Source organism: Ralstonia condita (genome assembly GCF_958405655.1).
Lineage (GTDB): Bacteria > Pseudomonadota > Gammaproteobacteria > Burkholderiales > Burkholderiaceae > Ralstonia > Ralstonia condita.
The window spans coordinates 57672-114644 of the sequence record NZ_CATYWO010000003.1; the positions used below are offsets into that span (position 1 = coordinate 57672).

A 56973-nucleotide genomic window follows, 5' to 3' on the forward strand; every position below is an offset into this window, starting at 1 on the left:
AACCCGGCGCCGCTTCGCGCACGGCGTGCTCGGCACCGGCTGCGGGAATCGGCGCTTCCACATGCAGGCTCGTCGCCTCATCCACGCCCAGGTGCACGTTCATGCATTGCACCGCAGCGCCGGCTGCGCCCTTGCCCAGGTTGTCCAGACGCGCGGTGACGACCATGCGCTCGTCCGAGCCGAACACGAACAGGTCGGCACGGTTGGTGTCGTTGGCACCCTGCACATCGAAGAAGCCATTGTCGAGCGTCGCAACGTTGTCGGCCGGCGCCACGCGGATGAACTGCTCGCCCTGGTAGTAATCGGCCAGCACGCGGGCGATGTCGGCGGGGCTCACCTTACGCGCCAGGTGCTGCGGGTGCAGACCGATCGTCACGGCCAGGCCCTTGAGGAAGTTGCCGACCACCGGCGTGAAGATCGGCGCGAGGCTCAGCCGGCTCTGCACGCGCATCTCCGGCAGGTGCTTGTGCGCCAGCGCCAGCGCATACGGGCGCGGACTGTCGAGCTTCGGGTTATTGGCTGCCAAGTAATCGGCGATCATCTGCTTGCCGCCGCCGCTGTAGCCGGTGAGCGAGAACGCGGTGACCGGGTAGTCGGCCGGGACGATGCCCGCATCCACCAGCGGGCGCATCAGCAGCACGAAGGCGCTGGCATGGCAGCCCGGCACGGCGATCCGCTTGGTGTTGCGCAGGCGCTCGCGCTGGCCCTGGGCCAGTTCCGGCAGACCGTAGACCCAGTCGTCCGACGTGCGGAACGCGGTGCTGGCGTCGATGATGCAGGTGTTCGGGTTATTGACCAGCGAGACGGCCTCGCGCGAGGCGACGTCCGGCAGGCACAGGAATGCGACATCGGCGGCATTCAGGAATTTGGCGCGCTCGGCTGAATCCTTGCGCTTGTCGTCGGCGATACGCATCAGCTCGATATCGTCGCGCTGCGACAGATAGTCGAGCAGGCGAAGGCCGGTGGTGCCTTCCTGACCGTCGACGAAAACCTTGAATGCCATGGTGATCTCGCTAAAAAACTGGGGGCCAAAGACAACGCCGGCAAGCGGTGCCGGCGCGTAAGTTTTGCATTGTAGCGGCTGACGGAGAATTTTCTGCGGCAGCGCAATAAAGTGATTTACTTACCGCTTACCAATGCACTTTGGCGTCGTAATCGATCGTCAGCGGCGCGTGGTCGCTGAACTTGATGTCCTTGAAGATCGACGTACGGCGCGCTGTGGCGGCAATGCCCGGGGTGGCGATCTGGTAATCGATACGCCACCCGACGTTCTTTGCGTAGGCCTGGCCGCGGTTGCTCCACCACGTGTACTGCTCGGGGCGCGGATCGAGCGTGCGGAAGACATCCACGTAGCCGACCTCGTCGAACAGCTTGGTCAGCCACGCGCGCTCTTCGGGCAGGCAGCCGGAGTTCTTCTGGTTGCCCTTCCAGTTCTTGATGTCGATTTCCTTGTGGACGATGTTGACGTCGCCGCACAGCACGACCTCGCGGCCCTTTTCGTGGCGCAGGTCGACAAGGTGCTGCATGAACAAGTCCATGAAGCGGAACTTGGCCTGCTGGCGCTCTTCGCCGCTGGAGCCCGAGGGCACATAGACCGAGATGATCGACAGCTTGCCGTAGCGGGCCTCGACGTAACGGCCTTCGGCGTCGAACTCGCCACCGTCAAAGCCGATGATTACGTCGTCCGGCTTGTGGCGTGTGTAGAGACCGGCACCGCTGTAGCCCTTCTTGACGGCATGCTGGAACACGCCGTGGTAGCCGTGCGGCGCCAGGAATTCGGGCGTCATGTCGTCTTGTGCACACTTGAGTTCCTGCACGCAGACGAAATCGGCATCCTGCTTGCCCATCCACTCGAAGAAGCCCTTGCTGGCGGCGGAGCGGACGCCGTTGAGGTTGGCGGAAATGATGCGTAACATGGCGGGACTTTTTTGCAGACCAGAGAAAAAAGATGAGCCAAAACAGCGAGTTGCGCCAATCCTTCATCCGCTTTGCGGTGCAAGCCGGCGTGCTGTCGTTCGGGGAATTCGTGACCAAGGCGGGGCGGACATCGCCCTATTTCTTCAACGCCGGCAAGTTCAATGACGGCGCGCTGCTGGGCCAAGTCGCGCAATTCTATGCGAAAACCCTGCTGGACTCGGGTGTCGAGTTCGACATGCTGTTTGGGCCGGCCTACAAGGGGATCACGCTGGCGTCGGCCACCGCAGTCGCGCTGGCGGGCCTGGGCCGCAATGTGGGTTTTGCGTACAACCGCAAGGAAGCCAAGGACCACGGCGAAGGCGGCAGCCTGGTCGGCGCGAAGCTGCAGGGGCGCGTGGTGATCGTCGATGACGTGATCTCTGCCGGCACCTCGGTGCGCGAGTCGGTTGAGCTGATTCGCGCTGCCGGTGCGACGCCGGCCGCCGTGCTGATCCTGATGGATCGGATGGAGCGCAGCGGCAACGCAGTGGATATCGGCGAGCGCTCTGCGGTGCAGGAAGTGCAGGCTCAGTACGGGATGCCGGTTGTGTCGATTGCCAATCTGGATGACCTGCTGGGATACCTGGATGGAGCGGGTGATCCCGCGTTGGCTGGCTATCGGGACAAGGCCGCCGCCTACCGTGACAAGTACGGCGTCAGCGCGATCTGACCTGTTCTGGAGTTGAAGTCACGGCGCCCCGGCGGACGGTATCTGCCGGGGTTTGTTTTTTTGGCGGGGGCACCATCGGTTTGACGCCCGGCCGCCTTATTCCACCTTCAAGCCATTGAAAGCCGGGTTCCCTGCCGGATACTCCGGCTTCAATCGCTCCATCACACCAAGCAGGATCTCAGCCACCATCAGGCTCCGATGCGACTTCGAGTTCGCCGGGATGATGTGCCACGGTGCGTGCGGAGTGGCGGTGGCGTTGATGGCCTCTTCGTAGGCCGTCATGTACGCCTCCCAGTGACCGCGCTCCTCGATGTCGGCCATGCCGAGCTTCCAGTGCTTGTGCGGATCGTCGACACGCTCCTGCAGGCGGTCGCGCTGCTCGTCCTTGGAGATGTGCAGAAAGCACTTGATGAGGGTGGTACCGGTTTCCGCCAGCATCCGTTCGAATGCATTGATATGTGCGTAGCGGCGCTTGCACTCGGCCGCGTCGATGTCGTCGTGCACGCGGGTGACGAGCACGTCTTCGTAATGGCTGCGATTGAAGATCACGATCTCACCGGCGCCGGGTACCTGAGCGTGTACGCGCCACAGAAAATCATGCGCCAGCTCCAGCGGCGTCGGCGTCTTGAACCCGACCACCCGCAGGCCCAGCGGATCGAGCGCGCGGAACACCGTGCGCACGGTTCCGTCCTTGCCTGCGGTGTCCATCCCCTGCAGCACCACCAGGAGCTTGCGCCGATGCTCGGCATAGAAGATGTCCTGCAGCGTCTCGATGCGCGCCGACAGGGCGGCCAGGCGCTCCAGATCGCTCGCCTTGCTGCCGGTGGTGCATGGCTTGGCGGCCGGATCGAACTTGGCGATCCTGAACTTGGTGCTGCCGTCGAAATACCACTCGTCTAGCGCAGACTTGCCGTTGGATGCCACGAGCCCTCCTTCCTGTGGTGCTGAGCGGGGGCACACAGCCCACGCGTTGGTCAATGCGTCGCCGTCAGCGTCAGCGCATCCAGATCCAGGGTACCTTCGAAGACGGTCGTGGCCGGGCCGGTCATCAAGACCGGCTCACCCACGCCTGCCCAGGCGATGGTCAGATCGCCGCCATGCGTGGCCACCTTGACGGGCGAATCCAGCAGACACCGCCGGATGCCGGCCACCACGGCAGCGCAAGCTCCCGTCCCACAGGCAAGCGTCTCGCCAGCACCGCGTTCATACACGCGCAGCCGGATCGCGTGGCGATCGACGACCTGCATGAAGCCGGCATTCACACGCCGCGGGAACACCGTATGTGACTCGATCAGCGGGCCGTCTTCCAGCACGGGGAAAGCCTCGGTGTCGTCCACCACCTGCACGGCGTGCGGATTGCCCATCGACACGGTGGAGACCCATGCCGTACGGCCGTTGATCTGCAGCGCGTGCTGCGTGTCGTCGCCTTCGACGCGGGTGGGCAGGCCGTCGGGCAGGAACGGCAGGCGCGCGGCCTCGAACACGGGCGCGCCCATGTCGACTGTGACTTGGCCGTCGTCCTGCATCGTGAGCGTGGCAATGCCATTCATGACTTCCACGCGCACGGTGCGCTTGGTCGTCAGACCGCGGTCGGTGACGAACTTGACGAAGCAGCGCGCGCCGTTGCCGCAGTGCTCCACCTCGCTGCCGTCATGGTTGAAGATGCGGTAGCGGAAATCGACGTCGGGGCGCGTCGAGCGTTCGACCAGCAGCAGTTGATCCGCGCCCACGCCGAAGTGGCGATCGGCAATGGCACGCCATTGCTCGGGCGTGAAATCGATCGGGGTCTGGATGCCGTCGAGCACGACAAAGTCGTTGCCCGCGCCATGCATCTTGGTGAAGTGCAGTTTCACGGTGGCAGGCCGCGCGTTGGCGGCGAGAGAAGCTCGGAAAGCACTCATTGTAGAGCGAGCGGTGCCGGCCCGCCCCACCCGTCAATAGAGACCGGGCAAGCCTTCCGGGCGATGCTTGAAGCGCTTGTGCACCCAGTAATACTCGCTGATGCGCGGACGGATCGCGTCTTCAAAGAAGGCGTTCATGCGGCGCGTGTCGGCGGTAAGGTCGCCGGTGGGGTAGTTCTCCCACGCCGGCAGGATGCGCAGCGCGTAGCCCTCGTAATTGGGCAGGATCTCGGTGTACATCGGGATGACCTTGGCGCCCGTCATCGACGCCATGCGCGGAATGGCATTGAGCGTCAGCGCCGGCACACCGAAGAACGGCACGAACTCCGAGTCGCGCTCGCCGAAATCCATGTCGGAAATCAGCTGCAGCGCCTCGCCGCGCTTGATGGTGCGCATGATCTGGCGGATGTTTTCATTGCGCGACACCATGGTCGCGCCAAAGCGGCTGCGCAGCGCCTTGATCGCATCGTCCAGCACCGGATTGGCCATGCGCGTGTACAGCGAACAGCCAGCGTTGCCGACGTGCTTGCGCAGGTAGTCCGTCAGCGCCAGCGCGCCGATTTCCACGCCCGACAGGTGCAGCGTGACGAGGATGTGCGGCTTGCCATGCAATGCCGGCAGATTGGCCTGATCGTCGATCCTGACCACGCGGTTCAGGCGCTTCTCCGAAGCAAACCACGCGAACGAGCGCTCGGCAAAGCTGCGGAACACCTTGCGGAATACCTCATGCGCAATGGCCTCGCGCTCGGCGTCGGACTTCTCGGGGAAGCACGCCTTGAGGTTGGCCAGCACCACGCGGCGGCGGCTGTTCGGAATGCGGTACAGCAGCCCGCCCAGTCCCTCGCCGAAGCGCGCGACGAAGCCGTAGGGGAAAAAGGACAGCAGCCGCAGAAAGCCGAGTCCGAGGTAGGCAGAAAATCGTTCCATAAAGTCCAGCGTCAGGCTCCAGCGGGCGGGGCAACCGCGCCCTCGGGATGCTTGTAACGGTTGTAGCCCCACAGATATTGCGTGGGGGCCAGGGCAATCAATTGTTCGATGTCGGCGTTGATCCGGCCGGCGGCGGCGGCCACGTCCCCGGGCAACGTTTCAATCACGCGCATGTGGGCACGATAGCCGCGACCGCGCGGCAGGCGCTCGCCAAACATCAGCACGATCGGTGCGCCGGTCAGGCGATGCAGCCGGTGCACCAGCGTCATCGTATAGGCGGGCTTGCCGAAGAACGGCGCCCACACGCCCTCGCCGGCGGTGGGCGTCTGGTCGGGCAGGATACCGACGGCCTCGCCGCGCTTGAGCGCGCGCACCACCATCCGCACACCGCGCGGATCGGCCGGCGCCATGTGCATGTTCGGCCGCGTGCGCATGGCCTCGATCCAGTTGCGCAGCCGCGCCTGATGCGGCGGCTTGAACATCGCCGTGATCGGGCGGCGCTGGGCATAGGCCTGCGGCAGCACCTCGAAGCAGCCCAGGTGCGGGGTCAGGAAAATGATGCCGCGGCCGTTCTCGAGCAGGCGTTCGTACGTCGGCCAGCAGTCGTCCAGCAGGCCGGGGGCGATCTTCAAGGCATTCTTGCGCACCCAGAAGTACGGCATCTCGAAGACCATGCGGCCGGCGGAACGGGCTGCCTCGTCGAGCATGGCGGGGGTGACGTCCGGATAGGCGTGGCGGAAGTTGGCGATGAGCCGGTCGTGATAGCGGCCCGGCACCTTCGCGGCCAGCGCCCCCAACCAGCCGCCCAGCGCCTGCAGCCACGCAAGGGGCCAGCGTGAAAACAGCCAGAACAGGAAGGTCATGCGTGCTTGCGCAGCCGTATGTGTTGGTCGCGGTCGACAGGGGAACAGGGTCTTGACAGGCCGTGCTGCACCCCCGAAAAGTGCCGCGTATAATAGCGCGATTCGCCGAGTTAACTGACAACTTGCGGGGCGAATCCTTGTCCGGCCACAAACCTGGGCAAGGTTGCTAAATACCGCTAAAGCGTCGCCGGCCGTGGCACAAACGGATTGGCAACGTGATAGCCAATCTGGAGCTAACAGCCGTGTCAAACGACTTCCTCTTCACCTCGGAGTCGGTCTCCGAGGGCCATCCCGACAAGGTCGCCGACCAGATTTCCGACGCCATCCTCGACGCCATCCTGACCGAGGACAAATACGCGCGCGTCGCGGCAGAAACGCTGTGCAACACCGGCCTGGTGGTGCTCGCCGGTGAAATCACCACGACGGCCAACGTCGACTACATCCACGTTGCGCGCGAAACCATCAAGCGCATCGGCTACGACAATACCGAATACGGCATCGACTACAAGGGCTGTGCCGTTCTCGTCGCTTACGACAAGCAATCGCCGGACATCGCCCAGGGCGTCGACCGCGCGTCGGACGACTACCTGAATCAGGGCGCCGGCGACCAGGGCCTGATGTTCGGCTACGCGTGCGATGAAACGCCCGAGCTGATGCCCTTCCCGATCTACTACGCGCACCGCCTGGTCGAGCGCCAGTCGCAACTGCGCCGCGACGGCCGTCTGCCCTGGCTGCGCCCGGACGCCAAGTCGCAGGTGACGGTGCGTTATGTGGACGGCAAGCCGCACAGCGTCGATACCGTGGTGCTGTCCACCCAGCACGCGCCGGAGATGTCGCAAGAGGCCATCCGCGAAGCCGTGATCGAAGAGATCATCAAGCCGGTTCTCCCGTCGCACATGCTGGCTGACACCAAGTACCTGGTGAACCCGACCGGCCGCTTCGTCATCGGCGGCCCGCAAGGCGACTGCGGCCTGACCGGCCGCAAGATCATCGTCGACACGTACGGTGGCGCGGCCCCGCACGGCGGCGGCGCGTTCTCGGGCAAGGACCCGTCGAAGGTCGACCGCTCGGCGGCCTATGCCGCGCGCTACGTGGCCAAGAACGTGGTGGCCGCCGGCCTGGCGCGCCAGTGCCAGGTGCAGGTGAGCTACGCGATTGGCGTGGCACGCCCGATCAACATCACGGTGTACACGGAAGGCACGGGCGTGATCCCGGACGAGCAGATCGCCAAGCTCGTGCAGGAGCATTTCGACCTGCGCCCGAAGGGCATCGTGCAGATGCTGGACCTGCTGCGCCCGATCTACGAAAAGACCGCCGCGTACGGCCACTTCGGCCGCGAAGAGCCGGAGTTCAGCTGGGAAGCCACCGACAAGGCCCTGCTGCTGCGCGAAGCGGCAGGCCTGGCCGGCGAGCCAACCAAGGCGTTCGCCTGAACCTGCGCTGCCGCACGGAAGAAACCGCCCCTCGGGGCGGTTTTTTTATGCCATCGAGCCATTGCGATCAGGCACGCGCGCCAGTGCCCCGGTACCGTATCGCCACCCGGGAGCCCAGCTTGACCCACGCCACCGCCACAGATCGCTACCTCGCCCGCATGCGCGCCGTGCTCGCGCACATCGACGCGCATCTCGACAGGGCGCTCGATGTGGCGTGGCGGGCCGAGGTAGCCGCGTTTTCGAAGTCCCACTTTCATCGGCAGTTCGCGCTGCTGTTCGGCATGAACGCCGGGCGCCATGTGCAGCTGTTGCGTTTGAAAGGCGCGGCGTGCCAACGTCCGGGTACACCACGGCACCCAACCCGTTGGCCAGCCTTTGCGCCCCCGATTGGAGCTGAGATGGCCGACATGGGGGCGCCACGCGGTTATGTCACAGCGTGATAGAATCCGCGCCACATTTTTTTGACTTTGGTGAAGCCTGGTCCGGGCAATCGCCGTCCGTCGACCATGTCCGCCTCACCGCTCCAACGCTCCGCCCTGCGCCGCTGGCTCCACAGCTTCGTCCCCGCTCCCGTCACGGTCCGCTGGCGCGAGCGTGTCCGCTCGGCTGTCGGCGCGCTCGTCGGCATCCTCTTTACGGGCACGATCATGAAGATGGTGCCGGGCGCGTCGACGCTGATTCCGCTGCTGGTGGCACCCATGGGCGCGTCCGCCGTGCTGCTGTTTGCCGTGCCAGCCAGTCCACTGGCGCAGCCGTGGTCGATCATCGGCGGCAACCTGGTGGCGGCCACGGTGGGCGTGACCTTCGCGCTATTGGTGGACGACCCCGTCATCGCCTCCGCGCTGGCGATTTCCGCCGCCATCGCAGGCATGTTTGCGCTGCGCTGCGTGCACCCGCCCTCGGGCGCGGTGGCCCTCACCGCCGTGATCGGCGGCCCCGCCGTGCATGCACTCGGGTATCGCTTCGTCTGCGAGCCGATCCTGATCCAGTCGGCGCTGCTGCTGGTGGGCGCGCTGGTCTACCACGCCGCCACGGGCCATCGCTACCCGCACGCCCAGCGGCTGCCTGCTGCCGAGCGGACGCCCGCCACCGCGGGCTTCACCCGCGCCGACATCGTCGCCGCGCTGCGCCGCCAGAGCGAGCTGCTCGACATCGACCCCGAAGACATCGAGGCCGTGCTGCGCGAGATGCAGCTCCAGGCCTACACGCGCACGTTCCAGGCGCTCACCTGCGCCGACATCATGTCGCAGCCGGTGGTTGCCGCCACACCCGGCACGTCGATACCGCGTGCGCTGCAACTGCTGCGCCAGCACAGCATCAAGGCGTTGCCCGTGATCGACGGAGGACAACGCGTGATCGGCATCGTCACGCGTGCCGACCTGCTGGGCCTGAGCCCGCGTGACCTGCGGCAGACGCTGCGTCACTGGTTCAGCATCGGCACCCTCACGCCGCCGCGCGTGGCCGACCACATGAAGACGCACGTGCAGACCATTCCGGCCAGCGCGCCCATGTCGGAGCTGGTGCCGCTGTTTGCCAGCGCGGGACACCACCACATCCCCGTGATCGATACCGCCAGCCGGCTGGTCGGCATCATCACCGAGTCGGATCTGGTGGGCGGGCTGTATCGCCAGGCCAACATCGAGCCACGGGTGGCCTGAGCCGCGCGCGCCATCAAGCCGCGTCGATCGGCAAGGCGCGGAATACGTCAAGCTGCTCCGCAGCCGCCGCATACGCCACCAGCCGCGGATAGTCCGCCGCCGGCACGCGGTCGGGCACCATCAACTGGATGAAGCCCCACGCCACGGCCACCGTCACGCCAGCCTGCGTCAGTTCGCTTGCCGTCACCGGCAGCGGGGTCGCTTTCCATTCGGCCTCCAGCGCCTCCACTGCGGCCAGCAGCTGGCTGTGCACGCGCTCCACCCACGGGGCGTGCACCTTCTCGGTCGGGCGCAGCTTGTGTTCGTAGACGATCTGCACCGCCTTCTCGCAGGCGGCCAATGCCAGGCCGATCACACGCAGCGCATGCTGGCGCGCGGCAATCGGGGCCGGCATCAGGCTGCGCCCGGCCAGCGCCTCGGCGTAATCGATGATGAGCGTCGAATCGATCAGCACCGTGCCGTCGTCGCAGACCAGCGTGGGCGCCTTCACCACGGGGTTGATGGCGCGGAACTGCTCGAAATGCCGGAAGACCGAGACCGACGCGTGCTCGAACGGCAGCCCGAGCAGCTTGAGCGAAATGGCCGTGCGACGCACGTAGGGGGAATCAAGCATGCCGATCAGCTTCATGGAATCTCCTGCGGGTTGAGCTGGTGGGTGGGAAGACAGACGCCACATGATAAGCAGCCCGGGTGGCACGGTTAAGCGGTTTCCATCCAAAATCGGGGGCTTGCGCCGATGAATCATCGGCCACATTGCAACAGCTAACGGAAGCCCGATGACACTGGACAACAAGGATTGGCTCATCCTCGAAGCCCTGCAGACCGATGCCAGACAGAGTCTGGCTGCGCTGGGCAAGCGCATCGGCCTGTCGCAGCCGGCGATGAGCGAACGCGTGCGCAAGCTGGAAGACGCCGGCGTCATCGAAGGCTACGGCGCGCGCGTCAACCTGCGCAGCGTCGGCGTCGGGCTGCAGGCCTACATCCACATCGAGACGACCCACGCGCATATCCGCCCATACCTGAAGCTGTTTGAAAACATGCCCGAGGTGCTGGAAGCCAGCCGCGTGACGGGTCAGCACTGCTTTATCGTGCGCTGCGCGCTTGCCGAGCCGGCCGACCTCGAACGCGTGGTGGACAGTCTTGCCGTACACGGTGCGGTGACGACCTCGCTGGTGCTCTCCGCGCCTGTGGCCAAGGCGGTGACGATTGGCGCGGCCAAGGCGCAACGCCATCGCAAACCCGCCCGCTAGCGCCGCACGCCCACCGCGCGGTTGCCTTGCCCTGGGCACGTTTCATGCGGTGACGCGCACGGCACCAACACCGTCGCGCTGTCACAAACGTGGCCAGCCGTCCGTCTGGGGAATACATTCCCCAGGCAACCCACGCGCACGGCCCCACGTCATGACCACACCGCCCCGTACCCACACCGCTGGCACCACAGGCATCACCCGCGCCACCGGCATGCAGGACACCGCGTTCACCGCCGCGCGCCCGCGCCTGTTTGCGATCGCCTACCGCATGCTCGGCTCCCGCGCAGATGCCGAAGACGTGCTGCAAGACGCATGGATGCGCTGGCACCAGACCGACCCGTCGACACTGCAATCGGCCGAAGCGTGGCTGGTGACGGTGGTCACGCGCCTGTCGATCGACCGCCTGCGCGCGGCCAAGACCGAGCGCGAAGCCTATGTCGGCTGGTGGCTGCCCGAACCCCTGGTCGAGCCCGAAGCGGATACGCCCACACCCGAGAAGGCCGTGGAGCTGGCGGGCGACCTGTCGATGGCGCTGCTGTGGGTGCTGGAACGCCTGTCGCCCGAAGAGCGCGCCGCGTTTCTCATGCGGCAGGTGTTCGACCAGGACTACGCCGAGATTGCCGCGCTGCTCGGCAAGACCGAGGCCGCGTGCCGGCAGATGGTGCATCGCGCGTCCGACCGCGTGCAGCAGGAGCGCCCACGCTTCGATGTCTCGCACGATGCGCACCGCGACCTGCTCGCACGCTTTGCCGAGGCCTCGCGCACGGGCCAGCGCGACGCCATCCGCGCGCTCCTGGCCGACGACGCGCAGCTCGTGGGCGACGGCGGCGGCAAGGTGCCCTCCTTCACGCGCATCATCCAGAACGCCGAGCAGATCACCAAGATCTACTGCGAGCTCGTGCAGCACATGGGCGATGAGGTGCGCTACGTGCCTGCCCAAGTCAATGGCGAGCCGGGCCTGCTGCGCTATGTGGACGGCCAGCTGGAATCTGCGCAGTCGTTCGTGATCGAGAACGGACGCATCGTCGCCATCTACGTGGTGCGCAACCCGGACAAGCTGGCGCACATCCACATCGGCGCATAAGCGCGGCAGAAAACATTCTGCCGGGCTGTCACAACGTGGCTGCGCCGCGCGTCTTGAGGATAGGGAGCCGCGCACTGCACGGCGGCTCCGGCATGCCACCCACCTCAAGGAGCCCCTCATGTCGCACGCGCCCCGCATTGCCTATTACCAACTCGCGCCCAAGGCCTTCAACGGCCTGCTGAACCTGTCGAACGCGCTGCGCAAGGATCTGCTCGGCGCCCGCCTGGTCGACCTCGTGCTGCTGCGCGTCTCGCAGATCAACGGCTGCGCGTTCTGCATCGACATGCACTGGCGCGACCTCATCAAGCTGGGCGAAGACCCGCGTCACCTGAACGCCGTGGCCGGCTGGCGCGAAGCGCCGTTCTTTACCGAGCGCGAGCGTGCCGCGCTGCGTTGGGCCGAGCTGGTCAGCGACACGCCGCACAGCGACGCGAGCGACGCGGAATTCGCCAGGCTGCGCGAGCACTTCAGCGACGAGGAGATCGCTGAACTGAGCTTCGTCATCGTCGTCATCAACAGCTGGAACCTGCTGAACGTCAGCCTGCGCAACCCGGTGCCGATCAAGGTGCCGGCCGCCGAGGCCGCATAAGACATATCCGGCACATCCAGCACATCGGGTACATCCGGCGCGCGGCAACCGCGTCGCCAACCGCTGCAGACTGCACCATGCAAGGCGCTCCTGGAGCGCCTTTCTTCGCCATGTCGCGGCGTGGCATGAAGCGGCGCGCGCTGCATGTCTGCATCCGACAAGCCGATGGCACTGTCGGTCAATTGGCCTATGTCGCCGTGTGGGTATGGGTTTCTATCCTTTGGGAAAACGCGAGCCGAAGCTCGCCAATCCAGAACGAGGGGAAGCCATGGCCGAGCTGTCTATCGCCACCGCGCAACGCACCAGCGGCGCTCAGTTGCAACCGGCACCGGCCCCCACCCCTCATGCGCTTTCCGCGCATCGGCGTGCGGTTGGCCTGCATGGCGCCGCACTCGTGATGGCCGCCTCGCTTTCGCTGGGGCTCACGGCCTGCGGCGGCGGCGACGATGCCGGCACGGGCGCGACACCGCCCACCTCCAACACCACGCCGGCCCCGACACCGTCTCCTTCACCGACACCGACGCCAACGCCCGCTCCGTCGCCCGCACCGGCTCCCGCGCCTGCCCCCGCACCCACGTACACGATTGGCGGCACGGTGAGCGGACTGAGCACGGGCACCTCCGTCACGCTGCTGAACAACGGCGGCGATGCCGTCACCGTCAATGCGGATGGCAGCTTCCAGTTTGCGACGGCGCTGGCGCAAGGTGCCGCCTATGCGGCCACCGTAGGCACGCGGCCCGCCGGGGAGAACTGCACTGTCACCAACGGCAGCGGCACGGTCGGCACCGCCAACGTGACCAACATTGCCGTCACCTGTGCGCCGCGTCCGCTGTTTGCGTATGCCGTCAATTCCAACGACGGTACCGTCTCGGCCTTCACGCTGGACCTGACCACCGGCATGCCCACGGCCATCGGCGCGACGCCGGTGCAGGTCGGGCAAGGGCCACTGTCGCTCACCGCAGACCCGGCGGGCAAGTATGTGTACGTGGCCAATGCAGCGGACAGCACCATCACCACGCTGGCCATCAACGCCGACACCGGCTTGCTGAGCGTGGTCGGCGCGCCCACCGCTACCGGCATCCAGCCCTACAGCATTGCGCGCACGCCCAGCGGCACGTTTGCGTACACGGCCAACTTTGGCGACAACACGCTATCGGCTTTCTCGGTGGATACGGGCACCGGTGCGCTCACGGCGCTCGCGCCCATCACAGCGGGCAACAACCCGTACACCGTCGTCGTCAATAGCACGGGCACCGTCGCCTACGTGGTCAACGCCGACACCGCCAACACCAACGGCACCGTCATGGCGTTTGCCATCAACGGCACCACGGGCGGCCTCACGCAGGTGGGCAGCACGATCACCGCCGGCAGCGTGCCGCAATTCATCGCCCTCACGCCCAATGGCAGCTTTGCCTACGTCGCCAACTCCGGAGACAACACGCTGGGCGTGTACAGCATCGGCACCAATGGCGCGCTCACGGCATCGGGCACGCCCGTGTCAACCGGCACCGGCAGCAACCCCTACTCCATCGCGATCTCGCCGTCGGGCACCTTCCTGTACGAAGCCAACGTGCTCGCCAACAACGTGAACGTGTTCGCCATCAACCCGGCCAACGGTGCGCTCACGCTGGTGCAGACGGTCACCACGGGCGCCGACCCCGTCACGATCCTGATCAACCCCGCCGGCACGTTCGCCTACGTGGTGAACGCCGTGGACAACACCGTCACCGCGTACAGCATGGACGCCACCACCGGCAAGCTGACCGCCGTGCCCAGCGGATCGGCCGCCACCGGCAACATCCCGCGCGGCATGGCGATCGTGGCCGTGCCGTAACGCCGGGAGGCAGGGCCGATTGCCCGGACGCATAAAAAAGCCCCTCGCCATGGCGAGGGGCTTTTTTATGCAGGCCGACAGCGCAGGCAACGCCCACGCCGTCAGCGCATGTCACACATCAATGGCGGACGTCGACTTCACCTTGCGGCGCAGCTCGTATTTCTGGATCTTGCCCGTGGACGTCTTGGGCAGCGGCCCGAAGAACACCGCCTTGGGCACCTTGAAGCCCGCGAGCAGCGTCTTGCAGTGGGCGATGAGGTCTTCTGCGGTGGCGGTGGCGCCGTCCTTGAGTTCAACGAAGGCGCAGGGCGTTTCGCCCCACTTCGCATCCGGCTGGGCGACCACGGCGGCGGCCAGCACGGCGGGGTGCCGATACAGCGCGTCTTCCACCTCCACGCTGGAGATGTTCTCGCCGCCGGAGATGATGATGTCCTTGCTGCGGTCCTTGATCTTGATGTAGCCGTCGGGCATGCAGACGCCCAGATCGCCGGTGTGGAACCAGCCGCCGGCAAACGCCTCGCGCGTGGCCTTCTCGTTCTTGAGGTAGCCCTTCATGCAGATGTTGCCGCGGAACATGATTTCGCCAATGGTTTCGCCATCGGCCGGCACGGGCTGCATGGTCTCGGGGTCGAGCACCGCCACCTGCGATTGCAGGTGATACCGCACGCCCTGGCGCGCCTTCATGGTGGCGCGGTCGTGCTCGGGCAGCGTGCGCCATGCGTCCTGCTCGGCACAGACGGCGGCGGGGCCGTACACCTCGGTCAGGCCGTAGACGTGCGTCAGCTCAAAGCCCATGGCTTCCATCTGCGCCAGCACGGCGGCGGGCGGCGGCGCACCGGCCACCATGCCGCGCACCGGCCCGCGCAGGCCCTCGCGCCACGATGGCGGCGCGTTCACCAGCGCGGTGTGCACGATGGGCGCGGCGCAGTAGTGCGTCACGCCCTCGTCGCGCATGAGGTCGAACACCAGCTTCGGCTCGAACTTGCGCAGGCAGACATTCACGCCTGCGCGCGCCGCGATCGTCCACGGGAAGCACCAGCCGTTGCAGTGGAACATCGGCAGCGTCCAGAGATAGACCGGATGCTTGGGCAGATCCCACTCCAGGATGTTGGACACCGCATTGATGGTCGCGCCGCGATGGTGGTAGACCACGCCCTTCGGGTCGCCCGTGGTGCCCGAGGTGTAGTTGAGCGCAATCGCATCCCACTCGTCAGCCGGCATCTGCCAGGCGTAGTGCGGGTCGCCCGAGGCCAGGAAGGATTCGTAATCGGTGTCGCCAAACGGCTCGGCCTGCGGGCCCAGGGCGTCGTGCACGGCAATCACCTTCAGGCCGGGAATCTCCAGCGCCATCTGGCGGGCCACGTCGGCAAACTCGGTGTCGGCCAGCAGCACGCGGGCCTCGCCATGGCGCAGCATGAAGACCAGGTTGGCGGCGTCCAGGCGGATGTTCAGCGCGTTGAGCACGCCGCCCGCCATCGGCACCCCGAAATGGGCCTCCACCATGGCCGGCGTATTGGGCAGCAGCGCCGCCACCGTGTCGCCCCGGCCCACGCCGGCCAGCGACAGCGCGCTCGCCAGCCGGCGCGCGCGGGTGTAGGTGTCGCGCCAGTTCTGGCGCACCGGGCCATGCACGATGGCCAGGCGGTCGCCGTAGACCTCCGCCGCACGGACCAGGAACTCAATGGGGCTGAGCGGAACGAAGTTGGCCGCGTTGCGGGCCAGGCCGCTTTCAAAATCGGTGGGCATTGCTGTGTCTCCGTGCGTCGGGCGCTGTCGCTTTTTATTACGCAAAGCTATCATCGGGCAGCTCCCGCACTCTGTCACCTGGATGACAAACCGCCCGCCAACCCGCGCCACACCAAGGCTGACGGGTTTCTTACAATGCGGCGGCAGAGCCCCACGCGCCCGTTCCACCATTTGATTGTGTGCCCGCCCTTGCCATGACCACACCCAGCGCCCTGACGCCCGCCACGCAGTTGCCAGGCCACGCGTGGTTTACCGCGCTGGCGCCCGAACACCAGGCGCTGGCCGCCCGCGAAACCCTGCTGCAGGCGTTTGAGCCCGGCGCGTTCATCGCCCGGCGCGGCGAGCCCTCGCGCTACTGGATCGGCGTCGACAGCGGGCTCATCAAGCTGGCGGTGTACACGTCGGATGGGCGCGGCTGCACGTTCTCGGGCGTGCCCGCCGGCGGCTGGTGCGGCGAAGGCAGCGTCATCAAGCGCGAAGACCGCCGCTATGACGTGATTGCCGTGCGCGCCTCGCACGTGCTGCTGGTGCCCGAGCCGGTGTTCAACACGCTGCTGGCGCAAAGCCTGCCGTTTGCCAGCTTTGTGGTGCGCCAGCTGAACGAACGCATGGGCCAGTTCATTGCCACCGTGCAGAACGACCGCCTGCTGAGCGCCGATGCGCGCGTGGCGCAAGCGATTGCGCAGTTGTTTCACCCCGCCCTGTATCCACGCACGAGCGCTGTGCTGGAGCTGTCACAGGAAGAGATCGGGCTGCTGACGGGGCTGTCGCGCCAGCGCGTGAACCGCGCACTGCAGCGGCTGGCCGAAGGCGGCATGATCACGCAGTCGTACCAGACCATTCGCGTGACCGACCTGGAGCGGCTGCGGCTGTTCGGGTTGTCCGAGCTGTAAGCGGCGCGGGCGGGGCCTGCCGCACACTGTCACCCGAGCGACATTGCCCTTGTTGCGGGTAGACATAGAATCCTGCGACAGTAGCGCGCCTTGTCGCTTGTCTGCCTGCTTGCCCGTCGCGTTTCCACCTCATGCCACTCACCAGCCGCGCCCACGTCCGACTCTTGCGCCTGCGCTTTCCGTTTGCGGTGAGCGTGCAGGCCGAGCAGGGCACCGCCTGCCTGCGCGATGCCAACGGCCGCCGCGAGGTGCGCCCGGGAGACCCGTTTGTGGTGCCCGCCTTCGCGCATTTCGGGTGCGAGATCCCGGGTACCGTGTGGCAGCCGTGCGCCATCACCTTCAAGGCCGTGCCCGACGCGGGCTGCCCGCGCATGGCCGCCATCCAGCATGACAAACCCTGGGCCCGCGCACTGGCCACGCTGGTGTTTGAACACCCGGCGCAGGCGTGGAACGCAGCGCTGCTGAGCGAGTGCTGGCAAGCCTGCCCGCGTCAGGTGCGCGCGCGCCTGTTTGCCGAAGGTGAAGCGCTGCATGCGCTGGTGCGCGAACAGCGCGCCGCCTGGGCGCTGTACCGGCTGGCCGCGCTGGACGCCGACGATGCGGCCCAAACGGAAGCGATGCAGGCGCTCGCCCGGCGGGCCGGCCTGCGAACCGTGCGCACATTGAATGAAACCTGCGCCAGCCTGTTCGGCGTCGAACTCAACGCCTTGGCAGCGACAAACGCAGAAGCCTTGCGGGCGACAGGGCATGCCAGCCCGGCGGCCTGGGCCAGTTGGCACTCACCGTCTGCCTTGGCGGTGTAGGCGATGGACTACCACCGCACGCGCAGCGGCTGCGGCATCCAACTGTTCTGGATGGACCAAATCGACCACGGTAGGAGATCGACCAGCTCGTCAACCGTCCTGCGATGCACCTTCAGGTGCCGAGCACCGTCCTGAGCGGCACGGCGCTCCAACAGCCCTTCGCGCATCAGGAACGTCTCGCGCAGCGCCTCGATGGAGGTGTTCTTCACCTGGGCCCAACGCTGAATAACGGCTCGCAGCAAGCTGTCGGACAGCGCAAGCTCAGACTCGGTCGGCGCCGCTTCAGTGGGCATCAGCAGCGTGGACGGCGAGAGGCCGCACATCAGCTTGGACAGCAGCAGCAGCGGCTCCGTCAGCGCCCACTCGCCGCTGGCCAGAAAGCGCATCAGATGCACCGCGCGATGGTTGGCGGCCGCATCGACAAACTGTCCATCGCGCACCATGCCGAGCGACTCAAAGTAGTGCGGCAGAAACGGCCAGAGCAGCACCATACCGGCATCATCAACGCGGAAGACGTCATAGCCGGCGCTATCTTGGTGCGTCACGATCAATCCAGAATGAAATCCCGCTCCGCCTTGCCGTTGGCCAGGCTCGGCTGGCCCAGCAGGTCGCGCACGGCGTCCTCAATGGTGGCGGACATGGCGTTGAGGGCAAGGTCGTTGTCTTCGGTGCCGAAGGGCTCTTCAATTTGCGCCGCGATGGCCTCGTGCGCCATGAAGGTATAGGCCACGAACACCGCAAACACCGGCGTGAAATTGCCGATGCTCTCTACCAGCCCGAAGGGCAGCGCCGCGCAGAAGAAATACACCGTGCGGTGAATCATCACGGAGTACGCAAACGGCAGCGGCGTATTGGCAATGCGCTCACACCCGCCAATGAGGTTGGTCAGCTCGGTCAGGTTGCGATCAAACGCCAGCACGCCAACCGTATCCAGCGCGCCCGATTGCGCGCGGCGCTGCACCCACTCCCCCAACCACAGTACGAGGATGGTCGGCTGGTAGCGCGAGGCCATCACGCGATTGAGCAGCGGCGCGGGCAGGCGGGCGGCCAGATCTTTACGCGCATCGGTGCGGCGCAACTGGTGGCGCAGCGCATGCGGCAGCGCGCCCAGCACCTGCGTGAACTCATGCAGTTCGTCCGCAGGCACCGCATTGCGCGGCAGCGTCAGCGCCTGGCGCGTGAGCCCGCGTGCAACGTTGAGCAACTGGCCCCAGAGCTTGCGCGCCTCCCAATAGCGGTCGTAACTGGCGTTGTTGCGAAAACCCAGGAACACCGCCAGCGCAATACCCACCAGCGAGAACGGCGTCGTGCTCAGGTTGACGGTAATGGGCAGCCAATGCGCATGCACCGCCATGGCGGCCAGCGAGATCACGAAGATGAGGAACAGGCGCGGCAGAAGCTGCGGCAGCACCGAACCGCGCCATGCGAGCAGCATGCGGAACCAGTGCAGATGGGGGCGGACAACCATGGGGAGCGAAATGCTTTGGGGAAGGAGTGTGGCGAATTATGGCAGACGGCCCGTGTGCCGACTGACCTCCCCTGCATTTGCGTGCGGCATGCTGGCATTCCCGCCCGTCACGGGAACGCGTCAAACCGTTGTTATTGGCTGTAGCCACGCCGCTCGATGGCGGCTAGTACGTCCCACGTTTGCGGATCGACATCGCGGCCCCCGAGCGACATCGAAACGTACGCGTCGATCGCATCCACAAAGCCTTTGATGCTAACGAAGAGGCTTGCCGATTCTGGTGTGTCGATCAAAGGAGTAGACGTGCTCCCTTGGCTGTTCTGAACACCGGCCCACCAGCCTGCCAGGAAATTCTCTTTTGCCGTCGGCCAAGTGGACGGTCTCACCGCAGACAGCGCATTTGGCCGAGTAGCGCACCAGCCGCAGCACGCGATACGGCTCCTCGTCGGCGGGACGCTCTCGGGCTAGTTCAAGTTGAACATTCAGTTCAGTGAAGCCGACCATCACATCCGGCGCCATGATGAGGCGAAGGTCTGCCAAGTCGGAGAAGGGCTTCAGTATCGAATAGCCGCCCCAAGAGATCATCAGGGCGAACAGCATCCAGACAGCGACATCTTTAGCGGACGATGACACCCTCGGGTTGTTCAGGGCCAGCCAAGTCAGCAGCAGTGTGCCGCCGACGGCTAGGAGGACAACAACACCGAAAGCAATGAAGCCGGTGCGCCGCCAACCCTTTAAGGAAAATCCTTTCTTGAACAGCGGACGGGCCCAGAACGCCGGCTTCAAGGTGAGTTCTTGAACGTAGGTGACCTCCCCCGGCTGGGGCGTTACGACAGGGTTGTCGCTCTGAGGCAGAGATATGAACTCAATGCTGTATTCCGAGCTATTACCCGCCCCTCCTGCCCCCGGTGTCTTTTTTGGCCACGCGTAGATATTGGCGCCCGCTTGTCGTGCTACGTCTTGAATGCCCGTTCGGCGCTCCTCAAGAGATTGCTCCAGCGACTTCCAGACCTTCGACAGCCATCCGGTCGCGCCGTCCGGCCCCACTTTCTGCCCAACCAAGTCAGCGATATTTGCCGAGTTGTACTTGGCAATCGGGCGTCCGCTTTCGAGCCGATCCAACGACTCCTGCGCGAGAGCGCGAGCCACGGCGAGCGCTTTGGTCTCGCGATCGAACTGCTTGTGGAAGGCCAGGAAGGCTTTGAGCGCGGCGACCTGCTGTGCCCGCTCCTCCTCCAACCCGTTGATTTCAAAGCCGGAATTTCCCTGCACCAGTGTTTCGTTCATGGTTGGAGAGTGTTTTTTGCGCCCGGCCGCTCCTAGCCTGACCTCGTCATTCACACGGAGGTCGACATGTTGCAAGGAAATGGGCAATGGATGTTTCTGATTCTAGGGGTGCCGGTCTATGCACGGAATTTACCGTTTAGAAACATGACGGTATTTCATCCATACAACGAATCAGTGAGGACGATGGTCGAGCCAATCTGCCGGGGAAAGGGGCACTGGCGCGCCGAGTACAAAAGCTGGCTGATCTTTGACCAGTTTCGGGATGCCGTTCTTGAAGAGTTAGGGAGATTGGAACGCCAATAGCGCCGTTGTGACGGCGGGCGTACGAATTGCCTGGGGAGGTTCTCGAAAACCCTGGCATTCCCGCCCGTCACGGGAACGCATCAAACCGTTGTTATTGGCTGTAGCCACGCCGCTCGATGGCGGCTAGTACGTCCCACGTTTGCGGATCGACATCGCGGCCCCCGAGCGACATCGAAACGTACGCGTCGATCGCATCCACAAAGCCTTTGACGAAGACCGGCGGAAACGCCTGCGCAGAGAAGACCTGAAGCTGCTCGCGCAGCATGCCGGGGCGGCATTGGCCGTGGGTGCACATGGCCGTGCGTACGCGCTTGAGATAGGCCTGTGCTGCGAGTGCGCCGTTCAGGTAGACACGGTTTTTGGTGAGTCTGCCGGTGTCGGGTGACGTGGGCGTGGGGGTGGGTGGTGCGGGTGGAGATGGGTAGGACGCGGGGCGGTGCCCGCTTTTGACAGATGGCATGTCGGCCTCTCTAAGTAACAGTGGAGGCGCGCCATTCGTCGCCAGACGAAGGTGGCGGGCCTGACGGCGGGGCTGGCGAACCGGCCCTTAGAGAACGACCGGCAGACCCGAAGGTCTCCCCGCCCGGCCCGCCATAAACAACACAAGCGAGCAGGAGCGGACCATCGCTTGCGCGATAGCCTCTCTAAGAACTGCTATGCAGGTCGCCAAACCCGGCTGCCGTTGGTGCGGCAGCGGTGAGGATTATACGGAAGCGACCCGCAAAAACAGCCTGTCATGAGGCTCCAAAGAATTACGAACGGCCTGATGGCACTGGCCTAGTGACCCAGTGCGCGCCACTTGCAGTGCACCAGCGCGGGATAGAATGAGCACAAAAATTTACAGCCAATCCGGGGGGATTGCATGCTGCCTAATGAAGATGAGGACACCGTTCAGCACACGGCTGAAACGGCAACGGAGATTCCCGAGTTCGTCGTCGGGAAGGCCTACAACCGCAGAGAAGAAATCACAGGAAAGTTTGGCGGCAACGGCCAAAGCGGTATCGCGCCCTCGCGCCAGTCACCCGCCATCTTTCTGTTTACGGGGAACGGCGAGCCGCACGGTTATAAAGACAAGTTCGACGAGTTTGGTTACCTGTATTACGTTGGCGAGGGCCAGCTCGGCGATATGAAGATGATGAAGGGCAACCTCGCCATCGCGTCTCACGCGAAGGACGGGCGCGCGCTTCATGTGTTTCAGATGACGGGCAAGGGTAGGCCTTGCGTGTACCTGGGTGAGTTCGCTTGTGACTCGCACTTCATCAAACGAGATGCGGACCGCAATGGAAACGAACGCGATGTGATCGTGTTTCGACTGATGCCGGTATCAAACACGCTGCGCCGCGAACTAGACGATCTGCCCGATCAAGGCGATGACACCGCGACGAAGGTCGAGAGCGAACCGGCGGACTTGTCGACGTTGAGGCAAGCGGCGATTGATGCATGTCAGCCTAGCGGCCCGATCGCAGACCCGAAAGAGACTGTGCGAATTGCATACCAGCGTAGTGCCCGCGTTAAGCGATATGTCTTGGCGCGTGCGCAGGGCCACTGCGAGCTTTGCGAGGCGCCGGCACCGTTCAATCGCAAGAGCGACGGCACGCCGTATCTGGAACCGCATCACATCAACAGGCTTTCTGATGGCGGGCTGGACCACCCGAAGTACGTCGGCGCGATCTGCCCGACGTGTCACCGTCTGATCCACTTTGGCGAGAACGGCCAGCACCGAAACGACGAGCTGCGCGCGCGCATCGCGGCGAAGGAAGCGCCGTTTGCGGACGGAAACGCTTAATAACCTGCGCACTGCGCGATGTCATCGACTGTCTGAGGCTAGCGTTCCACCTTCAAACAGTGGAACGCCACGATCAAAGAGTCGCGCTTCAGCCTAAAACTGTGGAGTCCGCCCCTCTGGCGGTCGTGCTTCACCCTCAAACACTGACGCTTCACTGTATAAGGGTGGCGTTTGTCATCCTTAGACAGTGAAGCGTCACGGTCTGGGCCTCGCGCTCCACCTTCAGACACTGAACCGTCACGCTCCGAGAGTCAGGCTCGACTCTCTAACGCTCGAACTCGACCGTCCAAGAGTCGAACGTCACTCTCCAACACTGAAACGAAACAGGCGGCGGCCGAGCGGTTTCCTTCGGAACCGTCCGATCGAATTGTCAAATGTCGATGCTTGCATTGCTACCGAGACTGCGGCACGCCAATCTCGCCCGGTTGTGCCAACCGGCATAACGTCGCCAACCAACAAGGATTGCAATGTCACAAAACTTGATTTCGTTTCAACCGAGCCCCGCGGACCTGACGGCCATCGACGCCGCGCTTAAGACACTCGAAGAGAAGCTTGTTGGTCTGATCGACTTATCGACCGAACAACGCAGCACGCTCATGAAGATGGGCGACAAGTCGGAGGCGTTTTGCCGGAAGGCCGTGGAAGTGTTGGGCAACAACCCTGGCGTGCTGCCGGCCAACTTCAGCCTTGTAGAGTTGCGGCGCGACCTTGCTGGCTTTGACACGCTCCGGCCACGCTTGGTCCGCGTTGAAAAGCTCTACGAAAAGATGCGCGATTCGCAGCTGGCGCTGGGTAGCGATTTGATGACGGGTTCACTGGAAGGGTATGCCTTCCTGAAGGTAGCAGGTAAGGGAGAAGGGCTGGATACTGCTCGGCAGGCTTTGTCGGTTCGGTTTAGCCGGGGGCCGAGGAGGAAGATGGAGGAGGAGGCACAGTGATGTGACGGGTTGTTAATGGTTTGACCGCATAGATTCACTAATACCTTTTAAGAATATTTAAGGGTGTTGGTATCAAAATAAAAAACGCCGAGATAAATCTCGGCGTTTTTCGTTCGGCTTAACCAACCCTCAAACATCAATATTCCGTGCCACCAACGCATTGCTCTCAATGAAGTTTCGGCGCGGTTCCACGTCGTCGCCCATCAGCGTGGTGAAGATCTGGTCCGCGGCAATGGCGTCTTCAATCTGCACGCGCAGCAGGCGGCGCTGGGTGACGTCCATGGTGGTTTCCCACAGCTGCTCGGGGTTCATTTCGCCCAGGCCCTTGTAGCGCTGGCGGCTCACGCCGCGCTCGGCTTCGCTCAGCAGCCAGTTCATGGCGGCGTGGAAGTCGGTGACGTTCTGCTCGCGCAGCTTGTCGCCGGTGCCGCGGCGCACCTTGGCGCCTTCGCCAATCAGGCCCTGGAAGGTGTGGGCGGTCTGGGCCAGGGCGGTGTAGTCGGCGCCGGCCACGAAGTCGGCGTCGATGTGGCTCAGGCGCTGGTTGCCGTGCTGGCGGCGGACGACCATGACGCGGTATTTCTCGCTCTTTTCGTCGTACTGCATGAAGGCGTCTGCGGTGGCGCCGCCGTTGGCGTTGCTGGCGTTGCCCTGCATTTCCAGCAGGCGGGCCTTGAGTGCACGGGCGCTGGCGTCGGCTGCGGCTTCGCTTGACAAGTCGAGCACCACGCCTTCAGCAATGGCGCGCAGGGCGTCAGCGTCAATCACGCGGGACAGGCGTTCGATCACGCCGCGGCTGAGCTGGTACTGGCGGGCGAGTTCGGCCAGGGCGTCGCCGGCAATCTCGGTGCCGTCGGCACGCACGAGCACGGCGGTGTCCAGGGCCTGGCGCACGAGGTAGGCGGCCATCTCGACGTCGTCTTTGATGTAGCGCTCTTCCTTGCCGTGCTTGATCTTGTAGAGCGGCGGCTGGGCGATGTACACGTGGCCACGCTCGATGATCTCGGGCATCTGGCGGTAGAAGAACGTGAGCAGCAGCGTGCGGATGTGCGAGCCGTCCACGTCAGCATCGGTCATGATGATGATGCGGTGGTAGCGCAGCTTGTCGAGGTTGTAGTCGTCCTTGCCAATGCCGGTGCCCAGGGCGGTGATGAGCGTGAGCACTTCCTGGCTGGACAGCATCTTGTCAAAGCGGGCGCGCTCGACGTTCAGGATCTTGCCCTTGAGCGGCAGGATTGCCTGGAACTTGCGGTCGCGGCCTTGCTTGGCCGATCCACCTGCGGAGTCACCCTCGACGATGAAGAGTTCTGACAGCGCGGGGTCTTTCTCCTGGCAGTCGGCCAGTTTGCCGGGCAGGCCCATGCCGTCGAGCACGCCCTTGCGGCGCGTCATTTCGCGGGCCTTGCGGGCGGCTTCACGCGCGCGGGCGGCTTCGACGATCTTGCCGCAGATGATCTTGGCGTCGACAGGCGTCTCGAGCAGGAAGTCGGTCAGGGCCTTGGCCACGACTTCTTCCACCGGCAGGCGCACTTCTGACGAGACGAGCTTGTCCTTGGTCTGCGAGCTGAACTTGGGCTCGGGCACCTTGACGGACAGCACGCAGGTCAGGCCTTCGCGCATGTCGTCGCCGGAGGTTTCGACCTTGGCCTTCTTGGCGATCTCGTTGTCGACGATGTACTTGTTGATGACGCGCGTCATGGCCGCGCGCAGGCCGGTGAGGTGGGTGCCGCCGTCGCGCTGCGGGATGTTGTTGGTGAAGCAGAGCACCTGTTCGTTGAAGCCGTCGTTCCATTGCATCGACACTTCAACGCCCACGCCGTCTTTCTCGCCGTTGGCCACGAAGATAGTGGGGTGCAGGACGTTCTTGTTCTTGTTGATGTATTCAACGAAGCCCTTCACGCCGCCCGAGAAGGCGAAGTCTTCTTCCTTGCCGGTGCGCTGGTCGCACAGCTTGATGTGCACGCCGTTGTTCAGGAACGAGAGCTCGCGGATGCGCTTGGAGAGGATCTCGTAGTGGTATTCGACGTTGGTGAAGATCTCTTCGTCGGCCAGGAAGTGCACTTCGGTGCCGCGCTTGTCGGTGGTGCCGGATACGCGCAGCGGAGACACCTCCACCATCTTGCCGTCCGGGGCTTCCATGGTGTCGAGCAGGCGGTTTTGCGGGATGCCGCGTGCGAAGTCCATGTGGTGGACCTTGCCGTCACGGCGCACCGTGAGCTTGAGCCACTTCGACAGGCCGTTCACGCAGGACACGCCCACGCCGTGCAGGCCGCCCGAGACCTTGTAGCTGTTCTGGTCGAACTTGCCGCCGGCGTGCAGTTCGGTCATGACGATTTCTGCGGCACTGCGCTTGGGCTCGTGCTTGTCGTCAAACTTGATGCCGGTCGGGATGCCGCGGCCGTTGTCGACCACTGAGATGGAGTTGTCGGTGTGGATGGTGACGAGGATCTCGGTGCAATGCCCGGCGAGCGCTTCGTCGATGGAGTTGTCCAGCACCTCGAACACGAGGTGATGCAGACCGGTGCCGTCGGAGGTGTCGCCGATGTACATGCCCGGCCGCTTGCGAACCGCCTCCAGGCCTTCCAGGATCTGGATCGAGGCGGCGCCGTAGCTGCTGCCGTCGTTGGGTGCGGATTGCGGTTTCTGCTGTTCGGTCATGTCGTTCTGCTCGCTGCCACGGGCACGAAGAGGGTGATCTCGGCGCACATAGCGGGGTTGCTTAAAAACGGCGAAGGGGCGGATCTTTCCGATCCAGCCCCTCGTCTTGCTTTCGATGGTTGTTCGCGCGGCTTGCTGAAACAGCCTCGTCAAATGCGCATCGGCATGACGACGTACTTGAAGGTGTCGTCGTCGGGCAGGGTGATGAGCGCGCTCGAGTTGGAGTCGCCCAGGCTCACCTGCACCTTTTCGGCCTTGAGGTTGGCCAGCACGTCCAGCAGGTAGGTGACGTTGAAGCCGATATCCAGCGCATCGCCCTGGTAGTCGATTTCGAGTTCTTCCTGCGCTTCTTCCTGGTCAGCGTTGGTGGAGCTGATCTTCAGGACGTTGGTGTCGAGCATGCAGCGCACGCCCTTGAACTTGTCGGTGGTCAGGATGGCCGTGCGTTGCAGCGCCTGCTGCAGGAAGGCACGGTCGATCGTGAAGCTGTTGCGGTAACCCTTCGGGATCACGCGCTGGAAATCGGGGAACTTGCCTTCGACCAGCTTGGAGATCAGCTCGATGTTGCCGAAGGTGAACTTGACCTGGTTCGAGGCCAGTTGCACCGAGACGGGATCGTCCACGTCTTCCAGCAGGCGTTGCAGCTCGAGGATGGTCTTGCGCGGGATGATGACTTCGTGGCGGCCGCCGGCGCCTGCCGGTTGCTCGCCGGTTTCGACGCCGCAGTAGGCCAAGCGGTGGCCATCGGTGGCGACGGCCATGACATGCTTGCCGTCCACCACCAGCAGCATGCCGTTGAGGTAGTAGCGGATGTCCTGCTGGGCCATCGCGAAGTGCACCATCGCCAGCAGGTGCTTGAGCGTCTTCTGCGGCAGGGTGATGCGCGCACCGAAATCGGTTGCCTCGGCGACGGTCGGGAATTCTTCGGCGGCCAGCGTCTGCAGGGCAAAGCGGCTCTTGCCGGACTGCACCGTCATGCGCTTGTCGTTGAGCGTGAGAGCGACTTCGCCGTCGGGCATCGCACGCAGGATGTCGACCAGCTTGCGGGCGGCCACGGTGGTGGCAATGTCGCCGGCGCCGGCGCCGCAATCGGCGTGCGTGGTGATCTGGATTTCGATGTCGGTGGACAGGAAGGAGACCCGTTCACCGGTCTTGCGGATCAGCAGATTGGCCAGGATGGGCAGCGTGTGTCGGCGTTCCACGATGCCGCTCACGATTTGCAGCGGACGCAGCAGGTTGTCTCGCGAGGTTTTGACCAATTGCATGAAGGCGTTCCTTGCAGTTTGAGGTGACACCGCGCGCGCCCCTCAAGGCAGGTGCCTGCAGGAGCATTCGCGATTAACCCCAAACTTCTTGTAAATCAAGGGGTTAATCACAAATTATACCGCAAAGAAGGGGGCGCTGGATAGCGTCGCGCGCGCGGCAAATACAGCTATTGTGCATGAAAAGACGCCCGCATTCGAGCGGGCGTTTGTCGAGGCTTGATTCAGGGCGAATGGCGTTGCCATGCGCTCTGCTGACCATCGCGCGGTCAGCCTTTGAGCGTTTGCTCCAGCACGTGCAACTCGTGGTTGAGCTGGGCGTCCTTGCTGCGCTCGTCGGCGATCTTGCGCACGGCGTGCAGCACCGTGGTGTGGTCGCGTCCGCCGAACAATTCGCCGATCTCGGGCAAGCTCTTCTGCGTCAGCTCCTTGGCCAGATACATGGCGATCTGGCGCGGGCGCGCGATGTTGGCCGGCCGCTTCTTGGAGTACATGTCCGCGACCTTGATGTTGTAGAAATCCGCGCAGGTCTTCTGGATGTTTTCCACCGAGATCTGGCGGTTCTGCACGGTCAGCAGGTCTTTCAGGGCCTCGCGCGTGACCTCGATCGTGATCTCTTTGCCGTGGAAGTTCGAGTACGCCAGGATCTTGCGCAGCGCGCCTTCCAGCTCGCGCACGTTCGAGCGCAGGTGCTTGGCCACGAAGAAGGCCACTTCTTCCGGCACGATCACATTCTCAGCCTGCGCCTTCTTCATCAGAATCGCGACGCGCATCTCCAGCTCGGGCGGCTCGATGGCCACGGTCAGGCCGGAGTCGAAGCGCGAGATCAGGCGGTCGTCGATGCCGGTGATCTCTTTCGGATACGTGTCGCTGGTGATGATGACCTGCGCGCGGTTGGCGATCAGTGCCTCGAACGCATAGAAGAACTCTTCCTGCGTGCGGTTCTTGCCCGAGAAGAACTGAATATCGTCGATCAGCAGCAGATCGAGCGAGTGGTAGTAGCGCTTGAAATCGTCAAACGCCTTGCGCTGGTAAGCCTTCACTACGTCGGAAACGTACTGTTCTGCGTGAATGTAGCGAATGCGCGCGCGCGGGTTCTCCATCAGCATGAAGTTGCCGATGGCATGGATCAAGTGCGTCTTGCCCAGGCCCACGCCGCCGTACAGGTACAGCGGGTTGTACGACTTGCCCGGGTTGTTGGCGACCTGGATGGCCGCAGCGCGCGCCAACTGGTTCGCCTTACCGGTGACGAAGTTGTCGAACGTGAGGATCGGGTTCAGGCGCGACCGCTCATGCACGGTATCGTCTACCGGCACCTGCGGCGGCGTGGCCAACCCGAGGTTGGACGCAACGGCCGGCACGGGCGACGGCATGCGGTACGACTGGGCGCTCGCCTCGGCAGCGTCCATCACGGGGACATCGATGTCGGCCACAGCATGGCTCGCGGCAGCCAGCGGCGTTTCGCGGTACATCGCGGGGGTCGGGCGCACGGGGGCGCCGTCGTGCCTGGGCTGCGCGACGCCGTTGGCGCCGGACATTGCCTGCAGGGATTGAATCGATTGCGCCGCCAGGGGCTGCATCGGCACCGGCGCCAGTGCCGGCTGAAGGGCCGCCTGGCGCTGGCCGGCGGCCGGGTCGAGCACGAACTGGACATCGACCGTCGCCTCCCAGTAGTCGCACGCAAGCGACTGGATACGGCCCGAGAACTGGCTCTTGACCCAGTCGAGCTTGAACCGGTTGGGCGCGGCAATCCGCAGCGTGCACGCCTGCTCGTCAAACGACAGCGGCGTCAGCGGCTTGATCCACGTCTTGAATTGTTGCGGCGTCAACTCACTCTCGAGCTGAGCAGACGCCGCGTGCCAGAAATCCTGCATCGTTATCGTTAGGTGTTTGACCGGCACCACACACGCGTCATCGACGACGTCCCCGGGTGAGCCGGCCGCCGGGCCCCTGGCGCATGCCAGAAACCGGATGGCTTTCGTTGTTGGAGCGGGATTGTACCCCCGGCCGAAAGTTATCCACAAAGGATAAGTCTGTGGATAACCTGTGGACCTGCTGTGAGTAGCGGTGGACAACCGTTTTTTTACACCTCCCGCAAACCCAGCACCGGCAAGGCTTGACGCAGAACGCCCCAAGCCGCACAAGGCACTGGGGACAACTTCGTTGCGCGTGGAAGATCAGGGGCGCATACCCGTTATCCCCAGCTCCGCACGCTTGACAGGCGCGGCGAATATCGTTTAAATGGCGGGTTCTGCGATGCGCGGCAGGGGAGCGCACGCTTGTTCGCGTCAGACGCGGTGCCGGGTTCCATCCCGTCGCGCCTGATCCGGCGGGAACCGATGTTTTCGGTGCCCACATTACCGGTGACGCCCAAGACCTGAACAACACAGCGCACGGCGGTCTGCGTGGGCGATTTCTCCTACTGAATCGACACCAGGCTGACAGGGTGACCCTAAGGCCCGGCGCGTGCGGCAGCGTCCGCACCCATTAACCAGAGAGTGCATCATGAAACGTACCTATCAACCTTCCGTTACCCGTCGCAAGCGCACCCACGGTTTCCGTGTCCGCATGAAGACCCGTGGTGGCCGTGCCGTGCTGAACGCACGCCGCGCCAAGGGCCGCAAGCGCCTGGCCATCTAAGACTGCCGCGCCCCGGGTGGCGGCTTCTGCCGTTGCCTATGGCTTTTGCGGCACGCTGACGATGGGCCCGCACGCCTACCCCAAAGCCGCAAGGCTGACGAAAACGGATGAGTTCTCATCCGTTTTTGCTTTGCGGCCGGTCCGGCGTAGTCGTCACTTCGTGCTGTACGTGCGCGCCAACGGCCACCCGCAGGCGCGCCTGGGTGTGGTCATCGGCAAGAAGTTCGCCCGGCGCGCCGTGGAGCGCAACCTGATCAAGCGCCAGTGCCGCGAACTGTTCCGGCTACGGCAGCCGAAGCTGGGCGGACGCGACGTGCTGATCCGCCTGCAGGCCAAGTTCCCGCGCGAGGACGTGCCCTCCGTGGCCGCCTTCAAGCGCATCTGCCGCGAAGAGCTTTCTCATTTGTTTGAGATTGCCGCGCGGCCGCTGCCTGCGGCACCCACGGCAGCGCCCCCGGCACCCCCTGCCGCGGAGACACCATGACGCGCGTGCTGCTGTTCCTCCTGCGCGCCTACAAAGTGGCATTCAGCCCGTTTGTCGGCGCGCAATGCCGGTTCCTGCCGACCTGCTCCGACTACGCACGCGACGCCGTGCTCACGCATGGGCCGGCTGTCGGCAGTTATCTTGCGGCAAAACGCCTATGCCGCTGCCATCCGTTCGCACAAGGCGGGTATGATCCTGTGCCGCCCGCCGCTGGCAATGCTGCGCCCCGCTCCACCGATTCTGCATCGACCGACGCGACCGCAGCCGACACCCCGGCTGCGCGGCCGTCGATTCACCTTCCCAGACCGTAATCCGACATGGATATCAAACGCACCATTCTCTGGGTGATCTTCTCGCTGGCGGTTGTCATGCTGTTCGACAACTGGCAACGCGCGAATGGCCACCAGTCGATGTTCTTCCCGACGCCGCAGACGGCTACCACCTCTGCGACCGCGCCGGGCAGCACGCCTGCAGGCGACGTGCCAAAGAGCGCTGCGACCACTGCAGCGACGAACACCCAGGCCGCTCCGGCCACGGGCGCGGCCTCGCAGGCTCCGGCCTCGGAAAAGGTCGTCATCACGACGGACGTGCTCCGCGCCACCATCGACACGGCAGGCGCCATCGTCAGCAAGCTCGAGCTGTTGACGCAGAAGGACCACGACGGCAACCCGATGGTGCTGTTCGACCGCAGCCTGGAGCGCACGTACCTGGCGCGCTCGGGCATCATCGGCGGCGACTTCCCGAACCACACGACGGCATTCACGGCCTCGGCCGGCCCGCGTGACCTGGGCACCGGCAACGATGTCTCCATCACATTCACGGCCGACAAGGGCGGGGCCAAGCTAGCCAAGACATATGTCTTCAAGCGCGGCAGCTACGTGATCGACACGCGCTTTGACGTGACCAACGACGGCTCGGCGCCGATCACTCCGACGCTGTACATGGAGCTGGCACGCGACGGCGGCGCGGCGGAACAATCGCGCTTCTACAGCACGTTCACCGGCCCGGCCGTCTACACCGATGGCGATCACTATCACAAGATCACCTTCGCCGATATCGACAAGGGCAAGGCGCACGTGCCGTCGCCGACCGACAGCGGCTGGGTGGCGATGGTGCAGCACTACTTTGCATCGGCGTGGATTCCCGCCGCCAACGTCAAGCGCGAGTTCTATGTCGATCGCATCGACACGAACTTCTACCGCGTCGGCATGCAGGAGTCGCTGGGTACGGTGGCGCCGGGCGCAAGCGTATCGGCCACGGCGCGCCTGTTCGCCGGCCCGCAGGAAGAGCGCATGCTTGAAGGCATCACCCCGGGCCTGGAGCTGGTGAAGGACTACGGCTGGCTGACCATCATCGCCAAGCCGCTGTTCTGGCTGCTGGAGAAACTCCACGGGCTGCTCGGCAACTGGGGCTGGTCCATCGTGGCGCTGACGGTGCTGATCAAGCTGGTGTTCTTCCCGCTGTCGGCCACGAGCTACCGCTCGATGGCGAAGATGAAGGATCTGCAGCCGCGCATGACGTCGATCCGCGAGCGCCACAAGGGCGATCCGCAGAAGATGAACCAGGAGATGATGACGCTGTACCGCACCGAGAAGGTGAACCCGCTCGGCGGCTGTCTGCCGATCGTGATCCAGATTCCGGTGTTCATGGCGCTTTACTGGGCACTGCTCTCGTCGGCAGAAATGCGCGGCGCCCCCTGGATTGGCTGGGTGCACGACCTGTCCGCGCCGGACCCGTTCTATATCCTGCCGGTTCTGATGGCGGTGTCGATGTTTGTGCAGACGCGCCTGAACCCGACGCCGCCGGACCCCGTGCAGGCCAAGGTGATGATGTTCATGCCGATCGCGTTCTCGGTGATGTTCTTCTTCTTCCCGGCCGGCCTGGTGCTGTACTGGGTGGTGAACAACTGCCTGTCGATCGCGCAGCAGTGGTCGATCAACCGCATGCTGGGCACCAACAAGAAACCCGCTGCCGCCAAATAAGGCGAGACGGGACGCAAAGAAAGAGGGGCACCTTCGGGCGCCCCTTTTTTCTTGATCCAGCGCGATTCCAGAACGAAGTAGGCCGCCGCGATTGTGCAGCTGCCCGGGTCACGGATGGACGCCCCGAGTAAGCGGGCGATCGTGCTGGTGCAGGCCCGGCCTGCCGCTGCTCTGGCCGCTCGCATCAGTAGCGGCCACCCAAAGGCGTGCGGCTCGGCACGTACCTCCACCCGCAACACCACATGCCTCCGCCGTTGATGGGATGATCCCCAACCGGCCCCGCACGCCGGCATACCGGTTTGCCGTGCGCCCCCCAGCCGGCCGTATCAGGTTGCCCCGTCAACGAGGCGGCCAACGCCGGCAGCCTGCTCACACCAATGACGCCGCACGCCGCTGCGATCGATTATCCAAATCGCCCTGATGGGAAACTGGCGCGCCGATGCGAGGCTGCCGCACAATACCGCTCATGACCGCTGCACACGAACCCCACACCTTGTCAAACGCCGCCAGCACGCCACGCGCACCCAATCGCAGCATCCCGATCGCGGCGATCGCCACCGCGCCGGGGCGCGGCGGCATCGGCGTGGTGCGTGTGTCGGGGCCCGATGTGCGCGCCGTCATGCAGGCGGTGTGTGGTCGCCTGCTGACGCCACGCCAAGCGACCTACCTGCCCTTTCTCGACGCAGACGGAAACGCCATCGATCGCGGCATCGCGCTGTGGTTTCCGGCGCCGCATTCGTACACGGGCGAGGATGTGCTTGAGCTGCAGGGCCACGGCGGGCCCGTCGTGATGCAATTGCTGCTGCAGCGCTGCCTGACCGCCGGCCGCGAGATCGGCCTGCGCGTGGCCGAGCCGGGCGAGTTCACGCGCCGCGCCTTCCTCAACGACAAGATGGATCTCGCGCAGGCCGAGGCCGTCGCCGACCTGATCGAGGCCAGCACCGAAGCCGCCGCACGTTCAGCGGCACGTTCGCTCGATGGCGCGTTCTCGCAGGCGGTGCATGCGCTGGTCGAGCGCGTGATCCATCTGCGCATGCTGGTGGAAGCGACGCTGGATTTTCCCGAAGAGGAAATCGACTTCCTGGAAGCCTCCGACGCGCGGGGTCAGCTCGCCGGCATTCGAGCGGCCGTCGATGGCGTGCTGGCGCAGGCGCGCCAGGGTGCGCTGCTGCGCGAAGGCCTGCACGTTGTGCTGGCGGGGCAGCCGAACGTCGGCAAGTCGTCGCTGCTCAATGCGCTGGCCGGTGCCGAGCTTGCCATCGTCACGCCCATCGCCGGCACCACGCGTGACAAGGTGCAACAGACCATCCAGATCGAAGGCATCCCGCTGAACATCGTCGATACGGCGGGCCTGCGCGACACGGAGGACGAAGTCGAGCGCATCGGCATCGAGCGCACGTGGGCCGCCATCGCGCGCGCTGATGGCGTGCTGCATCTGCTGGACGCGGCGGACTATCGCACCAACGGCCTCTCGCCCGAAGATGCCGCCATCGACGCGCGCATCGCAGCGCACGTACCAGCTGGTGTGCCGACGCTGCGCGTGGTCAACAAGATCGACTTGGCGGGTGTTGCCGCCCCCGGACGCAAGGATGGCTGCCCTCCCGAGGTCTGGCTGTCGGCGCGCAACGGCACCGGTATCGAGCTGCTGCGCACGGCATTGCTCGAAATTGCAGGCTGGCAGGGCGGCGGGGAGGGCCTGTACCTTGCACGCGAGCGCCATCTTGCAGCGCTGCGCACGGCACGCGACCACTTGGCCATGGCCGCCGAGCATGCCGCCCAGCAGGCGCAGGCGCTGGACCTGTTTGCGGAAGAACTGCGGCTGGCGCAGGAGGCGCTGAACAGCATCACAGGGGCATTCTCCAGCGATGATCTGCTGGGCGTGATCTTCAGCCGGTTCTGCATCGGCAAGTAAGCCTGATGTCGGCCTACCCCATCTCGATCAAAGGCGTGTTGCGCGCGCCTACCGGTGAAATCGTCCTGCTGCTCAACGAACGCCGCGAATGGGAGTTGCCCGGCGGGCGACTAGAGCGCGGCGAATCGCCCGCCGAATGTCTTGCACGCGAGATGGCGGTAGCGCTGAGCCTGCAGATCGAGGTGGGCGCGCCGATCGATACGTACCTGTTCGAGGTCGTGCCGGACAGGCATGTCTTTATTGCAACGTACAACTGCAGGCTGATGGGCGCGTTCAAACCGACGATCAGCCATGGACACACGCAAATCGGTTGCTTTGCGCCGGGAGCGCTGCCGGCCAACCTGCCGGCTGGATACCGGGCGTCGATTGCGGCGGCGTGTTCGGCTGACGTCTAGGACACCGCCCTCAGCGCAATCACGGAGGAAAAGCGGGAGCCCCACCCGAGCCGCAACCCCGATCCCGAAAGAAAAACGCCAACAGCCAGCCGGTCAGATACCGCTGGCGGAGGTCGTTTGCAACAGAAAAATCGAGCGCAGACACGCCGATCCAACGGAGAATGGCATTCATGCCATCAACCGCGTCCTGCAAGCTTCTGTATCGGGGGGTAGAGCGTTGGCCAGGTCGGAAAGCAATTCCGGATGCGCATGGGCGCAACAAGCCAAGCTCGGCGGAACGGATGTCGATGGACTTCACGCCGCCAGCGGCAGCACCCGATTGGTGCTACCGAAACAACCGCGCGATCTTAGTAGAGCTTCTTGGGCAGCATTTGCGAGCGCAGGCGTTTGCGCGTGCGCGACACAGCGGCAGCCTTCTTGCGCTTGCGCTCGGTCGTCGGCTTCTCGTAAGCGGTACGAGCGCGCAGTTCCTTGATCAGGCCAGTGCGCTCGATTTCACGGCGGAAGCGGCGCAGCGCAACTTCGACCGGCTCGTTTTCTTTCAGACGGATGGTGGTCATCGGGTCCCTTGCTCAGTATTCGGGTGGACGGCGAAACCGCAGATTATATACCGCCCAGAGGGCAAGCAGTGTAGTTGAATCCGTTTACCGATGCAAGGTCGGGAGCGCCTGTGACAAAAAGCCTATTTCCCGCCACTTCTTTGCGCAGTTTCGTGGTCTCGAAACGACGGCAGACAGCCATCCCCAGCGAGGAATGCTACTTGCTGCGGCGAGCGTACCTTCGGACCTCTGATGTGGAACGTACGCCCGAATCCGCCTTGACGCCCGGCATGACCGGGACACCGGCCATCATTGAAGCGCTGCCCGAGCCGCTGCGCTACGTGGACGATACGCGCCCTGGCTATACCCGCCGTCGACGCCGGCGCGGCTTCGTCTATTTCGACACGCGCGGCGAACGCATCCGCGACCCGGCCGTCATATCGCGCATCCACAAGCTGGCGATTCCACCAGCGTACACCGATGTGTGGATCTGCCCCCATGCGAACGGCCATCTCCAGGCCACCGGGCGCGATGCGCGCGGACGCAAGCAATACCGCTACCACGCCGGCTGGCGCGCTTTCCGCGATGCAAACAAATATGGCCGGCTGCTGACCTTCGGGGCGGCGCTGCCGCGGGTGCGCAAGGCGATTGCCGCCCACTTGGCGGCCCGGGCCTGCCGCGCGAGAAGATGCTGGCGACGGTTGTCTTCCTGCTGGACGTGACGCTGGTGCGCGTGGGCAACGTGGCATATGCACGCGACAACCGCTCCTATGGGCTCACGACGCTGCGCAATCGCCACGTGGAGGTGCATGGCAACACGGTGCGTTTTCAGTTTCGCGGCAAGAGCGGCGTGGAGCACGACGTGTCGGTATCGGACCCGCGTCTGGCGCGCATCATCCGGCGCTGCGTCGATCTCCCCGGGCAGGAGTTGTTCCAGTACATCGATGAAGCAGGCGAGCGCAGTGTGGTGGATTCCATGGATGTGAATGCGTACTTACAAGAGATCACGGGCGCAGATTTCACGGCAAAGGACTACCGCACCTGGGCCGGCAGCGTGCTCGCGCTGGATCTGCTGCGCGGGCGCACCTCGGCGAACGTTACCGAGGCGCGCCGGCAGGTGGTGGAAGCCATTGCTGCCGTGGCCAAGCGTCTGGGGAACACGCCGGCTGTCTGCCGCAAGTGCTATGTGCATCCGGCCGTGGTGGACGCCTTCCTGGCCGGCGAGCTAGAAGCACTGCCCCCGACCCGCGCACGCAGGGGCCTGCGACGCGAAGAAGCGGCGCTGCTTCGCTTTCTTGAATCCAGTGCCAGCGCAAAGGGCACAGGCGAAAAAAAGCCCGCCTGAACAAGGCGGGCTTTCGAGCGAACAGACGCGAACTTACTTCGATGGCTGCGGCGTCATGTCCGGCGTGGCGGGCGCAACACCCGGGGCAGCCGTCGGCTGAGCCTGCTGCGCCGCCACCGTGGTGCTGTGCTCCTGCAGACCGCCACCCAGTGCCGTGTACAGATCGATGGCGTTGGTCAGGCGGGCCAGGCGCGTCTGCACCAGGGTCTGGTCGGCGCTGAACAGATCGCGCTGCGCGTCGAGCACATCGAGGAAGCTCGACACGCCGTTGCGATAGCGCTGGTCAGACAGTGTCAGGCGATCGGCCGTAGCATCGCGGAAACGCTTCTGCGCGGCCACCTGCTCTTCCAGCGTGCCGCGCGCCACGAGGGCGTCGGACACCTCACGGAAGGCGGTCTGGATCGTCTTCTCGTAGTTGGCCACCGCAATCTTCTGGTTGGCCTTCGTGAGGTCCAGGTTGAAGACATTGGTACCCCAGTTGAAGATCGGCAACGTGAGGTTCGGTACGAACGACCACAGCCCGGTCCCGCTCTTGAACAGATTGTGCAGCGCCGTGCTGGCCGTGCCCACGTTGGACGTCAGGCCGATGCTGGGGAAGAACGCTGCACGCGCCACACCGATGTTGGCATTGGCGGCCACCAGCTTCTGCTCCGCCTGGCGAATGTCCGGGCGCTGCTCCAGCAGCTCCGACGGCACACCTGGCGGGATATCGGCGACGATCCTCTCCGACGAGACCGTAGTCGGTGCCGGCAGGTCGGCTGGCAGAGGCGCGCCCACCAGCAAGACCAGGGCGTTGGTCGCCTGGGCGTACTGGCGGGTGAGCTGTGCCACCGATACGCGCGCCGATTCGACGAGGGTCTCGGTCTGGCGCAGATCCAGCGCCGACGAAGCGCCCACGTCAAACCGCTGCTTCGCTAGCTTGTAGTAGTCCTCGCGGCCCTTCAGGGTCTGCTGGGCCAGTTCAAGCTGCTCGGCGTACGCGCGCTCGTTCAGGTAGGCCTTGGCCACCTGCGAGATCAGGCTGATCTGCGCGGCACGCCGGCCCTCGTCCGTCGCCAGATAACTTGCACGCGCAGACGACGTGACGTCGCCCACGCTGAACAGGTTCACCTGATAGTTGCTGATGCCCACGCCAAGCTGGTACTGCTTGGTGTAGATGTTGCCGCCCGTCGTCGAGATCGACGGCGGCGTATGGCTGCGCGTGTACACCGCGGAGGCGTTGACCGGCGGCAGCAGATCGGCGATCTGCAGCCGGTACTGCGCACGGGCAGCCTCGACGTTGAGCATGGCCACGCGCAAATCGCGGTTGTTCTCCAGCGCCAGGCCGATCAGCTTCTGCAGGCGCGCATCAGGGAAGAACTCGCGCCAGCCGAGGTCGGTGGCGCGCGGGGCGTTTTCACCCGGCTTGGCGCTATCGGCCGGCACGGCATAGCCGGCCGGAGCCTGCGGATACGTGCCCGCGACCGGGGCATCCGGGCGCTCATAGGTGGGCGCCAGCGAGCAGCCGGACAGCACGCCGGCCGCCAACAGGAGCGCCGGCAACAGCGCGGGGGTTCGGAAAGTCATGGTGTTCTGCATGTTCAGATTTCCTCGTCCAGCGGACGGTGCGCGGCATCCAGGCGGCGTTGACGCTCGCTGCCCTTGAAGATGCGGCGGACCACCACGAAGAACACGGGCACCAGCACCACGGCCAGCACCGTCGCGGTGATCATCCCGCCCATCACGCCGGTACCGATGGCGCGTTGGCTGGCGGAGCTGGCACCAGTGGCAATCGCCAGCGGCAGCACGCCCAGGATGAAGGCGAACGACGTCATGATGATCGGGCGGAACCGCAGGTGCACAGCTTCCAGCGTCGCCTCGATCAGGCCCTTGCCTTGCGCCTGCAAGTCCTTCGCAAACTCGATGATCAGAATCGCGTTCTTGGCGGACAGACCCACCACCGCAATCAGGCCGACCTTGAAGTACACGTCATCGGGCATCGCGCGCAGCGTCACGCCCAGCAAGGCGCCGAGCACCCCCAGCGGCACCACCAGAATCACCGCCGCCGGGATCGACCAGCTTTCATACAGCGCCGCGAGCACCAGGAACACCGCCAGCAGCGACAGCGCATACAGCGCCGGCGCCTGCGAGCCCGAGGCCTTTTCCTGCAGCGACTGGCCCGTCCACTCGTAGCCGATACCAGCAGGCAGCTTGGCAGCCAGGCGTTCCATCTCGGCCATGGCGTCACCCGAGCTGGCGCCCGGCGCGGCCGCACCCGAAAGGCGGACAGCCGGATAGCCGTTGTAGCGCACGAGCTGCACCGGGCCGACGATCCAATGGCCCTTCGCGAACGTCGACATCGGCACCATGTTGCCCTGCGCGTTGCGCACGTACAGGTTCATGATGTCTTCGGGCTGCATGCGGTTGATCTTGTCCGCTTGCACGATCACACGCTGCTGACGACCGTAGTTCGGGAAGTCGTTGGCGTACGCCGAACCCAGCGCCGTCGAAAGCACGGCGTTGATGTCGGAGAACGACACACCCAGGGCATTGGCCTTCTCGCGGTCGATGTCCACCTGGTACTGCGGCGAATCTTCCAGGCCTTCCGGGCGCATGCCGGTAATGACCTTGCTTTTCGCCGCCATCCCCATCAGTTGATTGCGGGCTGCGATCAGCGCGTCATGTCCCAGGCCAGCACGATCCTGCAGGCGGAAGGTAAAGCCGGTGGCGTTGCCCAATTCCGGAATCGGCGGCGGATTCAGCGGGAACACGATCGCATCGCGAATGCCACCGAACAGCGCACCAAAGGCCCGGCCGACCACGGCATCAGCGGTTTGATCCTTGCCCTTGCGCTCGCTCCAGTCCTTGAACGGGGTGAACACGATACCGGCGTTCGGCCCGTTGCCCGAGAAGCTGAAACCCTGCACGGCCACGATGTTCTCGACCGCCTTTTCATGCTTGTAGTAGTTCTCGACCTGCTTGATCACTTCCAGCGTGCGGTTGGCCGATGCACCCGGCGGCAACTGGATGTTGGTCACGATGTAGCCCTGGTCTTCGGTCGGCAGGAACGAAGACGGCAGGCGCAGGAACAGGAACACCACCGCAACGATCAGCGCCACGTAGATGACCATGTAGCGGAAGGTCTTCTTGAGCATGCGTTCCACGAAGCTTTGGTAGCGGTTCGTGGTGCTACTGAACATGCGGTTGAACCAGCCGAAGAAGCCTTTCTTCTCGTGGTGCGAACCCTTTTCGATCGGCTTGAGCAGCGTCGCGCACAGCGCTGGCGTGAGCGTCAGCGCCATGAGCGCCGAGAAGAAGATCGACGACACCATCGACAGCGAGAACTGGCGATAGATCGCGCCCACCGAGCCCGAGAAAAATGCCATCGGGATGAACACGGCCATCAGCACCAGCGTAATACCGATGATGGCGCCAGTGATCTGGCCCATGGCCTTGCGGGTGGCTTCGCGCGGGGGCAGGCCTTCCTCGGCCATGATCCGCTCGACGTTTTCCACCACCACGATGGCATCGTCAACGAGAATGCCGATCGCCAGCACGAGACCGAACATGGTCAGCACGTTGATCGAGAAGCCCATCGCGTTCATGGTGGCGAACGCCCCGAGCAGCGAGATCGGCACCACGATCGACGGCACCAGCGTGTAGCGGATGTTCTGCAGGAACAGCAGCATCACCAGGAACACGAGCACCATGGCCTCGAACAGCGTCTTGACCACTTCCTCGATCGAGATCTGGACGAACTTCGAGGTGTCGTACGGCACCTTGTATTCCACGCCGGCCGGGAAGTACTTCGACAGCTCTTCCAGTTTGGCCTTCACCGCCTTGGCCGTGCCCAGCGCGTTACCGGTGGGGGAGAGCTGCACACCAATCGCCGAGATCGGCTGACCGTTGATGCGCGCAGACGTCGAGTAGGTCTGGCCGCCCAATTCCAGGCGTGCAACGTCCTTCACGCGGACCAGCGAGCCGTCCGGCTTGGCCACCAGCACGATGTTGCCGAACTGCTCGGTGGTCGTGAGCTGGCCTTCCACCACGACCGTCGCCGCGAGCGGCTGGTCGGAGACAGACGGCAGATCACCGATCGTACCGGCGGAGACCAGCGCGTTCTGTGCGCGGATGGCGTTGTACACATCCGTGGGCGTCAGCTTGTAGCCGACCAGCTTGGCCGGGTCGATCCAGACGCGCATGGCGCGTTCCGTACCGAACAGGATGGCCTGGCCTACACCCGGCACGCGCTTGATTTCATTCAGCACGTTGCGCGAGATGTAGTCGCCCAGCGCCACCGGGTCCATCTTGCCGTCGGTGGATGCCAGCGTGGCGAACAGCAGGAAGTTTGAGCGGGCCTTGTCGACCTGCACGCCCTGCTGCGTCACCGCCGACGGCAAACGCGCTTCCACGCGCTTTAAGCGGTTCTGCACGTCCACCTGCGCCAGCGCCGGATCGGTACCGGCCTTGAACGTCACGGTGATCTGCGCCTGGCCGTTACCGCCCTGGCTGACCGACTCAATATAGAGCAGGCCGTCCGCACCGTTCATTTCCTGCTCGATGATGCTGGTGACGGATTCGTCCAGCGTCTTCGCATTGGCGCCCGGGTACGTGGCCGTGATGATGATGGACGGCGGCGCGATGGTCGGGTACTGCGAGATCGGCAGTTGGGTGATCGAAATCGCCCCAGCAAGGATGATGAACAGCGCGAGCACCCAGGCAAAGACTGGGCGATCGATAAAAAACTTTGCCATGCGATGGCTCCTTGTTTACTGCTTGGCTGCCGATGCGCTGGCAGCGGGAGTGCTTGCAGCAGGGGCGCTGGCCGCCGGCGCAGGAGCTGCGCCGCCACCCTGGCCTGCCGACATTGGCTGCCACGGCACGGCCTTGACTGGTGCGCCCGGACGGACCTTCTGCAAGCCGTCGACGATCACCTTGTCGCCGGCCTTCAGGCCGCTGGTGACGATCCATTCCGTACCGGTCGAGCGATCGGCCTGGACCTGGCGTACGGCTGCCTGGCCCTTCTCATCGACAACCATGACCGAGGCGCCGTCCGGGCTGCGTGCCACCGCCTGCTGCGGCACCGTAATGGCCTGCTCGTCCACTGCCTGCTCCAGGCGGGCACGCACATACATGCCGGGCAGCAGCGTGCGTTCCGGGTTCGGAACAATCGCGCGCAATGTAATGGTGCCCGTGGCCGGATCCACCGTCAGGTCAGAGAAATACAGCTTGCCGGGTTGTGCATAAGCGCGACCGTCTTCGGTGACAAGCGTGACTTTGGCCGCGTCACCACCCACCTTGGCCAGCTTGCCGGCCTTGAGCGCTTGCTGCAGGCGAAGCACTTCGGTGCTTGACTGCGTAAAGGTCAAATAGATCGGATCGATCTGCTGCACGGTTGTCAGCAGCGTCGCGTCGCCCTGGCCGACCAGGGCGCCCTCGGTGATCTGCGCAAGACCAGCGCGGCCGGCGATGGGCGAAGTCACACTGGCATAGCCCAGATTCAGCTTGGCGGTTTCGACTGCCGCGCGCGCGGCTGCCACGTCAGCGGTCGCTTGCTTGGCGGCGGCGGTAGCGTCGTCGTAGTCCTGCTTGCTGATGGCGTTGGTCGCCACCAGCGGCTTGTAGCGCTCAGCCTTGAGCTGTGCCTGCGTCTGCGTGGCCTCGGCGCGTGCCAATTGTGCTTTTGCGCTGTCGAGCGCCGCCTGGTACTGGGCCGGGTCGATCTGGAACAGCTGCTGACCGGCCTTCACGTCGCTGCCCTCGGCGTAGGTTCGCTTGAGGATGATGCCAGCCACCCGCGCGCGGACCTGGGCCACACGCGTGGCCTCGAGGCGCCCAGGCAGTTCGCTGGTCAACCCGACAGCGTGCGGCTGCACGGTCACAACGCCGACGTTGGTCGGAGGCATGCCGGCGCCGCCCGGCCCTTGTGCCTGCTTGTTTCCGCAGGCTGCAAGCGCCACCACCGTGATCGCGGCGGCAGCAAGTTGGTGATAACGGCGGGTGTTCGTCATAGATGACCCCATGTGGCGATAAGCGGAATGCCGGGTGCCGCGCCGCGCAAACGAGTGCGGCGCCGGCAAACCGTCAACGAAACCAAAAAATACACAAAATCAAAACGTCCGATGCTAGCTGCATCTGACGGCATGCGATATGGCCGTTGCGACGAACGCGCAACAATCCAGACCAAAATGCGAAGAACGTGGCGCAATCGGGCCATCGGCCTCTGGGCCTCTGGAGCCGACGACACGAGGTCGGCTCGGAAAGCCGGGTGCGCCTGGATGTGGCGCATAAGACCATGGGCAAGCGACCGAGTGCGCGCTATTATAGATACGTTCGCGTATGTATGTAAGTTACGGCTACGAGCGGAGCGGGCTCCATTGACGCGTTTCCGCAGTGCGCGGCAACCGCCGCGAGGCTTCAATTGCCCGCGTACTCTCGCTGCCACAAGGATTGGCGGCCTGCGGCGGACGCGGGGCGTTGCGCCGATCGCAACGGCACATTGCCTGCCTTTGTGCAGCGCACAAAAGCCAATCGAAAGAACATCGGCGGGGTGGCCGCGATGTTCCCCTGGAAGATCATGGTCAGACGAACCAAGGAAGAAGCCCTCGAAACACGCAACCGCATTCTCGATGCGGCGGAAGACGTGTTCTATGCACGAGGCGTAGCGCGCACATCCCTATCGGATATCGCGCAGGCCGCGGGCGTGACGCGCGGCGCCATCTACTGGCATTTCCGCAACAAGGCCGACGTCTTCGCCGCCATGTGCGAGCGCGTGAAGCTGCCGATGGAAACCATGTGCTCACCGCCCGGCGTGGAAGCCGACGACCCGCTGGGCGAGCTGCGTCACGTGGGCAACTTTCTCCTGCGCCAGCTCGTGGAGGACGCACACTGGCGCAAAGTCTTCGAAATCATGTTCAACAAATGCGAGTTCGTGGAAGACACGAGCCCGATACTGAAACGCCAGCAGGAGTCCTACGAAGAAGGCATGTCCCGCCTGACAAGCATCATCGAGCAGGCGACCCGACGCGGCCAGTTGCCTGCGGACCTCGACATTCCGCTGGCGGTTGCGCAGTTCCATGCCGCGTTCAACGGCATCATGGGCGACTACCTGTTCCACCCCGACGCCTCGAGCCTCGCCGGCCAGCAGGAGCGCCTGCTGGATGCCTGCATCGATACGCTCAGGTACTCGCCGGCGCTGCGTCTAGTGCAACCTGGTCACGCAGGAGCCGCCGCATGAGTTCGCCCAGGTTCGATCAGATGGTTTTTGCCGGCGGAGGCAATCGTTGCTGGTGGCAGGCCGGCTGGTGGGACGCCGTTCAGCCGGCGCTGGGTCTGGCCCCGCGCGTGATTGCAGGCATCTCCGCAGGGGCGTCCACCGCATGCATGCTCCACGCATGGAATTCCACCGAGTTGATGGACTATTACGGCGAGGCCCTGCGCCACAACACGCGCAACGCGCACTGGGGCAACCTGTTGCGGGGCGAGCGCGTGTTTCCGCATTACGGCATGTACCGGGCGGCGCTGTTGACCGTCTTCGGCGACGGCCGTCTGGAGCGGCTCGCGCAGGCGCCCGAGATCCGCATCGGCGTGGCGCACATCCCTCGCTGGATGGGCGCCCGCACGGCGGTCGCCACCGGACTCATCGCCTACAACATCGAAAAGCACATCCGCAAGACGCTGCACCCGACCCTGGGCCGGCGGCTGGGCTTTACGCCCGAATTCGTGCGCGCGCAGGACTGCGCCACACCGGAAGCCCTGGCCGATCTGCTCCTGCAGTCGGCGTCCACGCCGCCGTTCACGCCGGTGTTGCGGCGCTCCGGGCGGCCCGTGCTTGACGGCGGCATGGTCGACAACGTCCCGGTGCACGCGCTGGATCAAACCCCGGGCGATGCACTCGTGCTGGTCACGCGGCTGTATCCGCGCCCGACGTATTTCCGGCTGGATGTGCCAGTGCCGGGCGGCGTGCAACGCCGCTTCTACGTGCAGCCGTCGCGCAAGGTGCCGATTTCGAGTTGGGATTACACCCGCCCTGACGCCATGCGTGACGCGTACGCGCTGGGCCGTCATGACGGCGAAACGTTCCTGCGAGAACTTCCACGCGGGTTTGCCACGCCGGCGGCTGCGTAGCCGCGACCTCAGGGCGGGCGGTGAGCCCGCCGGCACACCGCTTGTGGTCGTCCGGCCGACGCTTGTTCGACGGACACCGCCATGCCCGCACGCTCCTCCCATTTGTTTGACCTCGTCGTGATCGGCGCCGGCTCGGCCGGGTTGGCCGCCGCGCAGCGTGCCGCGCAACTGGGCGCGCGTACGGCCCTGATCGAGCGCGTGCCGGCAGGCGATTCCGGCATCCCCCCAGGCTGCACGCCGAACACAACGCCTGGTGATGGCGCAGCCTGGTCGCAGAGGGTCGCCCAATGTCTGCGCCTGTCCGGGCCGGCGCTGCGCCCCGGTGCCTGGACCGACGCCGTCGCCCGCACACGGGCGGAAGTGGCAAGGCTGCGCGAAGCGCATCTCGCCCGCCTGACCGCTGCCGGCGTGCAATGGCTGAGCGCAGAGGTGTCATTGCGCGGGCGAGGCATCGTCCGGTTGCGGAACGACGCAGGCAAAACGGTTTTGCGCGCGCGCCAGATCGTGCTGGACACCGGTGGGCGTTCCACGCCGCTGGCGGTGCCGGGCGGCGAGCTTGCCGGCACGGCCGACGACGTGCTCGGATGGGACGCGCTTCCCGCATCGCTCATCCTTGTGGGTGGCGGCGTAGTGGCGGTGGAGTTGGCCTCCACGCTCGCGCGCTTTGGCGTGCGGGCAGTCGTGCTGGCGCGCGAGCCCCGGGTCCTGGCTGACTTCGATTCGGCCGTCTCGGAAGCCGCCGCGCTGGCGCTGGCCGATGGCGGCGTCGAAGTCATCGTCGATGCGGAGGTGGTGCGCGTGGAGCGCGATGCGATCAATGGCGGCGGCGTGGCGGTCTACGTCAGCGTAGGCGGCCAAGACACGCCCAGGGTGCTGCGCGCCCAGCGCGTCCTGAGCGCCGGTGGCCCGAACCCCGACACGGCGGGGCTGGGCCTCGAGACGGCGGGGGTGTCGCTCGACGCACGCGGGCGCATCCCCGTGGACCGCCACTTCCGCACCCGTGCCTGCGGCATACACGCGATCGGGGATGCCGGCCGCACTGTCCAGCACACGGCGGTGGCCGAGGCCCAGGGCCGCTACGTCGCCGAACGCATTTTCGGCAAAGGCGCCAAGCTGCCCGACATGGGCGCCGTGCCGATGGCGGTGTTCTGCGACCCCGCCATCGCGGCCGTAGGCCTGACGGAAGCCGAGGCGCGCATGCGCTGGCCCGACCGCGCCGACATCGACAGACGCCCGGCACCGGAGCGCATCGACGTGGTGGTCCGCCGCTTCGTGTCACTGGAGCAACGCGTGGCGGGCCGCGGCATGGAGTCGCTGATCAAGCTCGTGTGCAATGCGCGCAGCGGGCGGGTACTCGGCGCGCACATCGTCGACAACGCCGCCCCCGAGATCATCCAGGCGCTGGCCGTAGCGGTTCGCCTGGGCGTCCGGCTGAAGCATTTGCGTGCGACGATTGGCCTGCATCCGACCGTCGCGCAGGAACTGCTGGCGGTGTGAGGCCCAAGCGCACTTGTTCAACTTTCCTGATGGCATGCTGCAAAACTGCACAACTCGCCGGCCCGCCGCCGGCGCAGAATGGCAGAAAAGGACTTCAGGAATTTTGACATGCTTCCCGTGCTCTATCTCTCTCATGGGTCACCGATGCTGGCGGTCGATCCGGGCCCTGTCGGGCGCGCATTTGCAGCGCTCGGGCAGGACATGTCAGCACTCACACCCCGCGCCATCGTCGTCGTTTCGCCGCACTGGATGACCCGCCGCCCCGCCGTCACCGCCCGCGCACAGCAGGAGGCATGGCACGACTTCGGCGGCTTTCCGCCGCAGCTCTATGCGCTTGAGTACGCGCCGCCCGGTGCGCCGGAGCTGGCCGAGCGCATACGCGACCTGATCGACGGCCGCGTCGTGCCCGGCCTGGAGGAACAGGCTTCCACGGTGCTCGACCCCCGCCAGCCGCTGGACCACGGCGCGTGGATCCCGCTGATGATGATGTTTCCAGAGGCGACGATCCCGGTGGTCCAGGTGTCGCTGATGCCCGGCCTGTCGCCGGCGTGCCAGATGGGAATGGGGCGCACCCTCGCACCGTTGCGCGACGAGGGTGTGCTGATCATCGGCTCGGGCAGTTTCACCCACAACCTGCGCGCGCTGATGCGGGGCCCCGGCATGGCGCAGCACGGCGTGCCGGTCGAGCCTTGGGTGACGGCCTTCCGCGAATGGATGATGGAGGCCATGACCGACGGCATCCGCACCGGCGACTTCGCCGCCTTCTGCGACTACCGCGCGCAAGCCCCGCATGCCGCGCATGCCCACCCGACCGACGAGCACCTGATGCCGCTGTACGTGGCACTGGGTGCCGCCATGGGTCAGCCGGGCCAAGCCACGCCGGGCGGCGTGCAGGCGCAGCACGTGGTCGATACGGTGACCTACGGTTCGCTGGCGATGGACAGCTTCCGCTTCGACGGCGCGGGCGCCAATCAGCCGCAACTGCGCAGCGCGGCTTGATTGACGGAAACGACGGACAGAGCGCCTGGCGTTATGCGCGGATCAGCGCGGGCGCCAGCGCCGTCGGGTTGACCACGCTGTCGACGTTGCCCTGGAGCACATCGAGGATGTTCTGGAACGCAAAGCCGAAGTACATCTCGTAGCTTTCGCGTTCCACGTAGCCGATGTGCGGCGTGCAGATGCAGTTCTCCATGCGCAGCAGGGTGTGGCCCTGCAGGATGGGTTCCGTTTCAAACACGTCGATGGCGGCCATCCCGGGGCGTCCGCGGTTGAGCGCGGTCACCAGGCCGTTTTCCTCCACCAGCTCAGCGCGGCTGGTATTCACGAAGAGCGCCGTCGGCTTCATGCGCGTAAGGTCGGCCACCGTCACGATGCCGCGCGTCTCATCATTCAGGCGCAGGTGGATGGACAGCACATCAGACTGCTCGAACAGCGCGTCCTTCGAGTCGGCCACGGCAAAGCCGTCGGCGCGGGCACGCTCCAGCGAACCCTCGCGCCCCCAGACCAGCACGTTCATCCCGAAGGCACGGCCATAGCCGGCCACAAGCTGGCCGATCTTGCCGTAGCCGAAAATCCCCAGCGTCTGCCCCTTGAGCACACGGCCAATGCCGAAGTTGGCCGGCATCGTCGTGGACTTCAGCCCCGACTGCTGCCAGGCGCCGTGCTTGAGGCTCGCCACGTATTGCGGAATCCGGCGCTGCGCCGCCATCACCAGCGCCCAGGTCAATTCGGCTGGCGCCACCGGCGACCCCTTGCCCTCCAGCACGACCACGCCCTTGTCGGTACAGGCATCCAGGTCGATATGGCTGCCTGAATCGCGCGACACGCGGCCCGTCTGGCTGATGATCTTGAGCTTGGGCAGGCGGTCGAGCAGCTGACGCGTCACACGCGTGCGCTCCCGGATCAGCACGATGGCTTCTACGTCGGCCACGCGTGCGGCCAATTGACCCACACCCTTGACGGTGTTGTTGAATACTTTGACTTCGTGATCTTGCAGCAGGCTGAAGCAATCCAGCTTGCGAACGGCGTCTTGGTAGTCGTCCAGTACGGCAATCTTCATCGACATCTCACTTCGGACAATGGTGCGCAGCAAAAAACAGCGATCCCTCGCGGTGGTATTCTTCCCTTCCCCCGTCGCCCGGCAATCCGTGGCGACGTTCGGAATTGCCCGCCGCGGGCACGCAAATTGCGCAGCCACGCTGGTGACGAGTCCTTGTTCTTAACGTCCCGTCACTTTAGCGCACGCGGCCCCCGCCGCCCGGAAAAACCCTCGATCCGGCGGCGCACCGCTTTGTAACTGAATGTGAAATCAGTACGGCTACCGACCTTTCGCCTGCGTTGCCCCGCCCCCTGGAAATCGCTGATCCGGCGCGTCTGCGCTGTGCTGTCGATCGCTTTCCAACCTGCGGCCCCCTGGGACGGCGCCCGTATTGATCTGCCTCCGCTTTCTTTTTCACTTCCATTGGAGTTTTGGTCATGAATCAACCCGTGATGCAGGGCGTGCCTGCATTGAACGTGCCCGAATATGTGAAACACCCGCGCCTGATCGCGTGGGTGAGCGAGGTGGCGGCGCTCACGCGGCCTGAGCGCATCGTCTGGTGCGATGGCTCGCAGGAGGAATACGACCGCCTGTGCGCCGAGATGGTCGCCGCCGGGACGATGAAGCGGCTCAACCCGGCCAAGCGCAAGAATTCGTACCTGGCGCTGTCCGATCCCTCGGATGTGGCGCGCGTGGAAGACCGCACCTTCATCTGCTCGGAAAAGAAGGAAGACGCCGGCCCCACCAACAACTGGATCGCCGCGGCCGAGATGCGCCAGACGCTGAACGGCCTGTTCGATGGCTGCATGCGCGGCCGCACGCTGTATGTGGTGCCGTTCTCGATGGGCCCGCTGGGCTCGCCGATCGCGCATATCGGCGTGGAGTTGTCGGACAGCCCTTACGTGGCCGTGAACATGCGCATCATGACCCGCATGGGCCGCGCCGTGTACGACGTGCTCGGCACCGACGGCGATTTCGTGCCGTGCGTGCACACCGTCGGCAAGCCACTGGCTGCCGGCGAGAAGGACGTGGCGTGGCCGTGCAACCCGACCAAGTACATCGTGCACTTTCCAGAATCGCGCGAGATCTGGTCGTTCGGCTCGGGCTACGGCGGCAACGCGCTGCTGGGCAAGAAATGCTTCGCACTGCGGATTGCCTCCACCATGGGACGTGACCAGGGGTGGCTGGCCGAGCACATGCTGATCCTGGGCGTGACCTCGCCGGAAGGCAAGACCTACCACGTTGCGGCAGCCTTCCCGTCTGCCTGCGGCAAGACCAACTTTGCGATGCTGATCCCGCCGGCCGGCCTCAACGGCTGGAAGGTGACGACCATCGGCGACGACATCGCCTGGATCAAACCCCGCAAGGACGCCGACGGCCAGACACGGCTGTACGCCATCAACCCGGAAGCCGGCTACTTCGGTGTCGCCCCGGGTACGAGCGAGAAGACCAACTTCAACGCGATGGCCACGCTCAAGGAAAACGTCATCTTCACCAACGTGGCGCTCACGGATGACGGCGACGTATGGTGGGAAGGCATGACCGACACGCCGCCCGCGCACCTGACCGACTGGCAGGGCCAGGACTGGACGCCCGCGATCGCCAAGGAGACCGGCCGCAAGGCAGCGCACCCGAACGCCCGTTTCACGGCGCCGGCCGCGCAATGCCCGTCGATCGACCCGGAATGGGACAACCCGGCCGGCGTGGCGATCGATGCATTCATCTTCGGCGGCCGCCGCTCGACCACCGTGCCGCTCGTCACCGAGGCCCGCGACTGGACCGAAGGTGTCTACATGGCCGCCACGATGGGCTCCGAAACCACCGCCGCGGCTGCCGGCCAGCAAGGCGTGGTGCGGCGCGACCCGTTCGCCATGCTGCCGTTCTGCGGCTACAACATGGCCGACTACTTCGCGCACTGGCTGAAGCTTGGCGAACAGCTCGCCAAGAGCGGTGCGACGCTGCCCAAGATCTTCTGCGTGAACTGGTTCCGCAAGGACGAAGACGGCCGCTTCGTGTGGCCGGGCTTCGGCGAAAACATGCGCGTGCTCAAGTGGATGATCGACCGCATCGAAGGCCAGGCTGAAGGCGACGAACATGTCTTCGGCGTTTCGCCGCGCTATGAGGAACTGAGCTGGGAAGGGCTGGACTTTACGGTCGAACAGTTCGAGAAGGTGATCTCGCTGGACGTGGTCGCCTGGAAGCTTGAACTCGCGCTGCACGACGAACTGTTCACGCAACTGGCACACCGCCTGCCCCAGGCGTTGCCCGAGGCGAAAGCACGGCTGGAGGGAAGGTTGGGCAACTGAGTCCACGCACGGCAGCCCGCGCCCCCAAGAAAAATCCGCGTCAATCGCGGGTTTTTTTATCACCAAAATCAGCAATTACAACTTAGAGACTAGTTCTTTTGAATAATCAGCCCTGCCAATTAGGTCAAACCCTCTAAATTGCCTCCTCATTTATGCGGTCAGGTTTTGTTGTGTCGACGAAAGCATAGTGACGCCCCACACCGGAACGCAGCGACATAGCAACGCTGCACCCTGCAAATGGCGCCAGTACGCCATCCGCGCCTCATGGGGGCGCTCCTGAGACTGTCACACCCGAGCCGCGGAGTTGCCACAAAGCGTTGGCGAAGCCGTTTTCTGTTTGACAGACTCGGACGAACATTGCTGTCGGCTTCGACGGTTGCCGGTCATTTTCAAACTGCCGACGCCACGTAACAAAATATAACAATAGGGATCAAACAATCGGCTTGTGGAGAAAATAAGAATAATTCTCCTGTCGGAGGCAAACGTTCGCCTCCAAACCTCAGTAAGACGACTTGCATGGGCCGCTCGCCTCGACTAACGGCCAGCACCCCTGGCAAACCCCTCCATATGGGGGGTATCAGATTAAAGAATCCGGTGAGTAATGAAATGAGCACCCTACTTTGGTAGGGAGCCATCAGCGGATGGCTCGGCCCGCCGGACGAGGCGGCACCGAAGATGGCGGGAGTCGGCTCAGCAGTCCGCGCTCAACGACGCGCACTTGCTATGTAGAAATTCCAGGATCGGCGCAATATATTTGCACGTCGCTGAGTAAATAACAAAGCGCCCTTGCTGCCGGCTTTTCACCAAACCCGTTCTTGATAACTCCTTCAAATGAAATGTCACCGAGGATGGAGTTAAGTCAGAGGATGCGGAAATAACACCCGCCGAAATTCCATCCGGTCCTGATTCGACCAACAAAAGAAATATCTTCAACCTGTTTTCGTGCGCCAAAGCGCCCAATACTTCTGCTGCGCTTTTGATATCGATTCGGTTCATTTTTGTTTCTTATGAAGTACAACACATATCCGAGCCCGGACCCGTCATGGCTCGCCGCGCGCTCCCATCTCGTGTGACGGGCCGCCTCCCTTCAGCCTTTACGCCGCCTCCCGTCGGAACGTCCACACGCCTGTAACATTTATGTTGTCTCGTGCGAGATAACGCAAGCTTCGCGCGAAGGGTAATGCGTGCGATATTAAACCGCAACCGCGATGACGTCATTTCAATAATCATTAAAACGTAGAAACTATTTCGCTTCTGGCATATTTCTCGCGCTGCTACTATTCCGCCCGCTGACCAGTGGGGCCTTTTGCATGGCCAGCTTATTCGGGCCGCATGGCCTTTCTGAGGCGCGACCTTATTCGCCCGCTCAAACGGAAGGAGTTGTTATGACATTCGCAAAGCTGCGCAGCCGCGCCCGCCAGAAGGGGCAAGGCATGACGGAATACATCATCATCGTTGCCCTGATCGCCGTGTCAGCCATCGGCGTGTACGCCATGTTCGGCCAGACGATCCGCCACCAGACCGCCGCCCTCGCGTCAGAAATGTCGGGGAAGACAAGCGAGTCGCAGAACAACATCAACCGCGCGGGCCAGGACTCCGGGCAAGCGACGAACAAGGCCAACCAAGGCAAGGGCCTGAACAACTTCAACGTCGGCAACGACACGGGCAACTAAGCCAACCTGTGCCGACCCCATGCGCAAGCCTTGCCTTCATGGCAAGGCCGCGCTTGCCCGGCAGCGAGGGCAGGCGCTGGCCTTCGCCCTCATCTTTCTGGCCGTCGGGGGCCTCGCCCTCTTCACGGCATTCAATGCGTCTCAGCTGACCAGCGCGAAGACGAAACTCCAGAACACCGCAGACGCAACCGCCTACAGCGTGGCCGTATTGCAGGCGCGCGACTACAACTTCAGCGCGTATACCAACCGCGCCATGGTGGCCAACCAGGCGGCCGTCGCCCAGGTACTGAGCCTGAAGTCGTGGATCGACGAAGTCAGCGAGACCGCGCAGTCGGATCACGTGGTCGACACAGAAATCGACGTGTTTGCCGATCTGGGCGAGGTCGAGTGGGATCTGCCCAAGCAGACGGCCCGCGCCATGATCACCCCACTCAAGTCGACCATCGACTCCATCGCACCGACGGTAGTGAAGGGCCTGGACCTCCTGAACTGGTCACTTTCTACAGCACAGCACACCTACCGCCTGGCCACGCTTGCCTCCTATCCGTTGGTGGCCAACCAGGTGGCACAAGCCAACGAGCCTCACACGACGGCCGACGAGGGTTATATGGCGACCCTCGGGGCCCCGAAGCTGTTCGCCTGGAAGAACTACGTCACGCGCACGGATCCAAAGCAGCAAGCCGGTAGCGGCGGTAGCGGCGCGGACCGCTTCGCCGACGTGGTCACGGACAAGGACACGCTCGACGACTTTGTGCCAGAACGCGGCAAGATCCGCACCCCGACCGTGGCCAGTACAGCCGAGAAAGGCTGTGTCGGTTCGGTGTTCAGCTTCATGCTCGTTGGCGAGCCGCACTCTGGCGCCACGCAGTTGCGCCCGGACCTCTCGGGCTGGGAAGCCCTCGATGCGACTGCAGCCGTCGGCAACCTGATCTGCATCTGGGCCACCCCACTGGGGCCGGTCGGTTTTGATCTTCCGATCCTCGAATCCTTGGGGCGCGGCGGCGCCGCCAATGGCCCCGGCAGCAGCTATTCCGGCACCAGCGGCTATCGCAACACCGGGAATATCGGCGACACACTCGTCAGCGCGGCAGCCATCGCGGCGTTCCTGCAATACGAGGTAGGCCCCGGCTCATCACTCGACAACTCGAGCCGCGCGGGCTTGCAGCCTTACTACGATTTGAGTGATCCGAAAAAGGCAGCGCCAGGCGATGCCAACTTCAACCGCGCGCCGACGATCACGTTGCAGGTCAAGCGCAGCGTCGACACCGCCCGCACAACCCAAGCCATGCAAGTTGGCGTCGGGCGAACCCAGCTGGAAGACGCCGCCCCATCCAACGAACTGCGTGCGCTGTCCAGCGCCAGCGCTTACTTCATCCGCCCGCGCAGCACGGGCGGCCCCGGCAGCCTGCTGAACGCGGCGGCCTGGCGCCGTGGCGACAATCGGTTCGAATACCCGAGCCTGTTCAGCCCGTACTGGCAGCCATCCCTGGTCGATACCTCCACCACCGACCTCGAAGCCGCCGCCGTGGCACAAGCCGCAGGAGCGCCGTGATGAATCGACCGACCTCCTGCAACCGAAGCCGCAGCGCCCTCCGCCGGCAGCGCGGCCAGGCAATCGTCGAACTGGCGGCTGTGGCCGGTGGCGTGCTGGTGCTGCTCTTCCTGGCCATGGCGATGCTGGGCCGGCTGAGCGATGTGCGGAACAAGACGCTGATGGCCGGCCGCTACGCTGCATGGGAGCGCACCGTGTACCTGGACGATGCTGCCTGGAACCAGTACGGCATGTCCCGCACCAAGCAGCCCGAAGCCATCCGCAGCGAGATGGTGCAACGTGTGCTCGGCCATGACGATCCCAGGCTGCACGCCGACGATGGCACCCGCGCCTCGTTGCCGGCGGGCGGTGTTCCGATGTGGCACGACATTGCCGGAGGCGACCTGCTGGCGAGCTACGACGACATCCAGCTCAGCACGAGCCGCAGTGGCACCAGCACCCCGCTCGACACGGCGGTGGCGGCACTGGATGCCGGCGGCACCGTCGGCGTCGGGTTCGATTTGCCGACAAACAACGAGCAGACGGCACTTGTGAGCCTGAGCGTCGCCAACTCCAGCGACACCCTTCGGCAATTGTGGCCAGGCTGGAGCGGCTTCACCGCCAGCGACAAGCACGTCCTGCTGACGAATGGATGGACGCCTGATGGTTCCAGCGGCACGCTGGCACAGGTCAGCAATGCCACGCCCGTCAAGAAAGCCGGCCTCATGGGAGGGGTCGCGCTTGATGTCCTGGCCTGGTTCGCACCCGACATCCTCGGTCTGGACCTGGGCAAGATCGCCCCCGATGTGGTGCCTGCCGATCGACTGGGGCAATAGCATGGCCAACACACTCCGCGACCGTATCGCGCAACCATCGATCCTGTTCTGCTGGCTGACCGTCCTGGGTTGCCTGAGCGCGACCGGCCTTGCCCACGCCGCAAGCAGCGCGGCAAGTCAGTGCGCCCGCATGCCGCTGCGCCCCGACGTTGGCGCCTGGATCAGCCAGGATACGGTGGTCGACGGCATGCCACTGGCCGTCATGACGGTCAGCTACCGCAACACGCCCGGCGATGTGGTCCGCCGCTACAAGGCCTACTGGGACGACGCCGGCATCCCGTCGCGGGGTGTGCACAACCACAAGGGGTGGATCGTCACGGCGACTGACGGCGAGTGCAGCTACGTCCTTCAGATGCCGGCGCAGCCCGACCCGCGCGGCATGGCAGCCGGCGTGTACAGCGCGATGCGCTTGCGCAAGATGGACACGCCCACCGACGTCGGCTCGGCAGCGTTGCCGCTGCCGCTTGGCGGCAAGGTCCTCTCCGATGTGGTCAGCCGAGATCCGATGGCCGTGGGCCGCACGGTGGTCGTGCAGTTGAGCGGCAGCGCGGCGCGCGCCCGCGACAGCTATCTCGCCAATGTGCAGGCTGCCGGATGGCGCGTGCTGTCCAGCGCGCAGGCGCTGGGCAAGTCCACCGGCACAGGTCGCCGCGGCTACGGCATGGCGCTGCAGAAGGAAGGCTACAAGCTGGATGCGGCGTTCGTTCCCAACGGCGCCAGCACGCAAGCCGTGCTGAACCTGTCGAGGCAGCTGTGAAGACAACCCGAAGCCCGAGGTCGCGCCGCGGCGCCGGCGGTATCGCCACGGCGGCTCATGCGTCGATGCGAGGTCAGGTCTACGCGGAATACGTGGTGATCCTCGTCGTCGTGATCCTGCTGTTGATCACGGGAGGCGACAGCTCGCCCATCAACCAGCTCATCGCAGCCTTCAAATCGTTCTACCAGTCGTACAGCTACGCCATCGCAGTGCCGTAAGCCTGCGCCGACGGCTTCCGTGCCCTGTCCTTACTTATTTGACGTCGACCTTTCATGCTGAAGAAGATCAAAGTCCGCTCGCTGGCAAGCAACCCCTGGGTCATGCTGGTCGTCGCCGTGGCAGCGGCCGCGTTGCTGACGTTTTGGGTGTACCGCTTCCTGGATAGCCGCGAAGCGGCCCTGAAGGCCAAGCTCGCCGCCGAGCTGAGCCGCCAGAAGCACGTATCGGTCCTGGTGCCGGTGCGCGATGCGGCGGTAGGCACCGTGGTGGACAACAACAACTTCGCCGCACGCGACGTGCCCGCCGACCTCGTGTTCGACGATGTCATTCGTGCCAGTGACTTCGATGCGGTCTCCAATCTGAAGCTGGTCCGCGCAGTCGCCCGGGGCCGTCCGGTGCGGCGCGCCGATCTGGAAGCGCTGCAAGCGCGCGACTTCTCCGACATGCTTGAGGTCGGAAAGCGCGCTTTGACCATCGAAATCGACGCCGTCAATTCGGCTGACAAGATGCTCAAGCCGGGCAATCACATCGACCTGTACCTCATCAGTGCTGCCGGTAGCAACGCAAGCGGCAGCGCAGATGACGGAAGATCCGCCGGCAAGGCCGCTCGCCTGCTCCTGTCCGACCTGACCGTGATTGCAACGGGGCAAGACGTTCGCGCACGCGACCTGGGCGAAGCCTACGAGCGTCGGCGCGCAAACGTACAAGCCGGACAGCCTGACGATCCGACCGCCTACGACAGCGTCACGCTGAGCGTGACGCCCGAGCAGGCGGCACGCATCTCGCTGGCCCAGAAGGTCGGCAATCTGCGCGCGGTGCTGCGCAATGCCGCCGACAAACGCTCGACCCCTCAGATCGTCGTTCAAGAGCGCTCGCTCTTTTCGGATGACGCGGATACCGATGCGGTTCAGTACATCGTGGGTAACACGCACGGCAAGCTGATCTCGTCCCTGCCGAATGCGCCAGAACTTCCGATCGGCACCAACGCGACTGCAACCAGCCTGCGCTCGGATGCCGCGCTGGCGGCGTCACAGAAGCTCGCCGCCGCCCAGCAAGCCAGCATGGACCGACTGACCAGCGCCCTCGTCGGAGCCGGCACCGTCCAGCAGCAAGGCAACTGACCCCTCGGATAGCCGTACGGCCAAGCCCACGTCATGAATCGGGGCAGCGGCACACGGCCCCCCCCTTCCTCAACCGATTCTTCGATTGCAGAGCGATTGCATGTCCACTCATTACAGAGCCGTCTCCCGAGCGGCAATTCAGGGCAGGGTTCTTGCGCACGTGTCGGTGCTGGCGCTCAGCGCTGCGCTGGCGCCTGCGGCTTGGTCGGCGGCCACCACGGATCAGGGCGCCCCGGACCCGACAGGGGTTGTGCGCGGCGTGCCGGGCACCAAGCCGGCATCGATG

At 64.6% G+C, this 56973-nt stretch carries 52 protein-coding genes and 1 pseudogene (2 of these 53 running past the window's edge); 32 read left to right on the plus strand and 21 right to left on the minus strand.

Going from position 1 to position 56973, the window contains the following annotated elements:
• Nucleotides 1–1003, minus strand: the 5' portion of a protein-coding gene (gene argC, locus R2N03_RS11970) for an N-acetyl-gamma-glutamyl-phosphate reductase (protein ID WP_316657845.1). Its footprint begins 11 nt before the window's first position; only the first 1003 of its 1014 coding nucleotides appear in the window; it begins with the start codon at nt 1001–1003; its stop codon lies beyond the left edge, outside the window.
• Nucleotides 1004–1130: 127 nt separating this feature from the next.
• The gene (locus R2N03_RS11975; protein ID WP_316657847.1) at nt 1131–1916 is read right to left on the minus strand and encodes an exodeoxyribonuclease III; all 786 of its coding nucleotides are present in this window, start codon (nt 1914–1916) and stop codon (nt 1131–1133) included.
• Nucleotides 1917–1948: 32 nt separating this feature from the next.
• Here R2N03_RS11975 and pyrE point away from each other — a divergent pair, with 32 nt between their 5' ends.
• Entirely contained in the window at nt 1949–2626 is a 678-nt protein-coding gene (pyrE, locus tag R2N03_RS11980) for an orotate phosphoribosyltransferase (protein ID WP_316657848.1), read from the plus strand.
• Between the two features lie 96 nt (nt 2627–2722).
• Here the strand turns inward: pyrE and R2N03_RS11985 are convergent, their stop codons facing one another.
• From R2N03_RS11985 to R2N03_RS12000, 4 genes are all read right to left on the minus strand, one after another.
• On the minus strand, nt 2723–3550 hold the full coding sequence (locus R2N03_RS11985; protein ID WP_316657849.1) for a polyphosphate kinase 2 family protein: 828 nt from the start codon (nt 3548–3550) through the stop codon (nt 2723–2725).
• Between the two features lie 50 nt (nt 3551–3600).
• A complete protein-coding gene (dapF, locus tag R2N03_RS11990) occupies nt 3601–4479 on the minus strand; it encodes a diaminopimelate epimerase (protein ID WP_316657850.1) in 879 nt (292 codons plus the stop codon).
• 81 nt (nt 4480–4560) lie between these two features.
• On the minus strand, nt 4561–5454 hold the full coding sequence (locus tag R2N03_RS11995) for a lipid A biosynthesis lauroyl acyltransferase (RefSeq protein WP_316657852.1): 894 nt from the start codon (nt 5452–5454) through the stop codon (nt 4561–4563).
• Nucleotides 5455–5465: 11 nt separating this feature from the next.
• Complete coding sequence (locus R2N03_RS12000; protein ID WP_316657854.1) at nt 5466–6317, minus strand: lysophospholipid acyltransferase family protein; 852 nt, start codon at nt 6315–6317, stop codon at nt 5466–5468.
• Between the two features lie 242 nt (nt 6318–6559).
• Here R2N03_RS12000 and metK point away from each other — a divergent pair, with 242 nt between their 5' ends.
• From metK to R2N03_RS12015, 3 genes are all read left to right on the plus strand, one after another.
• Entirely contained in the window at nt 6560–7750 is a 1191-nt protein-coding gene (gene metK / locus R2N03_RS12005; RefSeq protein ID WP_316657855.1) for a methionine adenosyltransferase, read from the plus strand.
• A gap of 119 nt (nt 7751–7869) precedes the next feature.
• Entirely contained in the window at nt 7870–8190 is a 321-nt protein-coding gene (locus tag R2N03_RS21025; RefSeq protein WP_428984401.1) for a hypothetical protein, read from the plus strand.
• Nucleotides 8191–8256: 66 nt separating this feature from the next.
• Entirely contained in the window at nt 8257–9408 is a 1152-nt protein-coding gene (locus R2N03_RS12015) for an HPP family protein (protein ID WP_316657856.1), read from the plus strand.
• Nucleotides 9409–9421: 13 nt separating this feature from the next.
• Here the strand turns inward: R2N03_RS12015 and R2N03_RS12020 are convergent, their stop codons facing one another.
• Nucleotides 9422–10036: a glutathione S-transferase gene (locus R2N03_RS12020; RefSeq protein ID WP_316657857.1), complete on the minus strand. Its 615-nt coding sequence runs from the start codon at nt 10034–10036 to the stop codon at nt 9422–9424.
• 148 nt (nt 10037–10184) lie between these two features.
• Here R2N03_RS12020 and R2N03_RS12025 point away from each other — a divergent pair, with 148 nt between their 5' ends.
• From R2N03_RS12025 to R2N03_RS12040, 4 genes are all read left to right on the plus strand, one after another.
• The gene (locus R2N03_RS12025; protein WP_316657858.1) at nt 10185–10658 is read left to right on the plus strand and encodes an Lrp/AsnC family transcriptional regulator; all 474 of its coding nucleotides are present in this window, start codon (nt 10185–10187) and stop codon (nt 10656–10658) included.
• Between the two features lie 211 nt (nt 10659–10869).
• On the plus strand, nt 10870–11742 hold the full coding sequence (locus R2N03_RS12030; protein WP_316658187.1) for an RNA polymerase sigma-70 factor: 873 nt from the start codon (nt 10870–10872) through the stop codon (nt 11740–11742).
• Between the two features lie 118 nt (nt 11743–11860).
• Complete coding sequence (locus R2N03_RS12035) at nt 11861–12331, plus strand: carboxymuconolactone decarboxylase family protein (RefSeq protein WP_316657859.1); 471 nt, start codon at nt 11861–11863, stop codon at nt 12329–12331.
• 268 nt (nt 12332–12599) lie between these two features.
• On the plus strand, nt 12600–14165 hold the full coding sequence (locus R2N03_RS12040; RefSeq protein WP_316657861.1) for a lactonase family protein: 1566 nt from the start codon (nt 12600–12602) through the stop codon (nt 14163–14165).
• 111 nt (nt 14166–14276) lie between these two features.
• Here R2N03_RS12040 and R2N03_RS12045 read toward each other — a convergent pair whose 3' ends face one another.
• Nucleotides 14277–15911: an acyl-CoA synthetase gene (locus R2N03_RS12045; RefSeq protein ID WP_316657862.1), complete on the minus strand. Its 1635-nt coding sequence runs from the start codon at nt 15909–15911 to the stop codon at nt 14277–14279.
• Nucleotides 15912–16105: 194 nt separating this feature from the next.
• Here R2N03_RS12045 and R2N03_RS12050 point away from each other — a divergent pair, with 194 nt between their 5' ends.
• Nucleotides 16106–16804 (plus strand): Crp/Fnr family transcriptional regulator, encoded by a 699-nt coding sequence (locus R2N03_RS12050; protein ID WP_316657863.1) that lies wholly within the window; start codon nt 16106–16108, stop codon nt 16802–16804.
• 131 nt (nt 16805–16935) lie between these two features.
• Nucleotides 16936–17607, plus strand: coding sequence for an AraC family transcriptional regulator (locus R2N03_RS12055; protein ID WP_316657864.1), 672 nt, complete (start codon nt 16936–16938; stop codon nt 17605–17607).
• Between the two features lie 8 nt (nt 17608–17615).
• On the opposite strand, the gene R2N03_RS12060 is transcribed toward R2N03_RS12055, so the two are convergent.
• The 3 genes from R2N03_RS12060 to R2N03_RS12070 all read right to left on the minus strand — a co-directional run bounded on the left by R2N03_RS12060 (nt 17616) and on the right by R2N03_RS12070 (nt 20359).
• On the minus strand, nt 17616–18152 hold the full coding sequence (locus tag R2N03_RS12060) for a contractile injection system tape measure protein (protein ID WP_316657865.1): 537 nt from the start codon (nt 18150–18152) through the stop codon (nt 17616–17618).
• A gap of 2 nt (nt 18153–18154) precedes the next feature.
• Entirely contained in the window at nt 18155–19075 is a 921-nt protein-coding gene (locus tag R2N03_RS12065; protein WP_316657866.1) for a bestrophin family protein, read from the minus strand.
• A gap of 252 nt (nt 19076–19327) precedes the next feature.
• A complete protein-coding gene (locus R2N03_RS12070) occupies nt 19328–20359 on the minus strand; it encodes a hypothetical protein (RefSeq protein ID WP_316657867.1) in 1032 nt (343 codons plus the stop codon).
• Between the two features lie 66 nt (nt 20360–20425).
• Here R2N03_RS12070 and R2N03_RS12075 point away from each other — a divergent pair, with 66 nt between their 5' ends.
• Nucleotides 20426–20662 carry a hypothetical protein gene (locus R2N03_RS12075; protein WP_316657869.1) on the plus strand — a complete coding sequence of 79 codons (237 nt, stop codon included), beginning with the start codon at nt 20426–20428 and terminating at the stop codon, nt 20660–20662.
• Between the two features lie 91 nt (nt 20663–20753).
• Here the strand turns inward: R2N03_RS12075 and R2N03_RS12080 are convergent, their stop codons facing one another.
• Nucleotides 20754–21122, minus strand: a complete 369-nt coding sequence (locus R2N03_RS12080) for a hypothetical protein (protein WP_316657870.1) — start codon at nt 21120–21122, stop codon at nt 20754–20756.
• Nucleotides 21123–21524: 402 nt separating this feature from the next.
• Between R2N03_RS12080 and R2N03_RS12085 the strand changes: the two genes are divergently transcribed.
• Together R2N03_RS12085 and R2N03_RS12090 are read left to right on the plus strand one after the other, a co-directional pair.
• Nucleotides 21525–22448, plus strand: coding sequence for an HNH endonuclease (locus R2N03_RS12085; protein WP_316657871.1), 924 nt, complete (start codon nt 21525–21527; stop codon nt 22446–22448).
• 467 nt (nt 22449–22915) lie between these two features.
• Nucleotides 22916–23386, plus strand: a complete 471-nt coding sequence (locus R2N03_RS12090; protein WP_316657873.1) for a hypothetical protein — start codon at nt 22916–22918, stop codon at nt 23384–23386.
• A gap of 129 nt (nt 23387–23515) precedes the next feature.
• On the opposite strand, the gene gyrB is transcribed toward R2N03_RS12090, so the two are convergent.
• From gyrB to dnaA, 3 genes are all read right to left on the minus strand, one after another.
• Nucleotides 23516–26044: a DNA topoisomerase (ATP-hydrolyzing) subunit B gene (gene gyrB / locus R2N03_RS12095; protein WP_316657874.1), complete on the minus strand. Its 2529-nt coding sequence runs from the start codon at nt 26042–26044 to the stop codon at nt 23516–23518.
• Nucleotides 26045–26193: 149 nt separating this feature from the next.
• Entirely contained in the window at nt 26194–27309 is a 1116-nt protein-coding gene (gene dnaN / locus R2N03_RS12100; protein WP_316657875.1) for a DNA polymerase III subunit beta, read from the minus strand.
• 266 nt (nt 27310–27575) lie between these two features.
• On the minus strand, nt 27576–29180 hold the full coding sequence (dnaA, locus tag R2N03_RS12105) for a chromosomal replication initiator protein DnaA (protein ID WP_316657877.1): 1605 nt from the start codon (nt 29178–29180) through the stop codon (nt 27576–27578).
• Nucleotides 29181–29811: 631 nt separating this feature from the next.
• Here dnaA and rpmH point away from each other — a divergent pair.
• From rpmH to R2N03_RS12135, 6 genes are all read left to right on the plus strand, one after another.
• On the plus strand, nt 29812–29946 hold the full coding sequence (gene rpmH, locus R2N03_RS12110) for a 50S ribosomal protein L34 (protein ID WP_003262958.1): 135 nt from the start codon (nt 29812–29814) through the stop codon (nt 29944–29946).
• Nucleotides 29947–30007: 61 nt separating this feature from the next.
• Nucleotides 30008–30430: a ribonuclease P protein component gene (gene rnpA, locus R2N03_RS12115; protein ID WP_316658188.1), complete on the plus strand. Its 423-nt coding sequence runs from the start codon at nt 30008–30010 to the stop codon at nt 30428–30430.
• Complete coding sequence (gene yidD, locus R2N03_RS12120) at nt 30427–30741, plus strand: membrane protein insertion efficiency factor YidD (RefSeq protein ID WP_316657889.1); 315 nt, start codon at nt 30427–30429, stop codon at nt 30739–30741. The genes rnpA and yidD overlap by 4 nt, the downstream gene beginning before the upstream one ends.
• A 6-nt stretch (nt 30742–30747) precedes the next feature.
• Entirely contained in the window at nt 30748–32412 is a 1665-nt protein-coding gene (gene yidC, locus R2N03_RS12125; protein WP_316657890.1) for a membrane protein insertase YidC, read from the plus strand.
• Between the two features lie 466 nt (nt 32413–32878).
• A complete protein-coding gene (gene mnmE / locus R2N03_RS12130) occupies nt 32879–34324 on the plus strand; it encodes a tRNA uridine-5-carboxymethylaminomethyl(34) synthesis GTPase MnmE (protein WP_316657892.1) in 1446 nt (481 codons plus the stop codon).
• Nucleotides 34325–34329: 5 nt separating this feature from the next.
• A complete protein-coding gene (locus tag R2N03_RS12135) occupies nt 34330–34719 on the plus strand; it encodes an NUDIX hydrolase (protein WP_316657893.1) in 390 nt (129 codons plus the stop codon).
• 347 nt (nt 34720–35066) lie between these two features.
• On the opposite strand, the gene rpsU is transcribed toward R2N03_RS12135, so the two are convergent.
• Nucleotides 35067–35279: a 30S ribosomal protein S21 gene (gene rpsU, locus R2N03_RS12140; protein WP_003262970.1), complete on the minus strand. Its 213-nt coding sequence runs from the start codon at nt 35277–35279 to the stop codon at nt 35067–35069.
• Nucleotides 35280–35512: 233 nt separating this feature from the next.
• Between rpsU and R2N03_RS12145 the strand changes: the two are divergent.
• A pseudogene (locus R2N03_RS12145) lies at nt 35513–36603 on the plus strand (DNA topoisomerase IB).
• 33 nt (nt 36604–36636) lie between these two features.
• Here the strand turns inward: R2N03_RS12145 and R2N03_RS12150 are convergent.
• From R2N03_RS12150 to R2N03_RS12160, 3 genes are read right to left on the minus strand one after another with little or no spacing between them, the layout of a single operon-like run.
• Nucleotides 36637–38181: an efflux transporter outer membrane subunit gene (locus tag R2N03_RS12150; protein WP_316657895.1), complete on the minus strand. Its 1545-nt coding sequence runs from the start codon at nt 38179–38181 to the stop codon at nt 36637–36639.
• Nucleotides 38182–38183: 2 nt separating this feature from the next.
• A complete protein-coding gene (locus R2N03_RS12155) occupies nt 38184–41336 on the minus strand; it encodes an efflux RND transporter permease subunit (protein ID WP_316657896.1) in 3153 nt (1050 codons plus the stop codon).
• A gap of 15 nt (nt 41337–41351) precedes the next feature.
• On the minus strand, nt 41352–42593 hold the full coding sequence (locus R2N03_RS12160; protein ID WP_316657897.1) for an efflux RND transporter periplasmic adaptor subunit: 1242 nt from the start codon (nt 42591–42593) through the stop codon (nt 41352–41354).
• Nucleotides 42594–43159: 566 nt separating this feature from the next.
• Between R2N03_RS12160 and R2N03_RS12165 the strand changes: the two genes are divergently transcribed.
• From R2N03_RS12165 to R2N03_RS12180, 4 genes are all read left to right on the plus strand, one after another.
• A complete protein-coding gene (locus R2N03_RS12165) occupies nt 43160–43819 on the plus strand; it encodes a TetR family transcriptional regulator (RefSeq protein ID WP_316657898.1) in 660 nt (219 codons plus the stop codon).
• Nucleotides 43816–44709 (plus strand): patatin-like phospholipase family protein, encoded by an 894-nt coding sequence (locus R2N03_RS12170; RefSeq protein WP_316657899.1) that lies wholly within the window; start codon nt 43816–43818, stop codon nt 44707–44709. Before R2N03_RS12165 ends, R2N03_RS12170 begins: the two co-directional genes overlap by 4 nt.
• An 81-nt stretch (nt 44710–44790) precedes the next feature.
• Nucleotides 44791–46206: an NAD(P)/FAD-dependent oxidoreductase gene (locus R2N03_RS12175; RefSeq protein WP_316657900.1), complete on the plus strand. Its 1416-nt coding sequence runs from the start codon at nt 44791–44793 to the stop codon at nt 46204–46206.
• A gap of 108 nt (nt 46207–46314) precedes the next feature.
• Entirely contained in the window at nt 46315–47205 is an 891-nt protein-coding gene (locus R2N03_RS12180) for a DODA-type extradiol aromatic ring-opening family dioxygenase (RefSeq protein WP_316657901.1), read from the plus strand.
• A gap of 31 nt (nt 47206–47236) precedes the next feature.
• Here the strand turns inward: R2N03_RS12180 and R2N03_RS12185 are convergent, their stop codons facing one another.
• Entirely contained in the window at nt 47237–48265 is a 1029-nt protein-coding gene (locus tag R2N03_RS12185; protein ID WP_316657902.1) for a D-2-hydroxyacid dehydrogenase family protein, read from the minus strand.
• A gap of 416 nt (nt 48266–48681) precedes the next feature.
• Here R2N03_RS12185 and R2N03_RS12190 point away from each other — a divergent pair, with 416 nt between their 5' ends.
• Complete coding sequence (locus R2N03_RS12190) at nt 48682–50550, plus strand: phosphoenolpyruvate carboxykinase (GTP) (RefSeq protein WP_316657903.1); 1869 nt, start codon at nt 48682–48684, stop codon at nt 50548–50550.
• Between the two features lie 690 nt (nt 50551–51240).
• Here the strand turns inward: R2N03_RS12190 and R2N03_RS12195 are convergent.
• The gene (locus R2N03_RS12195) at nt 51241–51546 is read right to left on the minus strand and encodes an ArsR/SmtB family transcription factor (RefSeq protein WP_316657904.1); all 306 of its coding nucleotides are present in this window, start codon (nt 51544–51546) and stop codon (nt 51241–51243) included.
• Nucleotides 51547–51935: 389 nt separating this feature from the next.
• Here R2N03_RS12195 and R2N03_RS12200 point away from each other — a divergent pair, with 389 nt between their 5' ends.
• From R2N03_RS12200 to R2N03_RS12230, 7 genes are all read left to right on the plus strand, one after another.
• Nucleotides 51936–52223: a Flp family type IVb pilin gene (locus R2N03_RS12200; RefSeq protein ID WP_252675991.1), complete on the plus strand. Its 288-nt coding sequence runs from the start codon at nt 51936–51938 to the stop codon at nt 52221–52223.
• A 19-nt stretch (nt 52224–52242) separates the two neighbouring features.
• Nucleotides 52243–53775 (plus strand): Tad domain-containing protein, encoded by a 1533-nt coding sequence (locus R2N03_RS12205; protein WP_316657905.1) that lies wholly within the window; start codon nt 52243–52245, stop codon nt 53773–53775.
• The gene (locus R2N03_RS12210) at nt 53775–54590 is read left to right on the plus strand and encodes a TadE/TadG family type IV pilus assembly protein (protein WP_316657906.1); all 816 of its coding nucleotides are present in this window, start codon (nt 53775–53777) and stop codon (nt 54588–54590) included. The genes R2N03_RS12205 and R2N03_RS12210 overlap by 1 nt, the downstream gene beginning before the upstream one ends.
• A 1-nt stretch (nt 54591) precedes the next feature.
• The gene (locus tag R2N03_RS12215; RefSeq protein ID WP_316657908.1) at nt 54592–55347 is read left to right on the plus strand and encodes a hypothetical protein; all 756 of its coding nucleotides are present in this window, start codon (nt 54592–54594) and stop codon (nt 55345–55347) included.
• Nucleotides 55344–55565 (plus strand): hypothetical protein, encoded by a 222-nt coding sequence (locus R2N03_RS12220; RefSeq protein ID WP_316657909.1) that lies wholly within the window; start codon nt 55344–55346, stop codon nt 55563–55565. The genes R2N03_RS12215 and R2N03_RS12220 overlap by 4 nt, the downstream gene beginning before the upstream one ends.
• A gap of 54 nt (nt 55566–55619) precedes the next feature.
• Entirely contained in the window at nt 55620–56687 is a 1068-nt protein-coding gene (gene cpaB / locus R2N03_RS12225) for a Flp pilus assembly protein CpaB (protein WP_316657910.1), read from the plus strand.
• Nucleotides 56688–56853: 166 nt separating this feature from the next.
• Nucleotides 56854–56973: the 5' end (the start) of a type II and III secretion system protein family protein gene (locus tag R2N03_RS12230; RefSeq protein ID WP_316657911.1), read on the plus strand. The gene runs 1365 nt beyond the window's last position; 120 of the gene's 1485 nt are visible here — the first part of the coding sequence; it begins with the start codon at nt 56854–56856; its stop codon lies off the right edge, out of view.

Bases quoted from the DNA above. Each gene is read 5' to 3' on its own strand.
- R2N03_RS12200 (WP_252675991.1), top strand. From the start codon at position 51,936: ATGACATTCGCAAAGCTGCGCAGCCGCGCCCGCCAGAAGGGGCAAGGC.
- yidD (WP_316657889.1), top strand. From the start codon at position 30,427: ATGACGCGCGTGCTGCTGTTCCTCCTGCGCGCCTACAAAGTGGCATTC.
- mnmE (WP_316657892.1), top strand. From the start codon at position 32,879: ATGACCGCTGCACACGAACCCCACACCTTGTCAAACGCCGCCAGCACG.
- R2N03_RS12215 (WP_316657908.1), top strand. From the start codon at position 54,592: ATGGCCAACACACTCCGCGACCGTATCGCGCAACCATCGATCCTGTTC.
- dnaA (WP_316657877.1), bottom strand. From the start codon at position 29,180: ATGCAGGATTTCTGGCACGCGGCGTCTGCTCAGCTCGAGAGTGAGTTG.
- R2N03_RS12210 (WP_316657906.1), top strand. From the start codon at position 53,775: ATGAATCGACCGACCTCCTGCAACCGAAGCCGCAGCGCCCTCCGCCGG.
- R2N03_RS12190 (WP_316657903.1), top strand. From the start codon at position 48,682: ATGAATCAACCCGTGATGCAGGGCGTGCCTGCATTGAACGTGCCCGAA.
- R2N03_RS12045 (WP_316657862.1), bottom strand. From the start codon at position 15,911: ATGCCCACCGATTTTGAAAGCGGCCTGGCCCGCAACGCGGCCAACTTC.
- R2N03_RS12165 (WP_316657898.1), top strand. From the start codon at position 43,160: ATGGTCAGACGAACCAAGGAAGAAGCCCTCGAAACACGCAACCGCATT.
- R2N03_RS12065 (WP_316657866.1), bottom strand. From the start codon at position 19,075: ATGGTTGTCCGCCCCCATCTGCACTGGTTCCGCATGCTGCTCGCATGG.
- rpmH (WP_003262958.1), top strand. From the start codon at position 29,812: ATGAAACGTACCTATCAACCTTCCGTTACCCGTCGCAAGCGCACCCAC.
- R2N03_RS12055 (WP_316657864.1), top strand. From the start codon at position 16,936: ATGCCACTCACCAGCCGCGCCCACGTCCGACTCTTGCGCCTGCGCTTT.
- R2N03_RS12090 (WP_316657873.1), top strand. From the start codon at position 22,916: ATGTCACAAAACTTGATTTCGTTTCAACCGAGCCCCGCGGACCTGACG.
- R2N03_RS12185 (WP_316657902.1), bottom strand. From the start codon at position 48,265: ATGAAGATTGCCGTACTGGACGACTACCAAGACGCCGTTCGCAAGCTG.
- R2N03_RS12050 (WP_316657863.1), top strand. From the start codon at position 16,106: ATGACCACACCCAGCGCCCTGACGCCCGCCACGCAGTTGCCAGGCCAC.
- R2N03_RS12030 (WP_316658187.1), top strand. From the start codon at position 10,870: ATGCAGGACACCGCGTTCACCGCCGCGCGCCCGCGCCTGTTTGCGATC.
- R2N03_RS12180 (WP_316657901.1), top strand. From the start codon at position 46,315: ATGCTTCCCGTGCTCTATCTCTCTCATGGGTCACCGATGCTGGCGGTC.
- R2N03_RS12195 (WP_316657904.1), bottom strand. From the start codon at position 51,546: ATGAACCGAATCGATATCAAAAGCGCAGCAGAAGTATTGGGCGCTTTG.
- R2N03_RS12070 (WP_316657867.1), bottom strand. From the start codon at position 20,359: ATGAACGAAACACTGGTGCAGGGAAATTCCGGCTTTGAAATCAACGGG.
- R2N03_RS12150 (WP_316657895.1), bottom strand. From the start codon at position 38,181: ATGCAGAACACCATGACTTTCCGAACCCCCGCGCTGTTGCCGGCGCTC.
- R2N03_RS12035 (WP_316657859.1), top strand. From the start codon at position 11,861: ATGTCGCACGCGCCCCGCATTGCCTATTACCAACTCGCGCCCAAGGCC.
- R2N03_RS12160 (WP_316657897.1), bottom strand. From the start codon at position 42,593: ATGACGAACACCCGCCGTTATCACCAACTTGCTGCCGCCGCGATCACG.
- R2N03_RS12015 (WP_316657856.1), top strand. From the start codon at position 8,257: ATGTCCGCCTCACCGCTCCAACGCTCCGCCCTGCGCCGCTGGCTCCAC.
- R2N03_RS12205 (WP_316657905.1), top strand. From the start codon at position 52,243: ATGCGCAAGCCTTGCCTTCATGGCAAGGCCGCGCTTGCCCGGCAGCGA.
- R2N03_RS11975 (WP_316657847.1), bottom strand. From the start codon at position 1,916: ATGTTACGCATCATTTCCGCCAACCTCAACGGCGTCCGCTCCGCCGCC.
- R2N03_RS11995 (WP_316657852.1), bottom strand. From the start codon at position 5,454: ATGGAACGATTTTCTGCCTACCTCGGACTCGGCTTTCTGCGGCTGCTG.
- cpaB (WP_316657910.1), top strand. From the start codon at position 55,620: ATGCTGAAGAAGATCAAAGTCCGCTCGCTGGCAAGCAACCCCTGGGTC.
- R2N03_RS12085 (WP_316657871.1), top strand. From the start codon at position 21,525: ATGCTGCCTAATGAAGATGAGGACACCGTTCAGCACACGGCTGAAACG.
- R2N03_RS12155 (WP_316657896.1), bottom strand. From the start codon at position 41,336: ATGGCAAAGTTTTTTATCGATCGCCCAGTCTTTGCCTGGGTGCTCGCG.
- dnaN (WP_316657875.1), bottom strand. From the start codon at position 27,309: ATGCAATTGGTCAAAACCTCGCGAGACAACCTGCTGCGTCCGCTGCAA.
- yidC (WP_316657890.1), top strand. From the start codon at position 30,748: ATGGATATCAAACGCACCATTCTCTGGGTGATCTTCTCGCTGGCGGTT.
- R2N03_RS12075 (WP_316657869.1), top strand. From the start codon at position 20,426: ATGTTGCAAGGAAATGGGCAATGGATGTTTCTGATTCTAGGGGTGCCG.
- R2N03_RS12040 (WP_316657861.1), top strand. From the start codon at position 12,600: ATGGCCGAGCTGTCTATCGCCACCGCGCAACGCACCAGCGGCGCTCAG.
- pyrE (WP_316657848.1), top strand. From the start codon at position 1,949: ATGAGCCAAAACAGCGAGTTGCGCCAATCCTTCATCCGCTTTGCGGTG.
- rpsU (WP_003262970.1), bottom strand. From the start codon at position 35,279: ATGACCACCATCCGTCTGAAAGAAAACGAGCCGGTCGAAGTTGCGCTG.
- R2N03_RS12175 (WP_316657900.1), top strand. From the start codon at position 44,791: ATGCCCGCACGCTCCTCCCATTTGTTTGACCTCGTCGTGATCGGCGCC.
- R2N03_RS12020 (WP_316657857.1), bottom strand. From the start codon at position 10,036: ATGAAGCTGATCGGCATGCTTGATTCCCCCTACGTGCGTCGCACGGCC.
- rnpA (WP_316658188.1), top strand. From the start codon at position 30,008: ATGGGCCCGCACGCCTACCCCAAAGCCGCAAGGCTGACGAAAACGGAT.
- R2N03_RS12170 (WP_316657899.1), top strand. From the start codon at position 43,816: ATGAGTTCGCCCAGGTTCGATCAGATGGTTTTTGCCGGCGGAGGCAAT.
- R2N03_RS12135 (WP_316657893.1), top strand. From the start codon at position 34,330: ATGTCGGCCTACCCCATCTCGATCAAAGGCGTGTTGCGCGCGCCTACC.
- R2N03_RS12080 (WP_316657870.1), bottom strand. From the start codon at position 21,122: ATGCCATCTGTCAAAAGCGGGCACCGCCCCGCGTCCTACCCATCTCCA.
- R2N03_RS12025 (WP_316657858.1), top strand. From the start codon at position 10,185: ATGACACTGGACAACAAGGATTGGCTCATCCTCGAAGCCCTGCAGACC.
- R2N03_RS12000 (WP_316657854.1), bottom strand. From the start codon at position 6,317: ATGACCTTCCTGTTCTGGCTGTTTTCACGCTGGCCCCTTGCGTGGCTG.
- gyrB (WP_316657874.1), bottom strand. From the start codon at position 26,044: ATGACCGAACAGCAGAAACCGCAATCCGCACCCAACGACGGCAGCAGC.